Annotated in this window: 59 protein-coding genes and 1 riboswitch (2 of these 60 cut by a window edge); of the genes, 21 read left to right on the top strand and 38 right to left on the bottom strand. The window is 39.2% G+C overall.

Annotation, left to right across the window (positions count from 1 at the left end; translation table 11 throughout):
* On the top strand, nucleotides 1–1,891 hold the 3' portion of the coding sequence (locus ACWU4D_RS15145; protein ID WP_456052282.1) for a polysaccharide biosynthesis protein. 17 nt of this gene lie to the left of the window's left edge; only the last 1,891 of its 1,908 coding nucleotides appear in the window; its start codon lies beyond the left edge, outside the window; it ends in the stop codon at nucleotides 1,889–1,891.
* Between the two features lie 96 nt (nucleotides 1,892–1,987).
* Here the strand turns inward: ACWU4D_RS15145 and ACWU4D_RS15140 are convergent, their stop codons facing one another.
* From ACWU4D_RS15140 to ACWU4D_RS15115, 6 genes are read right to left on the bottom strand one after another with little or no spacing between them, the layout of a single operon-like run.
* Nucleotides 1,988–3,178, bottom strand: coding sequence for a class I SAM-dependent methyltransferase (locus ACWU4D_RS15140; RefSeq protein WP_456052281.1), 1,191 nt, complete (start codon nucleotides 3,176–3,178; stop codon nucleotides 1,988–1,990).
* A 15-nt stretch (nucleotides 3,179–3,193) separates the two neighbouring features.
* Entirely contained in the window at nucleotides 3,194–4,108 is a 915-nt protein-coding gene (locus tag ACWU4D_RS15135; RefSeq protein ID WP_456052280.1) for a glycosyltransferase, read from the bottom strand.
* Between the two features lie 52 nt (nucleotides 4,109–4,160).
* Complete coding sequence (gene glf, locus ACWU4D_RS15130; RefSeq protein ID WP_456052279.1) at nucleotides 4,161–5,318, bottom strand: UDP-galactopyranose mutase; 1,158 nt, start codon at nucleotides 5,316–5,318, stop codon at nucleotides 4,161–4,163.
* Nucleotides 5,311–7,056 (bottom strand): glycosyltransferase family 2 protein, encoded by a 1,746-nt coding sequence (locus ACWU4D_RS15125; RefSeq protein ID WP_456052278.1) that lies wholly within the window; start codon nucleotides 7,054–7,056, stop codon nucleotides 5,311–5,313. Before ACWU4D_RS15125 ends, glf begins: the two co-directional genes overlap by 8 nt.
* On the bottom strand, nucleotides 7,056–7,811 hold the full coding sequence (locus ACWU4D_RS15120; RefSeq protein ID WP_456052277.1) for an ABC transporter ATP-binding protein: 756 nt from the start codon (nucleotides 7,809–7,811) through the stop codon (nucleotides 7,056–7,058). Before ACWU4D_RS15120 ends, ACWU4D_RS15125 begins: the two co-directional genes overlap by 1 nt.
* On the bottom strand, nucleotides 7,811–8,572 hold the full coding sequence (locus ACWU4D_RS15115) for an ABC transporter permease (protein WP_456052276.1): 762 nt from the start codon (nucleotides 8,570–8,572) through the stop codon (nucleotides 7,811–7,813). Before ACWU4D_RS15115 ends, ACWU4D_RS15120 begins: the two co-directional genes overlap by 1 nt.
* Nucleotides 8,573–8,940: 368 nt before the next feature.
* On the opposite strand from ACWU4D_RS15115, the gene rfaD reads away from it, so the two are divergent.
* The 4 genes from rfaD (at nucleotide 8,941) to ACWU4D_RS15095 (ending at nucleotide 13,545) form a co-directional block, all read left to right on the top strand.
* Nucleotides 8,941–9,882, top strand: coding sequence for an ADP-glyceromanno-heptose 6-epimerase (rfaD, locus tag ACWU4D_RS15110; protein ID WP_456052275.1), 942 nt, complete (start codon nucleotides 8,941–8,943; stop codon nucleotides 9,880–9,882).
* A gap of 82 nt (nucleotides 9,883–9,964) precedes the next feature.
* On the top strand, nucleotides 9,965–11,131 hold the full coding sequence (locus ACWU4D_RS15105; protein ID WP_456052274.1) for a nucleotide sugar dehydrogenase: 1,167 nt from the start codon (nucleotides 9,965–9,967) through the stop codon (nucleotides 11,129–11,131).
* A gap of 81 nt (nucleotides 11,132–11,212) precedes the next feature.
* Complete coding sequence (gene waaF / locus ACWU4D_RS15100; RefSeq protein WP_456052273.1) at nucleotides 11,213–12,235, top strand: lipopolysaccharide heptosyltransferase II; 1,023 nt, start codon at nucleotides 11,213–11,215, stop codon at nucleotides 12,233–12,235.
* Nucleotides 12,235–13,545, top strand: coding sequence for an O-antigen ligase family protein (locus ACWU4D_RS15095; RefSeq protein WP_456052272.1), 1,311 nt, complete (start codon nucleotides 12,235–12,237; stop codon nucleotides 13,543–13,545). Before waaF ends, ACWU4D_RS15095 begins: the two co-directional genes overlap by 1 nt.
* Before the next feature lie 38 nt (nucleotides 13,546–13,583).
* On the opposite strand, the gene ACWU4D_RS15090 is transcribed toward ACWU4D_RS15095, so the two are convergent.
* From ACWU4D_RS15090 to ACWU4D_RS15070, 5 genes are all read right to left on the bottom strand, one after another.
* Nucleotides 13,584–14,372 (bottom strand): sulfotransferase family 2 domain-containing protein, encoded by a 789-nt coding sequence (locus ACWU4D_RS15090; RefSeq protein ID WP_456052271.1) that lies wholly within the window; start codon nucleotides 14,370–14,372, stop codon nucleotides 13,584–13,586.
* 115 nt (nucleotides 14,373–14,487) lie between these two features.
* A complete protein-coding gene (locus ACWU4D_RS15085) occupies nucleotides 14,488–15,363 on the bottom strand; it encodes a glycosyltransferase family 2 protein (RefSeq protein WP_456052270.1) in 876 nt (291 codons plus the stop codon).
* A 27-nt stretch (nucleotides 15,364–15,390) separates the two neighbouring features.
* Complete coding sequence (gene waaA, locus ACWU4D_RS15080) at nucleotides 15,391–16,662, bottom strand: lipid IV(A) 3-deoxy-D-manno-octulosonic acid transferase (protein ID WP_456052269.1); 1,272 nt, start codon at nucleotides 16,660–16,662, stop codon at nucleotides 15,391–15,393.
* A gap of 6 nt (nucleotides 16,663–16,668) precedes the next feature.
* Entirely contained in the window at nucleotides 16,669–17,850 is a 1,182-nt protein-coding gene (locus tag ACWU4D_RS15075; RefSeq protein WP_456052268.1) for a glycosyltransferase, read from the bottom strand.
* Between the two features lie 21 nt (nucleotides 17,851–17,871).
* Nucleotides 17,872–18,594 carry a 3-deoxy-D-manno-octulosonic acid kinase gene (locus ACWU4D_RS15070; RefSeq protein ID WP_456052357.1) on the bottom strand — a complete coding sequence of 241 codons (723 nt, stop codon included), beginning with the start codon at nucleotides 18,592–18,594 and terminating at the stop codon, nucleotides 17,872–17,874.
* 126 nt (nucleotides 18,595–18,720) lie between these two features.
* On the opposite strand from ACWU4D_RS15070, the gene ACWU4D_RS15065 reads away from it, so the two are divergent.
* The 7 genes from ACWU4D_RS15065 (at nucleotide 18,721) to ACWU4D_RS15035 (ending at nucleotide 25,040) form a co-directional block, all read left to right on the top strand.
* Complete coding sequence (locus ACWU4D_RS15065) at nucleotides 18,721–19,773, top strand: glycosyltransferase family 9 protein (RefSeq protein ID WP_456052267.1); 1,053 nt, start codon at nucleotides 18,721–18,723, stop codon at nucleotides 19,771–19,773.
* 73 nt (nucleotides 19,774–19,846) lie between these two features.
* A complete protein-coding gene (locus ACWU4D_RS15060) occupies nucleotides 19,847–20,629 on the top strand; it encodes a glycosyltransferase family 2 protein (RefSeq protein WP_456052266.1) in 783 nt (260 codons plus the stop codon).
* 29 nt (nucleotides 20,630–20,658) lie between these two features.
* A complete protein-coding gene (locus ACWU4D_RS15055) occupies nucleotides 20,659–21,687 on the top strand; it encodes a glycosyltransferase family 4 protein (protein WP_456052356.1) in 1,029 nt (342 codons plus the stop codon).
* A gap of 4 nt (nucleotides 21,688–21,691) precedes the next feature.
* Nucleotides 21,692–22,171: a pantetheine-phosphate adenylyltransferase gene (gene coaD / locus ACWU4D_RS15050; protein ID WP_456052265.1), complete on the top strand. Its 480-nt coding sequence runs from the start codon at nucleotides 21,692–21,694 to the stop codon at nucleotides 22,169–22,171.
* Nucleotides 22,172–22,469: 298 nt separating this feature from the next.
* Nucleotides 22,470–23,453: a hypothetical protein gene (locus ACWU4D_RS15045; RefSeq protein WP_456052264.1), complete on the top strand. Its 984-nt coding sequence runs from the start codon at nucleotides 22,470–22,472 to the stop codon at nucleotides 23,451–23,453.
* Between the two features lie 7 nt (nucleotides 23,454–23,460).
* On the top strand, nucleotides 23,461–24,027 hold the full coding sequence (locus ACWU4D_RS15040) for a YrbL family protein (protein ID WP_456052263.1): 567 nt from the start codon (nucleotides 23,461–23,463) through the stop codon (nucleotides 24,025–24,027).
* A 71-nt stretch (nucleotides 24,028–24,098) separates the two neighbouring features.
* On the top strand, nucleotides 24,099–25,040 hold the full coding sequence (locus tag ACWU4D_RS15035; RefSeq protein WP_456052262.1) for a glycosyl transferase family 90: 942 nt from the start codon (nucleotides 24,099–24,101) through the stop codon (nucleotides 25,038–25,040).
* A 3-nt stretch (nucleotides 25,041–25,043) separates the two neighbouring features.
* Here ACWU4D_RS15035 and mutM read toward each other — a convergent pair whose 3' ends face one another.
* From mutM to radC, 5 genes are all read right to left on the bottom strand, one after another.
* Nucleotides 25,044–25,853 carry a bifunctional DNA-formamidopyrimidine glycosylase/DNA-(apurinic or apyrimidinic site) lyase gene (mutM, locus tag ACWU4D_RS15030; RefSeq protein WP_456052261.1) on the bottom strand — a complete coding sequence of 270 codons (810 nt, stop codon included), beginning with the start codon at nucleotides 25,851–25,853 and terminating at the stop codon, nucleotides 25,044–25,046.
* A 39-nt stretch (nucleotides 25,854–25,892) separates the two neighbouring features.
* On the bottom strand, nucleotides 25,893–26,372 hold the full coding sequence (locus tag ACWU4D_RS15025) for a hypothetical protein (protein WP_456052260.1): 480 nt from the start codon (nucleotides 26,370–26,372) through the stop codon (nucleotides 25,893–25,895).
* A gap of 140 nt (nucleotides 26,373–26,512) precedes the next feature.
* Nucleotides 26,513–26,680: a 50S ribosomal protein L33 gene (rpmG, locus tag ACWU4D_RS15020; protein ID WP_456052259.1), complete on the bottom strand. Its 168-nt coding sequence runs from the start codon at nucleotides 26,678–26,680 to the stop codon at nucleotides 26,513–26,515.
* A 14-nt stretch (nucleotides 26,681–26,694) separates the two neighbouring features.
* On the bottom strand, nucleotides 26,695–26,931 hold the full coding sequence (gene rpmB / locus ACWU4D_RS15015) for a 50S ribosomal protein L28 (protein WP_456052258.1): 237 nt from the start codon (nucleotides 26,929–26,931) through the stop codon (nucleotides 26,695–26,697).
* 289 nt (nucleotides 26,932–27,220) lie between these two features.
* Nucleotides 27,221–27,901, bottom strand: a complete 681-nt coding sequence (gene radC / locus ACWU4D_RS15010; protein WP_456052257.1) for a RadC family protein — start codon at nucleotides 27,899–27,901, stop codon at nucleotides 27,221–27,223.
* A gap of 256 nt (nucleotides 27,902–28,157) precedes the next feature.
* Between radC and coaBC the strand changes: the two genes are divergently transcribed.
* The 4 genes from coaBC (at nucleotide 28,158) to lpxM (ending at nucleotide 32,033) form a co-directional block, all read left to right on the top strand.
* Nucleotides 28,158–29,366 (top strand): bifunctional phosphopantothenoylcysteine decarboxylase/phosphopantothenate--cysteine ligase CoaBC, encoded by a 1,209-nt coding sequence (gene coaBC / locus ACWU4D_RS15005; RefSeq protein WP_456052256.1) that lies wholly within the window; start codon nucleotides 28,158–28,160, stop codon nucleotides 29,364–29,366.
* Nucleotides 29,367–29,409: 43 nt separating this feature from the next.
* Nucleotides 29,410–30,000 (top strand): nucleoid occlusion factor SlmA, encoded by a 591-nt coding sequence (slmA, locus tag ACWU4D_RS15000; RefSeq protein WP_456052255.1) that lies wholly within the window; start codon nucleotides 29,410–29,412, stop codon nucleotides 29,998–30,000.
* 118 nt (nucleotides 30,001–30,118) lie between these two features.
* Nucleotides 30,119–31,066 carry an LpxL/LpxP family Kdo(2)-lipid IV(A) lauroyl/palmitoleoyl acyltransferase gene (lpxL, locus tag ACWU4D_RS14995; protein ID WP_456052254.1) on the top strand — a complete coding sequence of 316 codons (948 nt, stop codon included), beginning with the start codon at nucleotides 30,119–30,121 and terminating at the stop codon, nucleotides 31,064–31,066.
* A gap of 7 nt (nucleotides 31,067–31,073) precedes the next feature.
* Entirely contained in the window at nucleotides 31,074–32,033 is a 960-nt protein-coding gene (lpxM, locus tag ACWU4D_RS14990; protein WP_456052253.1) for a lauroyl-Kdo(2)-lipid IV(A) myristoyltransferase, read from the top strand.
* 61 nt (nucleotides 32,034–32,094) lie between these two features.
* On the opposite strand, the gene ACWU4D_RS14985 is transcribed toward lpxM, so the two are convergent.
* Entirely contained in the window at nucleotides 32,095–33,846 is a 1,752-nt protein-coding gene (locus ACWU4D_RS14985; RefSeq protein ID WP_456052252.1) for a TonB-dependent receptor domain-containing protein, read from the bottom strand.
* Nucleotides 33,847–33,882: 36 nt separating this feature from the next.
* Nucleotides 33,883–34,101, bottom strand: a riboswitch (cobalamin riboswitch).
* Nucleotides 34,102–34,280: 179 nt separating this feature from the next.
* On the opposite strand from ACWU4D_RS14985, the gene trmA reads away from it, so the two are divergent.
* Complete coding sequence (gene trmA / locus ACWU4D_RS14980) at nucleotides 34,281–35,390, top strand: tRNA (uridine(54)-C5)-methyltransferase TrmA (RefSeq protein WP_456052251.1); 1,110 nt, start codon at nucleotides 34,281–34,283, stop codon at nucleotides 35,388–35,390.
* Between the two features lie 72 nt (nucleotides 35,391–35,462).
* Here the strand turns inward: trmA and ACWU4D_RS14975 are convergent, their stop codons facing one another.
* Nucleotides 35,463–35,828 (bottom strand): YijD family membrane protein, encoded by a 366-nt coding sequence (locus tag ACWU4D_RS14975; protein ID WP_456052250.1) that lies wholly within the window; start codon nucleotides 35,826–35,828, stop codon nucleotides 35,463–35,465.
* A 14-nt stretch (nucleotides 35,829–35,842) separates the two neighbouring features.
* Complete coding sequence (gene fabR, locus ACWU4D_RS14970; protein ID WP_456052249.1) at nucleotides 35,843–36,457, bottom strand: HTH-type transcriptional repressor FabR; 615 nt, start codon at nucleotides 36,455–36,457, stop codon at nucleotides 35,843–35,845.
* Between the two features lie 258 nt (nucleotides 36,458–36,715).
* On the opposite strand from fabR, the gene sthA reads away from it, so the two are divergent.
* The gene (sthA, locus tag ACWU4D_RS14965; protein ID WP_456052248.1) at nucleotides 36,716–38,116 is read left to right on the top strand and encodes a Si-specific NAD(P)(+) transhydrogenase; all 1,401 of its coding nucleotides are present in this window, start codon (nucleotides 36,716–36,718) and stop codon (nucleotides 38,114–38,116) included.
* Nucleotides 38,117–38,183: 67 nt separating this feature from the next.
* On the opposite strand, the gene ACWU4D_RS14960 is transcribed toward sthA, so the two are convergent.
* The 3 genes from ACWU4D_RS14960 to ACWU4D_RS14950 all read right to left on the bottom strand — a co-directional run bounded on the left by ACWU4D_RS14960 (nucleotide 38,184) and on the right by ACWU4D_RS14950 (nucleotide 40,046).
* Complete coding sequence (locus ACWU4D_RS14960; RefSeq protein ID WP_456052247.1) at nucleotides 38,184–38,885, bottom strand: glutamine amidotransferase-related protein; 702 nt, start codon at nucleotides 38,883–38,885, stop codon at nucleotides 38,184–38,186.
* Nucleotides 38,886–38,976: 91 nt separating this feature from the next.
* Nucleotides 38,977–39,606 carry a transcriptional repressor LexA gene (gene lexA, locus ACWU4D_RS14955; protein ID WP_456052246.1) on the bottom strand — a complete coding sequence of 210 codons (630 nt, stop codon included), beginning with the start codon at nucleotides 39,604–39,606 and terminating at the stop codon, nucleotides 38,977–38,979.
* An 80-nt stretch (nucleotides 39,607–39,686) separates the two neighbouring features.
* Nucleotides 39,687–40,046: a diacylglycerol kinase gene (locus ACWU4D_RS14950; protein ID WP_456052245.1), complete on the bottom strand. Its 360-nt coding sequence runs from the start codon at nucleotides 40,044–40,046 to the stop codon at nucleotides 39,687–39,689.
* Between the two features lie 193 nt (nucleotides 40,047–40,239).
* Here ACWU4D_RS14950 and plsB point away from each other — a divergent pair, with 193 nt between their 5' ends.
* Nucleotides 40,240–42,654, top strand: coding sequence for a glycerol-3-phosphate 1-O-acyltransferase PlsB (plsB, locus tag ACWU4D_RS14945; protein ID WP_456052244.1), 2,415 nt, complete (start codon nucleotides 40,240–40,242; stop codon nucleotides 42,652–42,654).
* A gap of 78 nt (nucleotides 42,655–42,732) precedes the next feature.
* Here plsB and ubiA read toward each other — a convergent pair whose 3' ends face one another.
* Nucleotides 42,733–43,590 (bottom strand): 4-hydroxybenzoate octaprenyltransferase, encoded by an 858-nt coding sequence (ubiA, locus tag ACWU4D_RS14940; RefSeq protein ID WP_456052243.1) that lies wholly within the window; start codon nucleotides 43,588–43,590, stop codon nucleotides 42,733–42,735.
* 10 nt (nucleotides 43,591–43,600) lie between these two features.
* Nucleotides 43,601–44,131 carry a chorismate lyase gene (locus tag ACWU4D_RS14935; RefSeq protein WP_456052242.1) on the bottom strand — a complete coding sequence of 177 codons (531 nt, stop codon included), beginning with the start codon at nucleotides 44,129–44,131 and terminating at the stop codon, nucleotides 43,601–43,603.
* A gap of 166 nt (nucleotides 44,132–44,297) precedes the next feature.
* Here ACWU4D_RS14935 and ACWU4D_RS14930 point away from each other — a divergent pair, with 166 nt between their 5' ends.
* Nucleotides 44,298–44,720: a flagellar basal body-associated protein FliL gene (locus ACWU4D_RS14930; protein WP_456052241.1), complete on the top strand. Its 423-nt coding sequence runs from the start codon at nucleotides 44,298–44,300 to the stop codon at nucleotides 44,718–44,720.
* 19 nt (nucleotides 44,721–44,739) lie between these two features.
* Here the strand turns inward: ACWU4D_RS14930 and glpG are convergent, their stop codons facing one another.
* The 6 genes from glpG to ftsY form a co-directional block, all read right to left on the bottom strand.
* Nucleotides 44,740–45,576: a rhomboid family intramembrane serine protease GlpG gene (gene glpG, locus ACWU4D_RS14925; protein ID WP_456052240.1), complete on the bottom strand. Its 837-nt coding sequence runs from the start codon at nucleotides 45,574–45,576 to the stop codon at nucleotides 44,740–44,742.
* Nucleotides 45,577–45,597: 21 nt separating this feature from the next.
* Complete coding sequence (gene glpE, locus ACWU4D_RS14920) at nucleotides 45,598–45,915, bottom strand: thiosulfate sulfurtransferase GlpE (protein WP_456052239.1); 318 nt, start codon at nucleotides 45,913–45,915, stop codon at nucleotides 45,598–45,600.
* Nucleotides 45,916–46,295: 380 nt separating this feature from the next.
* On the bottom strand, nucleotides 46,296–47,150 hold the full coding sequence (gene rpoH, locus ACWU4D_RS14915; protein ID WP_456052238.1) for an RNA polymerase sigma factor RpoH: 855 nt from the start codon (nucleotides 47,148–47,150) through the stop codon (nucleotides 46,296–46,298).
* A 158-nt stretch (nucleotides 47,151–47,308) separates the two neighbouring features.
* Nucleotides 47,309–48,301 carry a permease-like cell division protein FtsX gene (gene ftsX / locus ACWU4D_RS14910; RefSeq protein WP_456052237.1) on the bottom strand — a complete coding sequence of 331 codons (993 nt, stop codon included), beginning with the start codon at nucleotides 48,299–48,301 and terminating at the stop codon, nucleotides 47,309–47,311.
* Nucleotides 48,291–48,965 (bottom strand): cell division ATP-binding protein FtsE, encoded by a 675-nt coding sequence (gene ftsE, locus ACWU4D_RS14905; protein WP_456052236.1) that lies wholly within the window; start codon nucleotides 48,963–48,965, stop codon nucleotides 48,291–48,293. Before ftsE ends, ftsX begins: the two co-directional genes overlap by 11 nt.
* A gap of 79 nt (nucleotides 48,966–49,044) precedes the next feature.
* Nucleotides 49,045–50,259 (bottom strand): signal recognition particle-docking protein FtsY, encoded by a 1,215-nt coding sequence (gene ftsY, locus ACWU4D_RS14900; protein ID WP_456052235.1) that lies wholly within the window; start codon nucleotides 50,257–50,259, stop codon nucleotides 49,045–49,047.
* 211 nt (nucleotides 50,260–50,470) lie between these two features.
* On the opposite strand from ftsY, the gene rsmD reads away from it, so the two are divergent.
* A complete protein-coding gene (rsmD, locus tag ACWU4D_RS14895) occupies nucleotides 50,471–51,064 on the top strand; it encodes a 16S rRNA (guanine(966)-N(2))-methyltransferase RsmD (protein ID WP_456052234.1) in 594 nt (197 codons plus the stop codon).
* A 67-nt stretch (nucleotides 51,065–51,131) separates the two neighbouring features.
* On the opposite strand, the gene ACWU4D_RS14890 is transcribed toward rsmD, so the two are convergent.
* From ACWU4D_RS14890 to ACWU4D_RS14855, 8 genes are all read right to left on the bottom strand, one after another.
* On the bottom strand, nucleotides 51,132–51,989 hold the full coding sequence (locus ACWU4D_RS14890; RefSeq protein WP_456052233.1) for a polysaccharide lyase family 7 protein: 858 nt from the start codon (nucleotides 51,987–51,989) through the stop codon (nucleotides 51,132–51,134).
* Between the two features lie 76 nt (nucleotides 51,990–52,065).
* Nucleotides 52,066–52,665 (bottom strand): lysoplasmalogenase family protein, encoded by a 600-nt coding sequence (locus tag ACWU4D_RS14885; protein WP_456052232.1) that lies wholly within the window; start codon nucleotides 52,663–52,665, stop codon nucleotides 52,066–52,068.
* Between the two features lie 847 nt (nucleotides 52,666–53,512).
* Nucleotides 53,513–53,884, bottom strand: coding sequence for a DUF4145 domain-containing protein (locus ACWU4D_RS14880; RefSeq protein WP_456052231.1), 372 nt, complete (start codon nucleotides 53,882–53,884; stop codon nucleotides 53,513–53,515).
* Between the two features lie 173 nt (nucleotides 53,885–54,057).
* Nucleotides 54,058–55,275, bottom strand: a complete 1,218-nt coding sequence (gene arsJ / locus ACWU4D_RS14875) for an organoarsenical effux MFS transporter ArsJ (protein WP_456052230.1) — start codon at nucleotides 55,273–55,275, stop codon at nucleotides 54,058–54,060.
* A 75-nt stretch (nucleotides 55,276–55,350) separates the two neighbouring features.
* Nucleotides 55,351–55,836 carry a cyclin-dependent kinase inhibitor 3 family protein gene (locus tag ACWU4D_RS14870; RefSeq protein WP_456052229.1) on the bottom strand — a complete coding sequence of 162 codons (486 nt, stop codon included), beginning with the start codon at nucleotides 55,834–55,836 and terminating at the stop codon, nucleotides 55,351–55,353.
* Between the two features lie 12 nt (nucleotides 55,837–55,848).
* On the bottom strand, nucleotides 55,849–56,850 hold the full coding sequence (locus tag ACWU4D_RS14865; RefSeq protein WP_456052228.1) for an ArsJ-associated glyceraldehyde-3-phosphate dehydrogenase: 1,002 nt from the start codon (nucleotides 56,848–56,850) through the stop codon (nucleotides 55,849–55,851).
* Nucleotides 56,851–56,882: 32 nt separating this feature from the next.
* Nucleotides 56,883–57,218 carry a metalloregulator ArsR/SmtB family transcription factor gene (locus ACWU4D_RS14860; protein WP_456052355.1) on the bottom strand — a complete coding sequence of 112 codons (336 nt, stop codon included), beginning with the start codon at nucleotides 57,216–57,218 and terminating at the stop codon, nucleotides 56,883–56,885.
* Between the two features lie 133 nt (nucleotides 57,219–57,351).
* Nucleotides 57,352–57,671, bottom strand: the end of a protein-coding gene (locus ACWU4D_RS14855) for an EAL and HDOD domain-containing protein (protein ID WP_456052227.1). It continues 880 nt past the right edge of the window; 320 of the gene's 1,200 nt are visible here — the last part of the coding sequence; its start codon lies off the right edge, out of view — the gene reads right to left on this strand; the stop codon is at nucleotides 57,352–57,354.

Raw genomic sequence — 57,671 nt, 5'->3', positions numbered from 1 at the left:
ATTATTACTGTCAGCTAAGCGAAAAAACAAACGGCTAGTTTCCATTTTATACGACATTGTGGCAATCATGACTGCATTGATTGTATCTTATGCATTACGTATTGATGGATTTGATTTTACTTTCGCCTTTCCCGAATACTTAACTTTAGTTGTTACAGTCACTGTTACAATATTGACATTTGTAAAAATGGGCATGTATCGCGCAGTTTTACGCTATATGATGCTTCCGGCCATAGGTAACATATTCACCTCGGTATTTATTTCGACAGCAGTCCTAGCAATTAGCGGGTTTATTTTCCAAGCCTTTCTTCCTCGAAGTGTCCCTTTTATCTACGCTGGGTTAGCCATCTTAGCACTTGGTGGGCCACGTATTTTTATTCGAACAATCTATTACCACACTTATAAGCGAAATAAACCCAATGTATTCATTTATGGTGCTGGTGCGACCGGCAGAGATCTCACTTACTCTTTAGTTCAAGGTGGTGAATATCACCCAGTTATTCTATTAGATGATGACCACACTAAAGTTGGACAAATCATGTTTGGTTCACGAGTTCATCATTCAAGTGAATTCGAAGAACTCAGCAATTTATATCGTCCAGTGAAACTATTACTCGCGATTAACAACATCAGTAAAGGTAAACGTTTAAGGCTATTGGATGAACTTGCTGCTTGGCCAATCGAAATTCAATCCGTCCCTTGTGTTGAAGATATCGCGACAGGTAAAGCAAGTGCAACCGAAATCAAGGATCTTGATATTTCTGACCTACTCGGTCGAGAGGCGGTTGATCCAAATCCTGAGCTACTTAGTAAGTGTGTCTCTAATAAAGGCGTTCTAGTGACTGGTGCAGGCGGTTCAATTGGCTCGGAATTATGCCGTCAAGTTTTATCTCAACAGCCGAAAACTCTGCTTTTATTCGAGCTCAATGAATATAACTTATATAAAATCGACCAAGAGCTTCAAGGTATTAAAAAACGCCAAGGATTAAAAACAAATATTGTCGCAGCGTTAGGATCAGTACAACGAGAAAACCGTGTATACCGCTTAATGAAGGCGCATAACATTGAAACTGTTTACCATGCCGCCGCATATAAGCACGTACCATTAGTCGAAGATAATATTGTAGAAGGTATCCGAAATAATGTCTTTGGTACCCTAGCATGTGCCAATGCCGCCATTGAAGCAGGAGTAAAAGACTTTACCTTAATTTCAACTGACAAAGCGGTGAGACCAACCAATGTCATGGGGGCAAGTAAACGTTTAGCTGAATTAGTCCTTCAAGCTTTATCTGATAAACAAACAGATACGTTATTTAGTATGGTACGTTTCGGGAATGTTTTAGGCTCATCTGGCTCTGTTGTTCCTTTGTTTAAAACTCAAATTCGTCAAGGTGGTCCAGTTACCGTAACCCACCCTGATATTATTCGTTACTTTATGCTTATTCCCGAAGCTTCACAGCTTGTTATTCAAGCAGGTGCGATGAGAAAAAGCGGACAAGTATTTGTACTTGATATGGGAGAGCCAGTAAAAATTTTGGATCTTGCCAAGCGGACAATTAATCTCATGGGTATGAAAGAATACTTCCATGGCCTCAGCGATAGCGGTGATATCGAAATTCAATTTAGTGGCTTAAGACCTGGCGAAAAGCTATATGAAGAGCTTTTAATTGGTGACAATGTTGAAGGGACAAGTCATCAAAAAATCATGACTGCAACTGAAGAAAAACTCACTTGGCAAGAAATGGAGATCCTTTTAGGCAAACTCGATATTTGTTGTCATGAGTTTGATGTGGAGTGTATCAAACAGATTCTCCTAGAAACACCAACAGGCTATAGAGTTACGCAAGTAGAGCGACATGATAGACGACGTGTTGCAAGGGAGGAAGAATAGTGAACTAAGTAAATTATTAGCAATAATAATGGTTCTCAGGAAACTATATTTTATATCCTTCCTAAAAACCAAAATCATATTTTATTTAGATATTGATTAAGCATCACTCAACGAACAAATAGCTAACAAGCTAATAGCATTAGCTGAGTCATAAACCTCTTTTAAGTTCATATTATCACGAACTAATTCAAAATTTTCTTGATGAAATCGTATATTTTCATTCCAAATCTTATTTTTCTTATAATAATTTTCATAAAAATCATTATTATTTCCTCCATAATACTTCATTTCATTTATTTTAAACCCAGAAGATTGTAAAACATTTAAGATTTGTTCTTTGCTATACCCATCTCTAACATGGCCAACATAATCGTTAAATTCATCGCCAAAAATATTTGAATAGTTATTATTAGGAACGCTAATAATTAGTTTGGATTCATCTGACATCATTTTTGCTATATTAGATAAGCATAAAACATGATCTTCAATATGTTCTAATACATCGAGTAATAATATTTGGTCATATTTTTTCGCACCATCATTACTATCTAGGATATCACCTTCCACAACTGAATAATTACTCGATATATTATTCATTTCAATTAATCTATTGGCGCGTCTACAATCATCCTCACCATAGACTAAAAGATCTACCTGCATATTAGATTTTGAAATTAAGTAGTCACTAAACATTGGTGCTCCACCGGCACCAATATCTAGTGTAGTGATATTATCATCTATATTAATATGAGGAAATATATGGATAAAGCGTTCATGTGAATGTGGCTCTGGACAGTTTAGATAAAACACATCATCTAAATCGAATTTCTCATTATACTTTTCTACAAAATTAGGGGTTGGTAGGCAATTTGGTAAAGAGAAGTATTTATATTTAAAAAATTTTATATTATTAATTCGAAACTGACCCTTTTTTAAAAAATTAAAATCAACACATAACGTATGATATGATTCATTATCTATAGACAATCTAACCCTATTAACTCCTGGATAAAGCACTATGTCATGAATATCGCATGATGGATCATTAGTAGTCACCCGAAATCTACATATAGCATCTTTCAGCTCTATATCTAAAAATACATATATTTTTCCATAGTAATTCTCTATAATTAGTTCAGGACTATTTGTATGAATAATTTGATTTTCAAGAACATCGTCAAAATCAAAAAAATTCATTCTATTACTAGGATAGGAAATTAATTTTGATATATCTAAATCGATCACCTCTTTTTGGAATTGATTAAAAATAAACTCTCTGATTCGCATAATATTTCCTATATGTTATGGGATGTATTTTTCATTAAGATAAAAATTATCAGACATGCCATCCGATAACGCATCTCTAATTATAGAAATTCCGCTTAAATTCCACGTAAATAAGCAATATATGATAATTAGTAAAGCTAATAAATATGGGCGATTGCGAACATACCAGTTATTACCAAATTTTTTATGAATATGGAAAAAATTACGGTATACAAAATAGCTTTTCCAATCTGTAGGTTTATAGTTTGGTTCAGCTGGCCGCAAACGAATCATTTTTGCTTCTGGAATACATTTTATATCGAATCCTTTCCTTAAAGCACTCAAAGAGAAATCTAAATCATCACTAAAAATAAAATATTGCTTATCTGGAATACCAATACTTTCAAATACCTCTCTAGGGATTAAAGGCCCTTCGAATGGTATATTTTCGATATCAAATGGATTCTGTGCTTGAGCCCAGTCGGTATCCATGACTGAGTTTCGTTTGTGATTTAAAATAAATACAGAATCTAAGTCAATTAATGTAGATGATGCTTCAGCATTAGTTCCATCAAGAGCATAGCGCATAGGTTGTAAAATGGTTTTTTCATCAATATAAGGCGTTAATTTACTTAAGCAATTCGGGGAAAACTTGACATCATCATCAGACAACCACAAATGAGTAAAATTTTTTAAGGATGCAAGTGCTTTTTCACACCCAATGGCAAAACCACCAGCGCCACCAAGATTTGCCTTTGTATTGAAATAATATACTTCGTCTGTAATAACTGAAGAAAAATTATCAACAACCTCTTTAGTATTGTCTGAACTGTTATTATCAATGATAAAATACGTTAAAGAGCCTTGTTCCTTGAGCGAGTAAAGGTTGTCTTTAAGCATCTCACAACGATTAAACGTTACCAGAACTACCGCAATATTTAATTTAGTCACAGAAAACCTATTAATAGTTAGAGCCAGAAATAATAATAAGACTCTATAGTATTTAAATAACTTCAACGAAAAATGCAGGAACTGCTTTAGATTGTTCTAACAACCCTGATGCCTCACGAGCAAGGTCGAGTGCTTCCCTGATAGTTACATCCATATCCAAATACCGGTACGTCCCTAAACGCCCAACAAAGGTTACCTTGGATTGTTGCTTCGCGAGCTCAACATAACTTGCTAACTTTTCAACACCTTCACCTCCAGCAAAACGAATTGGATAATAAGGAGTATCTTGTGGCTTTGCTAAACGGCTATATTCTTTATAAATCACTGTACGATCATGAGATTCCCAAGGAGAAAAATATTTGTGCTCAGTTATTCGAGTGAAAGGTACTTCTACATCACCATAATTCATAACAGCTGTACCTTGATAATCACCTTCATGAATTTCTGATTCAAAATCCAAAGTTCGGTATTCTAGACGACCATACTGGTAATCAAAATAAGCATCTATTGGACCAGAGTAAAACACATGATCAAACAGCTCTTCCATTGATTTCTCAAACCGGCTCGACAACCTCACTTCGATATTTTGATGGTCCAAGATTTTTTCCACTATTTCTGTATAACCGTTGGTTGGCATTCCTTGATATTTATGATTGAAGTAATTGTCATCATAGTTAAAACGCACAGGTAATCGCTTTAAGATACTTGAAGGGAGAGTGGATGGGTGTACTCCCCATTGTTTTTGAGTATAACCTTTGAAAAAAGCCTCATAAAAGTCTTTACCTACAAAACGCATCGCTTGCTCTTCAAATGTTTGTGGTTCAACAATAGAAGTATCTGCGATAGATTCAATAAATTCTTTAGCTTCTTTTGGGCTCAAGGTTTTCCCGAAATATTGATTGATTGTATGTAGATTTATGGGCAAGGAATAAACTGCGTTTTTTGATGTTGTTTTTACACGGTTTACATAGGTTTTAAACTCAACCCATTTGTTCACGTAATCCCATACTTCTTCATCATCAGTATGAAATATATGCGGGCCATATGTGTGAACCATAACATTCGTGCTTATATCTCGCTCTGAATAACAGTTACCAGCTACGTGCTCTCTGTCTTCAAAAATAACAATCTTATGCCCTTTTTCCGCAAGCTCTCTAGCTATAACTGCACATGAGAATCCCGCTCCAACCATTGCTAATTTTTTAATCATTATAGATCCCTTTCCAAAATTCTTCAGAGGTATAAGCATTCAAACCAAGCTTATATTCCTGACGTAGTGATTTAAGCTCTTTTCTCAATTTAATAAGTTGCTTTAAATAAAAAAACAGTTCTTTAAAAAACCTGATTCTATCATACTTAGATATATAACCTTTTTTATACGGAGCGTAGTAATGTAATATTTTACTAGCTCGAAACGTAGCCCTAAGCTCTACACTAGAGTGCTTCGGCTGTAATAATATTTTCTTTCTTAGCATTATCTTCGGTAATAAAAACCCCTGAAGAGTAAAAATACGGACCAACTTCCTAACTCTACTCTCTTCACAAATAGGGAAGGATAAAATATCTAATTCCTCTAAGGAAATATCAACCATTTTCTCACTATTATAATTCGTATTAATGTATTTCCTTATCTCAGACATATCTATGTTTTTAGACCAAAAATTGACTCCTAAACAAACATGTTGAATAGCCAAAGAAGCACACCGGGCACTATCATAATTAAATCCAAATAGAGCCCCAAAGAAAAACCTTCCTGTGTTCTTTACTATGTCGATATAGGAAAGTCCTTCAACAGCAATATTCTGAACCAACGTATGACGAGTGTCCAAATACCTAGTCATTGGGTTACTCTTTAATCCAAAGTCATCTCCAAAGCAGCCTACGCCCATCAATGTTGTAATATTGAATTTATTAAGTAACGAAAACTGAATATCATCTCCCCGGACAAAAAATGGGAATGGAAAATATTTAACACTATTGATAGGAAAAGCAAAAAACCACCACGCTCCATAGTTTGGTGTTGCATTGCATTCAGCGGCTAATATCAGATCACCTTGATTTGACATATTAAAATTGTTAGATAGAGGCTTAGCCATGCCTGAAAAAATAGCACCCTTTTCCACCAAACGACTTGTTTCTAATTCTCTAAATAGCGATCCTGATATAGCTGTATCACTTCCTGAATACATCAAAAACGCAATAGTACGTTTAATTGAATCAATCTCGCATGACGCATCATCATCCATAAATAAGCAATGAGAAAATAACTTATTCTTTTTTAATTCAAGAAGTCCACGAGTGAACCCACCAGATCCACCCAAGTTTTTATTATTAATAATTTTAATTCTTCCATGATATAAATTATCTAAACCAATATTTTTAGAATTATCTATTACATAAAGATTAGTACAAGAACCAAATTCCTCGTCGTCTAAAAGTTCACTTTTTATTCTTCTAATAGCAGGAACTACGTAATCAGACCGATTAAAATGTGTTATTACTATCCCAAGGTTTACTTTATTTAGAGGAGTAACTTTAGTTGAGAGCTCTCCCCCAATGACTTTAACTTCATCTATTGCAGTGATTCTTATATAAAAACAACCACTTTCATCTCCGGATAAATTTATGTCTACCTCTTCTTGACCATCAAAATTATACTCACTCTGAAAAACGACCTTATCATTACCTGTTTTGTCAATATTACATAGCGATAAAATACATCGTCCATAAGCTCTTATTGTATATATAAAATCTCTAACAAGGGTATTATCAAGCCAAGGTTTAACAAAAAAAGCATTATAGTAAGTGTTGAAAGATACTGAATTGCTTTTGCTTATCACAAGGCCATCACTGAAGTAATAGTAGTTTCCGGAACCACTCTCATTGAAGTACAACTCAAAATCAGGCTGAAATTCTATTTTGGGGAATAATAGTGATTGTATCTTCATTAATTATTTCTCTCTTCATATTGTTTAATAACATCTGAGCTATTACCGAAAACTTTTAATCTATGTTCTTCAAACCATGCTACTTTATTACAATGCTTTCTAATATCATCAATATTATGCGATACAATAACAACTGTAATCTTTTTCCTTATGAAATCTTTAATTACATCTAAACATTTTTTTTGAAAGGAAGAATCTCCTACAGCAAGGACTTCATCTATAATTATAATATCTGGTTCAATCTTACTAATTACAGAGAATCCTAACCTGGCCAACATCCCACTTGAGTATATTCTTATTGGCTCGTTTATAAATTCACCTAGTTCACTAAACTCAATAATATCTTCTATTATCAGATCAACCTCGTGTTTTGTTAATCCAAGTAAAATAGCATTTAGATATATATTGTCCCTACCTGTTAGATCTGGATGAAATCCTCCCCCCAACTCCAACATTGCAGCGACCCTCCCATTTACTCTTACTATTCCATTGGATGGTATTATAACTCCAGCCATTAAGCCCAATGATGTACTTTTTCCCGCACCATTCTTTCCTACGATCCCTAGACAGTCACCTTTTTCAACTGAAAATGACACATTTTCTATTGCAGTAAATTTTTTATCCTTTAAAAAGGACTTAATTTTTTGAGGATTAAAAATCAGCCCCTTTAACCCCATACTAATGTGGTGATAAAGTGGGTATGACTTAGTAACATCACAAAATTCGATGGCACAATTACTACGACTCGTTTTCACTATAGTACCTCAGCAAACTTGTACTTTGTTTTATTATAAATCCATGCTCCAAGAAAAATAAAAACCAAACTCCAGCTCAAGGTGTTAATAAAGTATGTAATATTAAAATGACCATCGATAAATACACCTCTCCAATTAAGAATAAGATATGAGAACGGGTTCAAATCTAGAATGATTTTGAACTCACTAGGTATCATACTTTCAGAATATAAAATTGGAGTTGCATAAAAGAGCATAACAATACTTAACTGAACAAACCTTTCAATATCTCTAAAAAAAAGATTGAGAGAAGAAAAAATTAATGAAATCCCTAATAGCATTATAATCTGGACCATTAAAAGTAGCGGAATCCCGTATATCCAATCTATAGTTGGATATATATCATTAAAGTATAAAAGTATAAAAATCACTGGTATAGTTACAATAAAATGCAGACACTCCATCAATATACTTGAAAGTGGCAATGAATACCGAGGGAAATTCATTTTTTTAATCACCTGAGAATTTGCCATATATATATATAAATTATTATTTATTGAGTTATTTATCCATTGCCAAGAAAATAAAGCTGTTAGTAAAAAAGTAGGGTAATTATCAATTGGCACTTTCATTATAACTTTGAAAGCAATAAAGTAAATTAGAGAAAAACAAATAGGGTTAGCGATTGACCAAATATATCCAAAAGCACTATTCTTATATCTTACTTGTGTATCTTTTTTTGTCAAAATTAAAATCAAATCAATATAATACTGAAAATTCATTAAAACCTCTGGATATATTATATACTTAAACCTTTAGTGAATAAATAAAACCACTTTATAAATTAAAAATATTATTAGTATAAATAATTAAGACTAAAAATACCTAAAATGAATAACTGGTCTAGACTAACTTTAGGCTACTAATACAAATAACAATTATGCTAACGCTACCGCCCTTAGGCCCAACTCCTACAACGCAAATAACTAGTAAAACATCCATCTTAACTAGCTTCTGTGTCAAAACATTAACACTTAATTCTATAGTGTTATAACTCTTTCAAGTTTCGTGCCGACTATTTGTGATTTCATCCTCGAGCAGATGAGTCTATAATGATATTCATAAATTTCAAACAATTGCGAGAAAACCTATGATCATAGTAACTGGCGGCGCTGGCATGATTGGCAGCAACATCGTTAAAGCACTTAATGACAAAGGTATCAATGACATATTGGTTGTCGATAATCTTAAAAATGGCCACAAATTCAAAAATCTTGTCGATTTAAACATAGCAGATTATATGGATCGTGACGATTTTTTGACGCAAATAATGGCGGGTGACGACTTTGGTCCCATTGATGCTATTTTCCACGAAGGAGCATGTTCAGCTACTACAGAGTGGGATGGCAAATACATGATGCTCAACAACTATGAGTATTCAAAAGAACTCCTTCATTACTGCCTTGACCGTGAAATCCCATTTCTTTATGCATCATCGGCAGCGACCTATGGAGAGACCGATACTTTCATTGAAGAGTCTCAATATGAAGGTGCGCTCAATGTTTACGGTTATTCCAAACAGCAATTTGACAATTATGTTCGTCGCTTATGGCTTGATGCCGAACAGCATGGAGAAACATTATCGCAAATAACAGGGTTTCGTTACTTTAATGTTTATGGACCGCGAGAGAATCACAAAGGCTCTATGGCATCCGTTGCATTCCATTTAAATAATCAAATGAAAGCAGGCGAAAACCCAAAACTCTTTGCTGGCAGTGAGCACTTTATACGAGACTTTGTTTATGTAGGTGACGTTGCCGAGGTAAATCTCTGGTTTATGCAAAATAAGGTTTCTGGCATATTTAACTTAGGCACAGGCAACGCCGAATCATTTAATGAAGTTGCTAAGGCCGTCATTGAACATCATGGACATGGCCAGATTGAGACAATTCCGTTTCCAGAGCACTTAAAAGGTGCGTATCAAGAATTTACTCAAGCCGACTTAACTAAGCTACGTGCATCTGGATGTGACATTAAATTTATGTCTGTCTCAGAAGGTGTCTCAGAATACTTACAAATTATTAACTCTTAAGATTTAACTATATTCTTGGTTTTCAATTCTTATACTATGCTTAACATTACGCATTAGTATTTATTGTTTTTTAGAGGTTGTTATGAAAATAGCTGTCGCCGGTACTGGGTACGTTGGATTATCCAACTCAGTATTACTTGCACAAAATCACACCGTCTTCGCTCTAGATGTTATCGAAGAAAAGGTTGCTTTACTGAACCAACGTAAGTCACCCATCGTAGATAAGGAAATTGAAGAGTTCCTTAACACGAAAGAACTCGACTTTACTGCAACTCTAGATAAAGAATTGGCTTATAAAGACGCGCAATATGTCATCATCGCGACACCAACAGACTATGATCCTCAAACCAATTACTTTAATACTTCTTCCGTTGAAGCGGTTATCAAAGATGTCATTGAAATCAATCCAAATGCAACAATGATCATCAAGTCAACGGTCCCAGTTGGTTACACAGAGCGAATTCGTCAAGAACTCGGCAGCGACAATATTCTATTTTCACCAGAATTTTTACGCGAAGGTCGTGCACTTTACGACAACCTTCACCCTTCTCGTATTATTGTTGGTGAACAAAGCGAGCGTGCTGAAATATTCGCAAACCTATTGGTTGAAGGTGCGATTAAAGAAGACATCGATGTACTGTTTACTAATTCAACCGAAGCTGAAGCTGTCAAACTCTTTTCAAACACTTACTTGGCGATGCGCGTTGCTTACTTTAATGAACTTGACTCTTACGCCGAAGCTCATGGTTTAGACGCTCGTCAAATTATTGGTGGAGTATGTTTGGATCCACGTATCGGTAACCACTACAACAACCCATCATTTGGTTATGGTGGTTACTGTTTACCGAAAGATACCAAGCAGCTTCTTGCTAACTACAACAATGTGCCAAACAACATTATTGGCTCTATTGTTGATGCAAACCGAACTCGCAAAGACTTTATTGCAGACAGTATTATTTCACGCAAGCCAGATATTGTTGGTATCTATCGCTTAATTATGAAGGCAGGCTCTGACAACTTCCGAGCTTCTTCTATTCAAGGGATAATGAAACGCCTTAAAGCAAAAGGTATTGAAGTCGTTGTTTATGAACCAGTAATGAAAGAAGATGAATTCTTTCACTCAAAAGTGATTAAGGATTTTGAAGAGTTTAAACAATGCTCAGATGTTATCGTGTCAAACCGAATGGTCGAAGAATTGGCAGATGTTGCTGATAAAGTCTACACTCGTGACTTGTTTGGTTCTGATTAAGCCTACGCCCTTCACTTCCCACTGAGCTAAATGAATCAGTGGGAAGGTCTAAGAATACAATATCGAGTACAAAGGCTGTAAATGAAAATCCTAATAATTGGTCCCTCCTGGGTAGGTGATATGGTGATGTCTCAATCACTCTATATTACTTTAAAACAACAATACCCTAACAGCACCATTGATGTATTAGCGCCAGAATGGTGTAAACCGATATTAGAAAGAATGCCCGAAATAAATCAAGCTCTCACCATGCCAATTGGTCATGGTGAGTTCAATTTACTTAAGCGGCGTGAAATCGGTAGGTCCTTAAGTGAACATAACTATACGCATGCTTATGTCCTCCCTAATTCTGCCAAATCAGCACTGATTCCTTGGTTTGCCAATATTCCAACTCGTATAGGTTGGAAGGGTGAAATGCGCTATGGGCTTTTGAATGACATCCGTAACAATAAAAAGTCATTCCAATATATGGTCGAACGTTATGTAGCATTAGCGCTTCCAAAAGCCGATATGATTGATTCAACCTCCCTAGGCGGCCTCGCATTACTCCCAAAACCAAAATTATCAATCGATTATGATATTCAACAAGCTACGTTAACAAAATTTGGATTGCATACAAATCGACCCGTGCTTGGCTTATGCCCAGGCGCTGAGTTTGGTCCAGCTAAAAAATGGCCTGAAGAACATTATGCAGCGGTAGCCCAAGAGATGATAAATCGTGGCTATCAGGTCTGGCTATATGGATCACAGAAAGACGTTGCTGCATGTGAAAATATCGTTTCTCAACTAACTTCAGAGAATCAAACTCAGGCTATCGTATTAGCTGGGAAAACCTCGTTAATTGAAGCCGTCGATCTATTGGCCGCCTGTGAAACGGTGATCAGTAATGACTCAGGCTTAATGCATGTAGCCGCCGCTGTAGGCTGCCGTGTTATTGTCGTATATGGTTCAACATCACCTCAATACACTCCACCACTTTCAGAGCACGCAAGCACTGTCCATACCGATATAGAATGTCGACCGTGTTTCAAACGTGAATGTCCGCTAGGGCATTTGAAATGCTTGAAAGAGTTATTGCCCGAGCAGGTCATTCAGGAATTTTAATGACAAAAATCATCAACTCAATTTCACCGAATCAATGGCAAGCATTGGCATTGTTTAGTCTACTTGGATATGTTCTAACCGCTTTTTCTCTGCCAAGTATGCACCATTTTTTTTCTGTCTTGGTTGTAATTGGTAGCCTCGTTACTCTCAAGCTTCACTTTAGGTTTTTAATCAAAGAGCCTATTTTTATCGTTTTTCTGTTAGTCGTTGCTGTTCAAATAATTAGCTGGTTTTTAGGGTTATCTGTATTAGGCGATATGTCAGCATCACAACCTAAAATAGATAAGCTTGCGCGATTGTTCTTATTTATCCCTCTCGCATTTTGGTTAAATGGAAAATCTCACAAAATATATTGGCTTTGGGGTGGGTATTTCTTAGCGATATTACTTGCATGCTTCCAAAGTCCAACAGTTAGTGCTGACCTTATCAATTTAACAAAGGGGATAAGAGTAGATTTCGGCATAAAGAATGCTATGTATACATCTGTTTTTTCCGGCCTATGTTGCTTGGTCGCGATCATTTTCTTTACGACTGAAATATTAAAATCTAACCGGAATACTTTCTGTATGTTGGGTTATTTAGTCATAATACTGCTATCCGCTATTATTCTTATTGGCTCTCAAAGCCGTCAAGTTTTTGTTGCTTATGCAGTAATACTTATATTAGCACCAATATTTGTCTTAATTTGCTTTGAAAAAGCCAGACGATTCAAAACTAAAGTATTGCTGAGTTACCTATTAATCCCCGTTATTATCATTGCTCTATTTCAACAGAATGCGATTAAAAGCCGCTTTGAACAAGAGAGTTCAACTATCTTATCAATATTATCTGGCGACTTTGAACATGTTCCACTTGATAGTGCAGGGATTCGAGCTCGATCTTGGCTCGAGGCGTCAAAATCTATCGAACAATATCCATTATTTGGTCTAGGGCCTAAAGCACCTAAATTTATTATTCAGTCATCAGAATTATTTAAATCTAATCCAATCAATGAAACGATAAAAGGACTACAACATTTTCACAATAGTCATGTTGATATATTAGCCTCATATGGGCTCATTGGTTGGCTTCTAATCATAAGCTGCTATTTCATGGTTCTAGTTCAACTTTATAAACTAAGGCATACTATTCCAAATGGTGAATCCTGGCTTTTCATAGGGATGAGCATTATTACATTCTGGTTAATCGTTAATGCCTTTGAAAGTTATAATCTTAGATCATATGGGGTAATTACACATAATATATTTATGGCAAGCTTCCTATCGTTTTATTTCAATTACAAAATTGATAATTTTAGAAGAGAAAACTAAACAACGATAGTATTTTCGACTTTAATTACTTTTCCCTATTAATCATATCCTTCTAAGGTGGAACGTTTTTTTAGTTGGTTTTTTAGTGATGAGTTATCAAAGTTATAACCGAAAATCTCAATATCTTTTTTGTATACTTCAGCAACAATTTTACGAGTTTCATCTGTATAGAAGTCTCGATAATCCACTTTTTGACTACTTGATTTGGTTTTATTTTCATGTTTTAGCAATGGCTTATGATTTAACTTGAGTTGGTCTGCTATTACATCAAAATCACCTTGAATATTTTCAAAAAAACCTAAAAAGTCCACATTAATTTCATCACTATTTGGTAGACATAAGAACTTATATTGGGGGATAAAGTGTATTGAGCTATATATATTTGAATCAGTCAGCCAGCCTTTCACAAAATCATTAAAACATGAATATTCTGATATGTTATCCAACGCCCAATCTCTATCTGAATCATTCATCCCTTCGTTCTTTAAGAAGTTATATGCAGAAAAAAGGCGATCCCATGGGTTTCGGACAAATGTAAATTTGAAGTAATCATCAAACTCTTGTTTCGAGAATACAACTTGATACTGCTCTATATTACTATGCCCTCCTGCCAAATTGTGAAACAAGCCTCGGCATACAGAGACTCCTGCAGCCTTTGGGATGTGTACAAAAATGCATTTATTTTGATCAAATGGTTTTAACGAGTAACCAGTGTTAGTAATAATGGTTCTTTTTAGTTGCCATTTCCTAAATCTCTTAGCTTTTAGCTTTGAAAATAGAAAACGACGAAAATCATACGGAAGTAAGTAATATATATTATTTAACATTTAAATACCTTTGTCACATTTCATAACTATTTTTCAGTCAAGAAACATCATTATTAAAATAAAGTTACAAGCAATACTTTTTGTTTTTTGTTGACTATATGAGGTTTACTATTCTCTATAAAAACAACTTAATTTGCAGGTAAGACATTAAGTTGCTTTTTACGTTATGTTGCTTTGCTAAATAATCCTTATACTTCATATAAGAAATGTTCCTCTTTTTCATTTTTCGCATAAATTTCAAAGCAAACTTTTTAAACAAAATCGATAAGTCTTTACTCTCATTGAGAGTTTTTGAAGCATTCTCAATTATCGTTATATAATTATCTTGATAGGCGTCAGTATAATTTTTCTGGGTGGTAATTGACTCAGCCCGTCGGCGATAATAAATAACATCATCTTTAATACTATAGACCCGTCTATTCTGTGCAAAAACGCGCCAATAAAAATCTTCGTCTTCATGAATAATACCAACCGTAAATGGATTACTTTTCACGACACTGTAGTGATATAACTTGTTCCAGGTCACTATAGGTAAACAAAAGAAGTTCTTACTATTAAGGGTAATATCACCTAGTACTCGGTTTTTCTTGTAGATACTCGTTGATTCACTTTCTTCATCATAGCTAATGACACCTCCAGAAACGATAATAGCTTTTTCAGTCAACGCAACATTAACCAACGTTTCTATCGCTTCGGGAACAAGCCAATCGTCAGAGTCTAGAAAAAAAACATATTCACCTGATGATAAAGAGACGCCTGTATTTCTTGCGCCTGACAGACCTTGATTTTCTTGAGAGTGTATGAGGACCCTCGCGTCATGCTGGGACACATCTTTTGCGATTGCTACGGATGCATCTGGAGATCCATCGTCGATGCAAATAATTTCAATAGATGTATAAGTTTGAGACATTGCAGATAACAAACATTGCTCAATATAGGCTTCAACACAGTAAACTGGAATGATGATAGAAACCAATGGTGTAGAAGACATACATAATCCTTTCTATAAAATGAATACTTATTTGAGTTCCAATTGACTAATTACTAGCTTTATCGACCCTTTGCTTTTCTGAAAGTATTGTTCAGAGGTAGACTGAATATTAGCGACATACTCATTATCGGAGAACAAGCGTATGAACATTTCAGAAGTCTCAACAGCATCACCGCTAACTTCGGCAATGTTTAAACGAATAAGCTCTTCTGTAATGTCTTTAAAATTATAATAACTCGGCCCAATGATCGACGGTATACCAACTGCAGCAGGTTCAAGTAAGTTATGCCCACCAACTTTATCTCCGAGTAAACTACCTCCCATAAAACAAACATCACTCGCACACAGTAAAGTAAACATTTCCCCCATGGTATCAGCTAGGTAAACCTCCGTATCGGCAAGGTCTTGTTTTGACTGCGTACGGCGATCCAACCGCCATCCTGCATCAACAATAAGCTTTGCAACACTATCAAAACGCTCCGGGTGACGAGGAACAATGATAAGGAGCGCTTCTGGACACTGCTTCACGACATGACGATGAATTTCAAGCACCTGTTCATCTTCGCCTTTGTGCGTGCTAGCCGCGATCCAAACCGGCCTATCTTCACCAAGCAATTTACGTAATTTTTTTCCTTCCACTCGAGCAGAATCGGGAACTGTGATATCAAATTTCATCGATCCTGTAACCGTTAGAGCATCACAAGGTATACCAAGCAAGTTAAACCGGTCAGCATCAGCTTGAGTTTGACAATAAATATGAGAAATGCACCGCCCTAAGAGCGAACTAAACAACGAACCAAATTTTGCGTAACGCGAATATGAACGTTGAGATAAGCGAGCATTGACAACCGATACCGGAACTTTATGTTTAGCTGTCATTGCTAACGTATTGGGCCAGAGCTCAGTTTCCATAATAATCAACTGAGAAGGTTGGACTGTCTTAATAAAACGAGACACGCACCAAGCGAAATCAAGTGGCATATAACGGTGCTCGACCATGCCACCAAGTTTAAGAGCTTGCTCAGCCCCCGTTGATGTGGTGGTAGTTAACACAATCGCCAATTCGGGATGCTGCTTTTTTAGTTCTCGAATAAACGGGGTTATTGCCAACACCTCTCCGACAGAAACAGCATGAACCCATATAGGACTATTTGAATCAACAGAAGGTGTGAATCCAAAGTGCTCAGGCCAGCGTTGACCTATGCTTGGTTTTCCTGGCTTCGTTTTATATAAACTCCATAGAAACACAGGAGAAATTAAAATAAGAAGTAAAGTGTAAATAAAACGGACGACTGTCATTAAAGCCTACTCTTCGTTCGCAAATGTAGAGAGGTACTGTTGCACGATATAACCTTGCTCAAAGTTTTGTAATACTGGAGCCACATCTTTCTGGAAGTTCAACACTTCAGGATTCTCCAATGTCGTTGCTATTTTATCGGCAAGAGATCTTGGCGTTTCATCGGCTAAATACGGCTCCAAGCCCCCTTGCATGACATCCCTTACTCCACCTTTGCAGTCCGTTGCGACTACCGGTGTGCCACATACTAAAGCTTCAATTAGTACCATACCCAATCCTTCCCAGCGTGAACTCAACACAAATAAGTCAGCCTGTTTAAACCAAGGATAAGGGTTACTCTGTTGCCCCTTTAGTATCACATCGTCTTGAAGACCTAGTCGTTCTATCGTGCGTTCTATCGTCTCTTTATCTTTCCCTGCCCCTACAATAATCAATTGATGTGGCAAGTTTTGCTCTTGCTTTAATAATGCATAAGCCTCAATAAGAAGAGGGAAGTTTTTCACTTCAGTTAAACGCCCAAGTCCAAGTATATAAGGTCGCTCTGGAGCAACGTCAGTGGGGATAGGGATATCAGATTCCTGACGAATTAATTCAAAGTCATTTGGGTTACTGATTTTTGTCACGCTCTTTGCGGTTATATTATGCGTAACTAACAGATCATCCAAACTCTCTTTGGCGCCATCAGAAACACACACCATATGACGTTCATTAAACAGATCTGCGAAAATCTGAGTCGATTTGTGTTGATACATGGTTTTGTGCTGAACGTTTTCACAAACAAAAACAAAACGATCATCTTGAATTGGCCAAATATGATCGAATGTGCCCTGACCTCGGAAGATAATTAGGTCAAACTTTCCGTACTGTTTCTCAGATTGTGTTAATAGATAGGCAAATGCTTTTGCTTCGGCATAAGCAAAATAATGAGGAAATGTTTTGCGATATTTAGCGTTAATCAGTTTACATATTAAAAACCAGATAGCTCCAATGCCTGAGCCTAATACCCACTTTTTTAAGTTAAATAATTGAACAATGACGTTCTGATTGCGAGGACGCAATTCTATTTTTCGATCTTTAAGATAAATAAGATGGGAATCATGATTATCTTTGGCAAACGCATCAGCTAAATTAACCGCAACACGCTCCATGCCACCCATTTTTAGGCAATTGACGACAACTGCAACTCGCATTCAATGTTCCCTATTAAGCTTCTATTTTAATGTTTTGTAACCTGAGATCAACGCAGACCAATCTCGCGTTTTATCCCAGTGAATACATTCTCTCACTGACTCTTTCTCGAATGATCTTAATAACCTAGCGATGTTATTTTGTTTCCATTCTTCACTGTTGTTCTTTGAAACCTGACAACACTTATCGAAGTCGATAATCCACACCTTATTACTATCATCTAATAGAATATTATGAATATTAAGATCGGTGTGATTAACGCCAATTTGATGCATTTTCGCTATCTCAATCCCAATCTTTTCATAAATATCATCAGAGAGCTTCCTTTCTCGCAAAACACTCACCAAATCACTGGCATTTGGGATCCGTTCACTTAAAAGGTCTGCCTGGTAGCAGAAGTGCTTCTTTATAACTCGAGCCGCGATAGGCCTAGGTACCGCGACTCCACCGAGATGTAATTGCTGTAGCAGAGAGAATTCTTGATAGCTTCTTGTCTTTTCAAGTGACGAATAGATATAGTGATCTTTCACCAACTTACCAAAAAGACCACCTCTACGATAATGTCGTAGTGCTGCCTGCATTAACGCTAACTGAATAAACCATGTAGTGCCTCGACCTTGAGCTGACCCCACCACTGCATTTACTTGATGCCAATAATCGACATCACAACAACGATCAATCTCTGAGACATCCAATAGTTCATCGTCAAACCAAATAGTTTGTCGGCCTTGCTCACTCTTTTTAATCACACGCTTTCACTCAGGAGATTGAATTCAATTTCTTGCTATTATTTTACATTTTATATGGGGCTATGCATAATCAAAGCCTCCATAATTGCTGTTAGATGCATGGCTTATCATAGAGAACGCTAAATGCCCTTGTTTACCACTCCACCACGCTCCATTTGTGTCCTCCGATTATCTGCAATTGGAGATGTTTGCAATGCGGTAGCCGCCGTTCAAGCCATTCAAGCACAATGGCCAGAAACAAAAATTACGTGGATATCAGGAACATTGGAAGCTCAACTACTTGAAGGTTTGGATAACGTCCACGTAATTGTGTTCGACAAGAAACAAGGATGGAAAGCGTACCAATCATTATGGCGCACTTTAAAAGATGAGCGATTTGATGCGTTACTTCATATGCAATATGCCTTACGATCCAGTATTGCGACATTTGGCATCAAAGCAAAATACAAGTTAGGGTTTGACCGAACTCGCAGTCAAGATGGACAGACGTGGTTTACCAATGTGAAAGTGCCCTCTCCTAGTTCTCCTCATGTACTCGACGGACTTCTAGCCTTTGCGACAGAATTGGGCATTGAAGATGTCACACCAAAGTGGAAGCTGCATTATAGTAATGATGACCTTCACTGGGCGACACAACATATCACGTCATCACAACGCCAATTAGTTGTCGTCCCAGCGGCAAGTAAAGCCTATAAAAACTGGACTGTTCAAGGTTATGTCGATGTTATTAATTATGCTCAGCAACAAGGTTGGAAGGTTATTCTCGCAGGCTCACCAGCTAACATCGAAATTGAACTTGCACAAGAAATTGAGAAACAGCTTACTCAGCCCGTCTTAAACTTAGTCGGAAAAAGTCGCTTAAAAGAGATGCTCGCACTTATCGATTTAGCACAACTAGTGATTGCACCAGATACAGGCCCTGCACATATGGCCAATGCTCTCGACACTCCTGTCGTTGGTTTATATGCCCATCATAACCCAGAGAGAACCGGACCTTACAATTATCGAGATTTCGTGGTCTCTTGCTATGCGGAAGCACTACTTGCCGAAACTGGAAAATCTCCTCAAGACGTTGATTGGCGGACTCGTGTCAAAGATGAATACGCTATGGAACGTATCTCATCGCAAGAAGTCATCACTATGTTCGATAAAGCAGTACAACACTTCAACTTATAAGCCAAGTTTAATCAGATCAGGTATGATAATGGTCATGCCGTATCCAGAGCCCTAAATTCGGAGAACTTCGCCCATGATTACTGGCGTTATCATCACTTTAAATGAATCACAGAATATTGTTGAATGCATTCAATCACTTCAACAGGTTTGCTCTGAAGTTATCGTTGTCGATTCACACAGTCACGACAATACACAGCAATTGGCTAAAGAAGCCGGTGCGATCGTAATTGAACAAGCTTACTTAGGCGATGGGTTTCAGAAAAATGTTGGATTAGAACACTGTAGTAACCAATGGGTCTTAAGTATCGATGCGGATGAGCGTTTGACGGAAGAAGCGGTCAATGCCATCAAACAGTTAGATTTAACGCAAACCCTTCATGACGCCTTTGCCTTTAAACGCCGCAATTATATTGGAAGTCGTTGGATCAAACAGTGCGGTTGGTACCCAGACTACTGTATTCGTTTATACGATAAATCAAAAATTCGCTTTTCCGAAGTGAAACAGCACGCTTCTGTTCAAGCATTAAATCCAGCAAAGTTAGAAGCGGATTTGATCCATTATTCATTTGAAAACCTAGGTCAATTATTTGCTAAACCAGGCCGTAACTTTAGTGGCCGAGCAGCGAAAATCATGTACCAAAAAGGAAAACGGGCGAACGCACTCTCCCCCTTTAGTCATGGTCTTAATGCTTTTATTCGTAAATATATTTTTCAACGAGGCTTCCTTGGCGGTGTCGATGGTATGACCGTCGCACTGAGTTCAGCGGTAAATAGCTATCTCAAATATGCCAAGCTATTAGAGTACCAACGCGATCCCAAGGTCTTAGAAAAAGAAGACTTTGATAAAATTTGGTAACCAAAGAGCAATACAAAATGGAAAAAGTCATCAACATCTGCCATGTAAATCTCGCTTCTGGCTATAGCGGTGGAGAAAACCAAACACTGCAATTGATTAAGCAGCAGTTATCTGAAGGTTATAAGCTAAAAGTGGTGGTCAACCCTAAAAGTCCGTTTGCAAAAGCCGTTCAAGCGTTAGGTTGTGACGTAATATTTGCATCGCACTTCACTCGCTCCCATCAAAAATGGGTAACTGACGATTGTGAATTAGTCCATGTCCATGAAGGACGTGCAATTTATTGGGCTTTAATACAACACCTACTCTATCGTAAACCTTATATTGTTACTCGACGCATCGATAACCCACTCAAGGACAGATGGTTAGCTAATCTTGCGTACTCCAAAGCTCATACTTTAGTGGGGCTCAGTCAAGAAATAGTTAATAAGCTCGCGGCAAAACATTCGCGTGAAAAAATAAAAAAAATCCCTAGCTCACCGGTTAGCTACCCGATAGATGATGATGCTGTTAAACAGATTCGCCAACGTTTCCAAGATAAATTTTTAATTGTCCAAGCAGCAAAAATGCTCAAACACAAAGGGCATAATGTCACCATAGAAGCCGCTAAAATATTGGAAGAGAAAAACGTCGATGTTCATATTGCTTTGCTTGGTGACGGCAAGGACATGCAAGAAATTGCAGCTTTAGCCGTTGGCGTAAATAATATCTCTTTTGAAGGAAAGCAATCTAACATGGGCGATTGGTTTAGTGCGGCCAACTTAATGATTCACCCCTCTTATACCGAGGGGTTAGGCTCAGTCATTTTAGAAGCACTACAAGCGAAACTTCCAGTTGTAGCCACTAATGCAGGTGGAATACCTGATATTATCGAACATAAGAAAAATGGTTTACTCATCGAACCGGGGAATGCTCAACAACTGGCCGAGGCAATCTTAGACTTGTATCAAAATGAAGCTTCCCGAAATACATATATTGCGGCAAGTGAAGAAACCCTAAAGCGCTTTGACATCAGCTACACCTCAGAGCAATATCAACTTATTTATCAAGCGGTTCAATAAAATTATGACTGTCATATATCCTGGAACTTTCGATCCATTGACGAATGGACACCTCGATATTATAGAGCGTGCATCTAAAATGTTTGACCATATTATAATTGGTGTGGCAGCAAGCCCTTCAAAAAAAACAATGTTTACTCTAAGTGAACGAGTAGACCTTGCTCAGCAAGCTACCTCTCATATCGATAATGTCGAAGTAAAAGGGTTTTCTGGCTTATTAGTTGATTTTGCTGAACAAGAGGGTGCTGATGTTTTAATTCGAGGGCTGCGTACAACGGTAGATTTTGAATATGAATTTGGTCTAACTACCATGTATCGTCGTTTGAAGCCAAATTTAGAGAGTATTTTTTTAACACCATCGGAAGAATATGCGTTTCTTTCATCGACGATTATTCGAGAAGTCGCTATTCATGGTGGCGATATAAAATCTTTTGTCCCAAATGTGGTTTTTGACGCAATAATGAATAAAGTCAGTCGCACTTAACTCGTAAGATATTCGAAAAATAGGTCCTATAATAATGGTCGAGCTAATACAACGCATTTTCTCTCAATTTCAAACGCAACATCGACCATTAGTATTTATTCGCCCCAAGGCCATTCAAGAGCCAGACATATACATTGGTGACTTTGATCTTCTTATTCATCCCAAAGACACTTTTTCTTTTTTTTCCACCGTTCAACAATGCTGTGCAGCAATGCGCTATTCGTTTTCACTTAAGCGGCATCGACTCAATAAAATGGAGTTGACACTGTTTTCCCATGATAGCAATAGAAGTGTTCTTATGGATATCTGGACTGAACTTGATATCAAATCCCCGACAATACCAAAAGGGTCGGCGATCTTAACGCAAACACTCATTGATAAAGGTTATATTCATTTCAACGAAAACAATGAATCAGCTCTTTCCCCAAACATCGCTGCTCTTTTCTATTTATCTCATCTTTATTCAAAGAAAAAATCTCTAGAATCCTCAGAGGTTCAGAAGAGGCTACACTACTTCCTTTCACTAACAGGTGTTGATGAGAAGGTAAAGGAATGGTTAGCAAACCCAAGCCACAAATCAATGCAGCTTGCGAATGACGATCTTAAGAGCCTTGGACTCGTATATTCTAATAGACAGCACCGTATCTCAAAAAATTGGTTCCGTCTAAAACAAGACGTTAGGAAAAAAAGAAAATTTATAGCGATAGTTGGACCTGATGGAGTCGGAAAAACAACCGTTATTGATTCATTGACCCACTCTATGGGAGGTCAATATTATCGATTTAAAAAGATGTTCCGAAAAGGACTCCTTTATCATGTGCTTTATCGCACCACAAAGAAAAAGCTCGATAAAAAGTCTGGTATTAAATTGGCCAAGAATCAATTTGACGACGAACAACATAAGAAACTTTTCTGGATTGCGTTACTTGGGGGATACTTACGAGGCTTGGCTTTTAATATTGGTAAATTCAAATTTATCGATCGCTATTATCCCGACTTATTAATTCAAGGAACTCGTTTTCTTGATAAAAATGTCACCCGAGATCAAAAAGCCAAGGAAAAGATAGTGCTTTGTCCAACACCTTTAGCTTATATTCAGCTTGATGCTCCGGCTGAGGTTATACATTCACGAAAACAAGAGTTATCGGTGATTGCTATTAATCATTTACGTTCTGACTACTTTGAAATTGGGTACATGTTAAATAGTCCGCTATTTATTTATATTAATAATAGCCATTCAATTGAAGCGACACAGAAACTAATTAGAGAAATAAAATTATAGCGATACTATGACAACGATATTCATTGATCCTAAAAAGATACTAGGTTTCGGTAATGAGCGAGCTTGTTTTATTCATCCAACCGACCCTTCAAAGTGTATAAAAGTTAACCAGCCGGGTATCATTCATCGAAACCAAAATAAAATTGAAGATTATTATTTAACAAACTTAAAAAACCGTAATGTCCCGTTTACCTATCTCTCTGAATACTATGGTGAGGTCGATACAGATTGGGGAAAAGGTCTAATGTTTGAACGGATAATGGATGATGGTCATTCGCCTTCTATACGCCTTGATGAAGCAATTAAGCAAGGAATTGTTTCCCGAGACGTCGTTAAAGACCTTCTCAATGACCTAAATAAATACCTAGTGAGCAATGCCATTTATATCGGCGACTGCAATAAAGATCAGTTGCTTTTGCAGCGCGATCACAATGAAATGCGTCTAAAGGTTATCGATGGACTAGGGACTCGTAATTTTTGTATCAAACTAAGATTACTTTGTTATTTCTCTTGGTATGCTCGACTAAAAATGAGATTGAAATGGCCATGTATCAAAAAAAACTATCAACTTTAATCCAATGCTAACATGCCGTATTGTTGCTATAATTCGCGTAATAATATCTCAAATCTTCGGCTAGGCTATAAATGAGAAAATTCAACTATTACCTAAGTCATGGGTTATTGACCCTAATCCCTAATTCGCTCCATCGCTATATTGCGAGAAAAAAGGTCAAATCACTCACTGAAGAGCCATCCACCTACCTTCAATCTAGAATCGACTATTACAATCAAATTAGCGATACTTTCATACTTAATGATAAGCCAAGCACTCAGATTGACGCATTCAAAAAGACAGGTGGTACAACTTATTACTTTGATCTTTTTAAAGTCATTAAAGGGTTCCCTAAAGCCAATCGTTTCCATTATATAAATGGGGATGTACGAGAGGTTCCTGGCGCTCCCGCATTCGTCAAAAGTCGCCCAATTAATAACAACAATCACAATTCCATTATATTGAAGTTAAATGCCATTCGTCATTTTCAATTCCTAAAAGATCCACTTACCTTTGCGGAAAAAAAAGACTTAGCCGTCTGGAGAGGGTTGGGGTTTTTAGCGCATCGAAAAGTAGTTATTGAGAAATATTATGATCACCCACGCTGCAATATAGGGCGTCATAGACCACAAGAAGGTCAGCCTTGGGATAAACCAAGAATGACAATTGAAGAGCAATTAAAATATAAGTTTATTCTTTGTATTGAAGGCAGAGATGTCGCGACCAACTTGAAATGGGTGATGTCTTCAAATTCACTCGCCGTTATGTCTAAGCCTAAATTTGAAACTTGGTTTATGGAAGGGCGTTTAGAAGGTGGCGTTCATTATGTTGAAGTGAAAGATGATTATTCAGATCTTATCGAAAAAATGGATTATTACATTGCCCACCCTGAAGAAGCAGAAACGATTATTGCAAATGCTCATGCATGGATTGAACAATTTAAAAACCCAGAACAAGAACGTTTGATCTCCTTGTTAGTTGCAAACAAGTACTTCAAACATTCAGGACAGGAACATTACAGCAATAATACTTAAATTTTATTGCTGGCAACTCCGGCAATAAAACGTATTTCTTTGCCCAATTTTCTTCTCTTGAATTAAACTACCACATTCAAAGCAAGCGTCTCCTGCGCGCCCATATACCATCAGTTCTTGGGCGAAATAGCCAGGCTTCCCATCGGCTTGAGCAAAGTCCTTAAGCGTTGTACCACCTTGCTCTATTGCTTTTGCTAGCACCTTCTTTATGGCAGCAACTAAGACTTTCCACTCTTTAGATGTCAACGAACCAGCAAGTCGAGTCGGTAAAATATGAGAAAGGTATAACGATTCATTGGCATAAATATTACCAACCCCTACCACCTGCTTGTTGTCCATAATAAATTGTTTAATCGTAGTTTTTCTATTTTTAGCTCGTGATTCAATAACCTCAGCATTGAATTCATCACTAAGTGGTTCTGGGCCCATTTTCTCTAATACTGGGTGCTCAGTTCCCTTTTCACACCAAAGCCAAGCACCGAAACGTCGTGGATCGTTGTACCGTAAGACTTTGCCATTGGTAAGAAAAAGATCAACATGATCATGCTTGCCATGCGTTATCGGGGCATCTAAAACACGTAGAGAACCCGACATACCTAAATGGATAATTGCAGTTCCGGTATCGACTTCCAGTAAAAGGTATTTTGCACGTCGCGTGATTGAACGAATAACCTCCCCTTCGAGTTGTTTAAGCTGATGGGGAATTGGCCAGCGCAATTTTGGCGTGCGCACATCAATCGACTTCACTTCAACACCCACTAAATAAGGTGATATTCCTAATCGACTAACTTCGACTTCGGGTAATTCAGGCATTCGATTTTCTCTTAGTAAATATTAAATAATCTAGATAGATTAAGGTTTTATCGCAGGAAATAAATAAGCATCTTCTACCGATACTGCTATCCATTGCTGCTGCCAATTTTTAAACAACCAAAAATTTGGAGTGCGGTAATAAGTAACTCTCTGTGGCTCCTCAACTCCGTCGTACCAGACTTCCAGCGTATTGGCAGCCGAAAGGTTATCTTTCATCGCATTGAATGCTTCATCAGACACAGGTGTACCTAAGAGCTCTTTCCAGCGTTGTACTAGCTCAAGCGTGTCGGTTGTTAGTACTGGCGTACTTTGCCATTGGTTTCCATGATATATCAACGACCAATCAGAGCTGTACAACGCAACAACCTGATGAGAAGTATCAAAGAGAGTTGGATAGGAGGTTGCTTCAGAATCATCGATTAAATACGTTTTAATGATCGTTGGTAGGTTAAGTACTGCGATAAACAAAATGATGCCTAATATCAAAATGTTATTCCAACGGCGACCACGATAAGCCATAGTATTACTTCCACATATGAAGAATATAAAAATGTATAGTTTTCTTTGTATTACCGTTAGCTTATGTGTTTTTATAAAAAAAAGACAATAAAAAACCCAGCCTAAGCTGGGTTTTCACAAAACATTAAAGCAGAAATTAATTACTTAATTTTAGCTTCTTTGTACATAACGTGTTGGCGAATTACTGGATCAAACTTTTTGATCTCAAATTTACCAGGCATGTTACGTTTGTTCTTCTCAGTAGTGTAGAAGTGACCTGTACCTGCAGAAGATACTAGGCGGATTTTCTCACGAATACCTTTAGCCATTTTACTAATTCCTCTTAAACGTTTTCGCCACGCGCACGGATATCAGTAAGAACAGCATCAATGCCCTTCTTATCGATAATACGCATGCCTTTAGCAGTAAGGCGCAGTTTAACAAAACGTTTTTCGCTTTCTACCCAGAAACGATGAGTTTGTAGGTTCGGCAGAAAACGACGCTTAGTAGCATTTTTTGCGTGTGAACGGTTGTTACCCGTTACAGGACGCTTACCAGTTACTTGGCATACTCGGGACATGAATGTCTTCTCCAAATCGTTTCAGCTCGATATCAACCTTGGTGTCAAAGCCTTAAAATCGTAAAAATTTAAGACTAAAACCTATTATGGAAGATCCATCAAGGCTATCAAAGGTCGCGCATTATACTAACTTGACGAGCATTGCTCAAGACCCCAATAGATCCTTTTTTAAGGATCTTGAGATCTTTTTGTCGCCGAGCTGATTAAGGTTGATAATTTTAGTGGGCGCATAATAGCAGAATCTCACTATCTCACAACTAAAATATGAGCTCGATCGAAAGGTATTTCGTCAGTTTATCCAACCTCGTTCGGCAAAAGAGGTAATTTCACCGTCACCAACGACAAAGTGGTCTAAAACTCGAATATCCACCAACTGCATGGCAGCGCAAATTTTATCGGTAATTCGGCGATCCGACTGGCTCGGTTCAGAAATACCACTCGGATGGTTATGCGCTAAAATAATAGCGGCCGCATTATGGTCTAATGCTCGCTTCACCACTTCACGTGGATAGACCGACGCAGAATCAATCGTGCCTTCAAATAATATCTCTGCTTCAATCACACGGTGTTGGTTGTCTAGAAACAAAACCAGAAATGCCTCTCGAGGCCTATCTCGTAAAAAAGCTGTTAGATATAACCGGGTTTCATTTGGGTTTGTTAATGCACTGCCACGTTCTAGTGTTTCCGCTAAGTAACGTTGTCCCAATTCCAGCACCGCTTGAATTTGAGCGTATTTAGTCTGCCCTATGCCTTTAAATCCACAAAACTCCTCAATTGGTGCGAGAAATAGTTGCCGCAAAGAACCAAAGTGCATCAATAGATGACTCGAAAGCTCCAATACATTTTGATCCTTGCTCCCGGTGCGAAGAAAAATAGCAAGTAATTCTTCATCACTTAATGAACTTGCTCCATATCGAACTAACTTTTCACGAGGTAACAAATGTTTTTCAGATACAAATTCATTAATCATATTCAGTACTTCGTTTATTCGTGGTTAGACAGATATAGTCGAATGATTGATCTCATCGCAACTTACAATAATAAGAGTACGGTCTATCATAATATGAGGATGAAATAACATGTTAGTAAGGGCTTACATCCTGCGAACTCTTTCACTATTATATGGTCTACTTGGTTGAATTTAGGATGAATGAACATCATCACTGTATAACTGAAATGACATTTAGGCATGTAACATGCCTTCTGCAATAAAATAAGGACGAAGTATGCAAACGTTAGCTGGTAAAAAGATATTGCTCGGAATGAGTGGTGGTATTGCTGCGTATAAATGCGCCGATCTCACTCGCCGATTGATAGAACGAGGAGCCGAAGTAAGAGTGGTAATGACGGAAGCTGCGACTGCCTTTATTACTCCGCTAACCATGCAAGCTGTGTCTGGCCATCAAGTTGCAACGAGTCTATTGGATCCTGAAGCTGAACGTTCGATGAACCATATTGAACTCGCTAAGTGGCCCGATTTAGTTTTACTCGCTCCAGCCACCTCCGATCTCATTGGTCGTGTCGCCGCAGGATTGGGCAATGATCTCTTATCAACCTTAGTTCTAGCAACAGACTCTCCGATTGCAGTGGCTCCCGCTATGAATCAGCAAATGTATAAAAACATGGCGACTCAAGAAAATATTGCAACATTGAGCCGACGTGGAGCCGAAATTTGGGGTCCTGCATCGGGCGAACAAGCTTGTGGTGATGTCGGTCCGGGAAGAATGCTTGAACCAATGCAAATAGTCGAACTCTGTGAACAGTTCTTTCAACCAAAGCTGCTTCAAGGAAAACGCATTTTAATCTCTGCAGGCCCAACTCGTGAGGCACTTGATCCTGTACGTTACTTGAGTAATCACAGTTCAGGAAAAATGGGATTCGAGCTCGCCAATGCTGCAAAGCAACTCGGTGCTGATGTCACCTTAATTGCAGGTCCAGTATCACTTTCAACTCCTGCTGGCGTTAATCGTATTAATGTAGAAAGCGCTCAAGAGATGCACCGAAGCGCAATGGAACAAGCCGTGAACCATGATGTTTTTATTAGTTGTGCAGCTGTGGCTGATTATCGCCCCGCTTCTGTTGCCGAGCAAAAAATCAAGAAAACCGCCGACAGTGATGAAATGACCATTGAATTGGTGAAAAACCCAGATATCGTCGCATCTGTTGCTGCAATGAAAGACAACCGACCGTTTACTGTTGGCTTTGCTGCGGAAACTCAAGATGTGGCTCAATACGCACGTGGAAAACTCGTGAATAAGAATCTCGACATGATTTGTGCCAACGATGTCTCGATAGAAGGTCAAGGCTTCAATAGCCAGAATAATGCTTTGACGCTTTACTGGCGCGATGGCGAACAAACACTAACACTCGCATCTAAGGCGAAACTTGCCTACGATGTGGTAAAAACTATCCAGCAACAATTGGAGCAACAATAGCTCTATACGCTACCTGTAATTTGAAGTCATTAAGGGAACAAACATGGTTGCCAATAAACGTTCAAATCGTCGTGAAGAAATACTGCAAGCACTCGCTGAAATGCTTCAATCTCACGACGGTGCATCTCGCATCACTACAGCCAAACTAGCAAAACAAGTTGGGGTGTCTGAAGCAGCGTTGTATCGCCATTTTCCGAGTAAGGCTCGGATGTTTGAAGGCTTGATAGAGTTTATTGAAGAGACCTTAATGTCTCGAATCAATTACATACTTGCAGAAGAGAAAGACACGTTAAATCGAATTGAAATGGTATTACAGCTCATTTTGACATTTGCTGAACGCAACCCAGGTTTAACTCGAATTCTATCTGGTCACGCTCTCATGTTTGAAAATGAACGATTAAGAGAACGAATTAATCAACTGTATGAACGGATTGAAACCTCTCTTCGACAAATTTTACGTGAGAGAAAACTGCGTGAGGGCAAGTCATTCCCTATAGATGAGACCGTATTAGCCGCTCAACTACTTGGTCAAGTCGAAGGTAGTCTAAATCGGTATGTGCGTTCTGATTTTAAATACTTCCCAACGGCTCACTTTGAACAATACTGGGAAATGTTAAAACAGCAAATCTCTTAAATGTAATGATATGAACATTTACGGTATGATGCGGCAATTGGCAAACGAAGCAAGCCAATCAAAAGAAAACCAAAATGGCTCTCTTAGCTCAAGTTCAACGAAGTAGGCGATTGATTTTATGTCCAACAAGCAAGCCCCACAATTTTCTCGTTCATTACTCCACCCTAAATATTGGGGAGTATGGCTAGGATTTGGATTTCTCGCTTTGATTGTCAATCTCTTGCCTTACTCTCTATCGTTCTCTCTAGGCCGCTCTCTTGGAACGCTCATCGCACGCTTTGGTGAGAAACGCGTTCGAACCGCAAAAACCAACGTCAAACTCGTTTTTCCAGACAAATCTCAACAAGAGGTTGAAGAATTCGTCGATGAGAACATTAAGAACTCGGGGCTCGCTTTAATCGAAACTGGAATTGCTTGGTTTTGGCCATCATGGCGCTTTAAACGACTATTGGTTAAACAAGATCTTAGTGCTCTCGAAAAGCACGAAGCCAATGGTAAAGGCGTATTATTGTGCTGTGTTCATGCACTTAATTTAGAAATGACTGGTCGCGCTTTTGCTGAATTAGGCATGCACGGGTATGGCGTTTTTCGCCCACACGATAACCCTGCGTACAATTTCATTCAGTATTGGGGCCGTACTAGCTACGGTAATAGTGCTATCGATCGCAAAGATTTAAAAGCAATGATTCGCGTATTGAGAAAAGGTTCTCGACTATTCTATTTACCCGATCACGATTATGGTCGTAGAAAATCAGTTTTCGTACCTTTCTTTACGATTGAAGATGCGTGTACGACTACGGGAACCAGCATTCTTGCTTATACTAGCCGCTGCGCCATTGTTATCGGATCAGGCTTTCGTAATAATGAAGGCAAATACAATATTATCGCCGATCAATCAATTGAAGATAACTTCCCGCAGAAAGATGAAGTAGCTGCGGCAGCGTACATGAATACCTTTGTGGAAAAGGTTATTCTCCGCGCGCCAGAGCAGTGGATGTGGATGCATCGTCGCTTCAAAAACCACCCAGATCGATCAATAAAAAATTCACGCTATAAGAATCAGTAGGATTGTTATGTCGAACGACAAACAGAAACAGCATCTATACAACCCAACCTTTAAACTCTGCTTCCTACATCCAAAATATTGGTTAACTTGGATAGGAATATCGATGGCTGCTCTATTGGCTTTTATCCCCGCAACGATTCGAGATCGACTTGCTAACAAACTCTCGTCATTCGTTATTAGCCGAAAAGACAGCACTGTTATTCGACGTGCCAAAATTAACTTAAGCTTTTGTTTTCCAAATAAATCAGAGGAAGATCGAGAAACGATTCTTCGCAAAACGTTTGAAAAAGCCGCACAGTATATGCTTGGCTATTCCGAGCTTCAGGTGCGTTCGACTCAGTTCAACCAAGATAAAGGCATTCTTATTGGCGAAGAAAACTTGTTCCCGTTATTAGAGTCGGATCAGCGAGTTATTATTCTTGCGCTGCACACTTGGGCGATAGACTACCCAGCAGTTATGCTTGCCTCACGCGGCTACAAAGTCACTAATATTATGAAAACCCAAGAAAATTTAGTGATAGATTGGTTGATGCACAAACAACGGATGCAATATGGCGGGCGCATTTATCATCGCGATGTCGGCATCAAGCCATTTCTACGATCGATCAAAGAAGGATATATTGGCTATTGGGCTGCCGATGAAGATCATGGCCACAAAAATTCCGTTTTCGCTCCTTTCTTTGGCACCGAAAAAGCAACGTTAAAAGGCTTCGGTAAACTAGCTAAACTCACCAATGCGAAAATAGTTCCGATTCTTCCCGCTTATAACGAAAAGCTACACAAATACGAAGTTTTTATTCTCCCTGCGTTAGAGAACTTCCCAACGGGAGATGAAGAACAAGATGCACGAAAGATGAATCAGGCGATAGAGGAATTGCTGACGGGACGAGAAGAGCACTATATGTGGAATTTACCGCTACTAAAGACTCGACCGGATGGCAGTAAGCCCTATCGGAAAGCAAAATAGAGGTTTATTGCTGAATCAAAAAAGGCTGCAACAGCAGCCTTTTGACTCTGAAAAGTAATACTTAGAAGCTATAGTTTACAGTCGCATAAACATTTCGTTCTTCGGTATTGTAACCATAAGCGGTTTCATAATCTTCATTGAAGATATTTCCAACTTTAGTACTTAACTGAATACCACTATCAAATGTATAGGCACCGGTTAAATTAACCAATGAGTACGGGTCTAGTGTGTTTGAACCATCATTTCGAACGCTTTGATATAAGTAACTCATGCCAAACTGCCAATTTGCAACTTGATAAGTGCTGTTCCATTTCACATTGTGTTTAGCGCGGCGATCTAACTGCTCGTTTGTTTCTGTATCTTTCGCATTGGTATAATCATAAGACAGCGTATTGCTCAATTGACCGATATCAAACCCAGCAGCAAACTCAATGCCTTCAATCTCTACTTTTCCATAGTTAAATGGTATGTAATTAGAGTCAAGTGCGATCAAATTCTTTATATCGTTATGATATGCGGTAATATGGAAGTCAGCTACGCTGTACGTCGCTTCAATAGCAACCTCATAGTTTATAGATTCTTCTGATTTCGTATCAGGGTTTGAGTATCCCGGATAATATAAATCATTAAATGTCGGAGCTTTAAAAGCCGTACCTGCATTCGCTAATACACGATACGTAGGACTGAATTGATACCCAGCACCGAGTTGCCAAGTATTATGTGAGCCATATCGTTCATTTTCATCAGTCCGTACGGCTGCTTCTAGAGCATAGGGCCCGGTATTGAATTGAGAATGAAGATATAGTGCTAAGTTACTTCTCGATGATTCATCGTATTCTACGGTTGAGACTACTTCATCGTCATTCCAATCTATTCCGCCGGAAAGAACCCAATCTTGACTCAATGAATACTGATTTTGCCAAGCAATCTGTGTTCTATTCGTCTCATAGAGTGAATCGTAAGAATAATCTTTAGAGCTATCTTGAGAAGCGCTCAAAACCAATTTTGTTTCATAGCTATTATTTTTATAATTAGCGTAACCGGAAAGATTGTAGACTTTTTTGGAATTAGTCCCTTCATCGTATTCCCCCTCCGACTTTTGAGCTAACGCCAAGCCACCGAGCTCTATCTGAGAAGACAATTTATAGTTTGTATTTAAAGATACTGCACGAGAAGCATAACCATCATCGTCACTTGGGGTTGATTTAGCTGAGAAACCATCTGTTTTTAAAGCTGATACCGCTATTGATGCATGTAATTTATCACTAAGATTTCCAGCGACTAACCCATTGGTAGCACGATAATTATCAGTACCCATCGATGCAGAAACTCGACCACCTTCACGATCACTGTCAGTGATAATATTGATCACACCACCAATAGCATCGGCACCGTATACCGCTGCTCCTGCTCCACGGAGGAATTCGATACGCTCGATTGCCACTAATGGAATAGAACTAAAATTAACAGAGCCTGTTGTTGCCGAACCAGTACGCACCCCATCAATCAAAACCAAAGTATGATCAGAACTTGTACCACGAACAAAAATCCGTTGAGTTGAGCCCATTCCACCATTTGCTGCTATTTGTAAACTGGGTAAGGTGTTTAATACACTAATGAGTTCAGTTGCTTGAGAAGCTTCTATTTCTTCACGGGTTATAACTGAAACAGCAGCCGTCGTTGAATCAATAGTTTGCTCAAATCGACTGGCCGTCACCACTACGGTGTCTTGTGCTGAAACATCTTCGGCTTGAACGGAATAAATAGGGGAAAGTAGCGATGCTACAGCAGCCGCTAAAATAGTTTTTTTCATTGTGATAATCCTATATCGCGTAACGTAACTGAGCACCACTGAGCTCAGTTGTTGGCAGGTCTTCGGACTTGAGAGCATCACTCTATTGCTACCTCGAATTCGACTTCCCATAATTATCCTAATTACAGTGTCTTTATGAATTCTCGTTCTCTTTTACCGCTGCGCGTCAGTTCTGGATTTACACCAGATTCCCTTTTAAGCCACTCACTATTGGTTCAAAAACCAGCAAGTCACACCAACTGGAAGAGGATAATATTGACCAAAATCACATTTGTCTAGATGAGAATTGACTCAGTCGATTGTTATCTCACTTAAGAGCTGTATTTATCTTTATTTGATAGGCGTTTGAATCATGGAAACACTGGACATAGCGTATAGATTGTCTAAAATCTGCGCTCCTCAGTTTTGTAGCAGTTCAACCAATAGGCAAACGTATGGCGAATCTTGATATCAACCCAGTCAACTACCCAATTCAACTCGATGAAAAAGTGGCTCGCCTTACGCAAATGTTCGCGCCTTACTCAGCACCCGATCTCGAAGTTTACCCTTCCGAGCCACAACACTACCGCATGCGCGCAGAGTTTCGAGTGTGGCACCAAGGTGATGATCTGTACTACATCATGTTCAACCAACAGACACGTGAAAAATATCGCGTTGATCAGTTTCCCGCGGCGAGCACATTGATTAACCAAGCGATGACTGAGTTAATTGAGCAAATCAAGGACAATCCATTACTGCGCCATAAATTATTTCAAGTGGATTTTCTTTCGACGTTAAGTGGCGAGATGTTAATTTCGATGCTTTATCACCGCCAGATTGATGAAACTTGGGCCGAAGAAGCGAAGAAACTTAAAGCACGCTTTATTGAGAAGGGATTCAAACTCGATCTGATTGGCCGTGCTCGTAAAATAAAGTTCATTGTCGACCGCGATTTTGTCGTCGAAAAACTGTCTGTATTTGGTGATGAATACATTTATCAGCAAGTCGAAAATAGCTTTACTCAACCAAATGGGAAAGTCGCTGAGAAGATGCTGGAATGGGCGGTAGATTGTACCCGAAATAGCCAAGGTGATTTGCTCGAGCTTTATTGTGGTAATGGTAATTTCTCATTAGCACTTGCTCAGAATTTCACTCGTGTTCTCGCTACTGAATTAGCAAAACCTTCCGTAGAGTCGGCTCAATACAATATTGCTGCAAACAAGATCGACAACGTAAAAATCGTTCGAATGTCAGCAGAAGAGTTTACTCAGGCAATGGAAGGACAACGAGAATTCAATCGCTTAAAACAAGCCAATGTTGACTTAAATGATTATCAGTGTGAAACCGTGTTCGTTGATCCACCACGTTCAGGAATGGATAGCGATACCTGTAAAATGGTGCAAAAGTACCGTCGTATTCTTTATATTTCATGTAACCCTGAAACACTGCAAGAAAACTTAGATATCTTGTGTGAAACTCACCACGTAACTCGTTTTGCTCTTTTTGACCAATTCCCATACACCCACCATATGGAAGCAGGCGTATTGCTAGAAAAGAAAGCTTAAAAAATGATAAAAAAAAAGACCAGCTTCAAACCATGCAAATGGTCGAAGCTGGCCTATTTGATTTACTGACTCTTATGCTGTTTTATTACTCATACAGCCAATCTTTTTCCCAACCCACACCAATAGCGCAAGCGTAATAAATATTGAAAATATATTCGTCCCTTCATGTGGATAATCCATTTTCAAGAAGGCTGAATGACCAAACGCCCCAATAAAGAAACATGCCAAACCAATCATTGGGAAGTCTTCTGCCATTGGGCGACGAATGTAGTTTGAATATAATGCTTCAAGCGCAACAATTAACGCAATCCACGGAAAAATAGAAAAAGTAACTTCACTCATTGTCATTGCCGACAGAATTTGATCACCACATATCCCTGCTACAAATGCTAATAGTAAATTTTTACGGTCTGAACCTTGATATTTCTCATTGGACATGAATAATCCCCACCCTATTTTTGTATTTGAAGTTCTTTGCTATAACTATGCGCACCTTTCGCGAGTAATCGTAGTTGTGAAACCAACCTTTCCGCTAAGGCATCGCGTTCTTTTTTTTCCAAGTCGAGCGCTTCCGCTCCCCAACTAAAGACCAGTGTTACAGATGCAAGCGCTTGAATAGAAGCAATTTCTCGATCAACACCAACCGAAATAAGATACTCAGTCAACTCTGCTGAAAAATGTTCTATCTCTCTTGCAACAGCAGCTCGAAAGTCATAAGACGTTCCAGAACGTTCGTGTAAAAGAAGCCGAAAAACATTAGGGCTACTTTCAATAAACTCCATAAACGTTTCAACCGAAGAACGAATCATACTCCGATCTTCTGTAATTCTCTGCCGCGCCTGACGCATAAGTTGACGTAAGAGTAATCCACCTTCATCAACCATAGTTAATCCAAGTTCATCCATCCCCGTGAAATGGCGATAAAATGAAGTGGGAGCAACCCCCGCCTCTCGAGATACTTCTCGTAAACTCAAGTTAGAAAAACTACGTTCCGCGCTAAGTTGACTAAATGCAGCGTCTATTAATGAACGACGCGTTTTCTCTTTTTGTTGAGCTCGAATGCCCATTCATTTACCTAACAACTGCTTGAAATCAGACTCTACTATAACGCGAATTCGCTGTATGTCGAAAATTGGGAACGGTGAATTTGAACAAACCAACCAATTAACATCATAAATCTGTGACATTCTTCTATTTGATGACATAAACCGTCATCTATCAATACCCTATTGTAACTCTATGTATTTTGTCACAGACAGCTTTCGACACAATGCGTTACAATATAGCTATAATTACGTTACGCAAATATAACAAAAGGAAACTCTATGGCTCAGTCTCATCATTTTGATGTAATTGTTATTGGCAGCGGCCCGGGCGGAGAAGGCGCTGCAATGGGACTCACCAAGGCCGGATTCAATGTTGCCATTATTGAAAAAGAAAAAAGCGTTGGCGGGGGATGTACCCATTGGGGAACGATTCCATCAAAAGCATTAAGACATGCGGTAAGTCGTATTATTGAATTTAATAGCAATCCGCTCTTCAGTCAGAATAGTTCAACTTTCCACGCCACATTTTCCGATATTTTAGGCCATGCAAAAACCGTTATAAACAAACAAACGCGTTTGCGCCAAGGTTTTTACGATCGAAATGATTGCACCCTTCTATTTGGTAAAGCTCGTTTTGTTGATGCTAATACTGTTGATGTCGAACAATACGATGGAACCCATGAACGCTACAGTGCCGATAAATTTGTTATTGCCACAGGTTCTCGCCCTTATAGGCCTGACAATATTGATTTTAACCACGAACGAATTTATGACAGTGATTCTATTTTAAATTTAAAGCATGACCCTAAGCACATTATTATTTATGGCGCCGGGGTTATTGGCTGTGAATACGCATCAGTGTTTAGAGGGCTTGGCGTCAAGACCGATCTAATAAATACTCGAGATCGATTGCTATCATTTCTTGACAATGAAGTATCCGAAGCACTGTCTTATCACTTCTGGAACAATGGTGTCGTGATCCGTAACGACGAAACATATGACAAAATAGAAGGCGTTGACGACGGAGTCATACTTCATCTTGAATCTGGCAAAAAAATGAAGGCCGATTGCATCCTATTCGCAAATGGACGCACAGGCAATACTGACAAATTAGAACTGCAACATACCGGGCTAAAAGCCGATTCACGCGGAACTCTTTCAGTGAATACCAACTACAGAACTGAAGTAGAGCATATCTATGCCGTAGGTGATGTGATTGGCTATCCAAGCCTTGCATCCGCAGCTTACGATCAAGGACGATTCGTTGCTCAAGCGATTGTACAAGGGGAAGCTCAAGGTTACCTTATTGAAGATATCCCAACCGGTATTTACACCATTCCAGAAATTAGTTCTGTTGGCAAAACCGAACAAGAACTGACTGCGGCTAAAGTACCTTATGAAGTTGGACGTTCGTCATTCAAACACTTAGCAAGAGCTCAAATCGGTAGTGCCGAAGTTGGTAGTTTAAAAATACTCTTCCATCGAGATACTAAAGAAGTGCTAGGTATTCACTGTTTTGGAGAACGGGCTTCTGAGATCATCCACATCGGCCAAGCCATCATGGAACAAAAAGGTGAAGCTAATACTATAGAGTACTTTGTAAATACGACCTTCAACTATCCCACCATGGCGGAAGCATACCGTGTTGCAGCGTTAAATGGCCTTAATCGACTATTTTAGGATAAAGAGGCAAATATTGCCCATGCATATCAGCTTGGGCAATATCTATAATTGAAAGGATTCTAAATTACTTCTCACTCAAGAAATTAGCGAACCATCGCATGACAATTGTGGAATCAGGTGTTTGATTAAGGCTCGTTAATGCACTCAGGTAACACTCTTCGCTTACCTGAGTTTTTTTCTTTTCGACAATACAACGCTCAAACTCAAGAGAAAACTCTGGATGACCTTGTACTGTCAAAATATGTTGATCTTTACTCAGCATATAGTTTGGGCAGAAGTCACTGCGTGCAAGGAGTTTCATCGAAGGTGGTATATCAATAACTTGATCTTGATGACTTATTAACATTTTCAACGAGGTGAGCTTTGGTTCCATCCAAGATGTATCAGCCAGCAACTCGGTAGTACTTATGCCAATGCCCCACCCTTTACTGGATTTTTCAACCTTACCACCTAATGCTAAAGCAATAATCTGATGACCAAAGCAGATACCAAGCAGGGGTTTTCGCTGCTTATCACAGCGGCGGATCCAGTCAGCGAGCTGGTGAATCCATGGTTCATCAGCATAAGCATCGTATACACTACCCGTCACAATGTAGCCATCACAAGCATGGATATCCTCAGGTAAAGAAGAGGTCAGTGCATTGAAGGTCTGGAACTCAAACTCACCGTAAGGAGAAAGAGTCGTCTGAATCATATCGGCATATTCACCAAAATCAGATGCCCACAAAGGGTCAACTAGACCACAAACAATAATTCCTATCTTCATCGTCAAATTCTCAATACGTATTATTACATCGTTCTGGATATACTAAAGCCATGTATAAAGAAAGGCACGAAAAAGTGACGTCAAACAAAGGTTACATCCAATCAGTATTACGAATAATACCAACCGCTAAACCTTCAATCGCTAAGCTCTGAGAAGTTAGGTCAACTTCTATCGGGGAAAACTCTTCATTTTCTGCATGCAACAGTACTTTGGGTCCTTTTCGCTCGATGCGCTTAACAGTGACATCATCTTCAACGCGGGCGACAACCACTTGACCATCACGCACATCTTGAGTTTTATGCACCGCTAAAAGGTCACCATCCATAATGCCAATGTCTTTCATACTTTCGCCATGAACACGAAGTAGAAAATCCGCTCGCGGTTTGAACATTGCAGGGTCGACCTGAAAGTGAGACTCAACATGCTCCTGAGCTAAGATAGGCTCTCCAGCCGCGACTTGGCCAATTAACGGCAGACCAGCCTCAGGAGCTTCATCGTTAGCTGCTTCATTAACTAAGACACGTATACCTCGGGAGGCACCAGGTACAATCTCAATAACTTGCTTACGAGCAAGCGCTTTTAGGTGTTCTTCTGCAGCATTAGCTGAGCGAAAACCAAGTTCCTTGGCAATTTCTGCTCGTGTTGGCGGCATTCCTGAATATTCAATTTTTGCTTTAATTAAATCAAAAACTTGTTGCTGTCGGGGCGTTAATGGCTTCATGAGATTACCTGTTTTTTTATACAGTCAACTGTGAGTATATCCAGTATAAAATAAAAAGCAACGCTGATTATTCAACAAGGTTACATAAGTGCTGTTAGCCATACTGCAATCACAATTAAAATAGCGATTGAAACTGCGGCTGAGCCCATATCTTTCGCTTGTCCTGATAGAGGGTGATGCTCAGGTCCAACACGATCAACCACCGCCTCTATAGCACTATTCAATAACTCTACAATCAAAACGAGCAACAGTGACGTAATCATTAATAAGCGTTCAATAGACGATACATCAAGCCATAAAGCAAGCGGAATCAGAATAGCACAGGCGATGATTTCTTCACGAAATGCTGCCTCTCCTTTAAATGCCGATGTGACGCCTTGATAAGAGTACTTTGCAGCTTTAATAAGGCGAGCGATACCTTGAGGGTTTTTCGTTTGCACTATGTTACCTACTTACTTGTTTTAAATGGCATTAGTATAAAATTTACGATTCACAGTCTAAGAAAAGTAAAAGGTTAGACCAGTTTCTGTTATTCTAACGTTCCAAACGCGAACGCCTTATTTTATTCGCTTCAATGAATAAAGTAAGACGATATGAAATATCACTAAATTACATCTTGAGGCTTAAAGCTCTATGTCGTTGAGACACATGCTACTTAGGTTACCAATGTCACTTTTAGTAAAAGAGACCATAGTTCCTAAAAATCCCATAGAAGACCATGCAATTGATTCAACACAGCCGATTGTATATGCATTGCCTTTTCAATCCAACGTCGATTTATTAGCTCTAAAAGCTCAAACTGATAAGTTGGGCTTACCCGACCCCTTTTCTTCGATCCAATGGGGAGAGCGTTCAATTGCTCGAACAGTCTTTATCGGTACCGCTCCAAGAATTTTAAGTAATGACCAATCGGTTCCACGCGATTCTATAGCGCGTTTTACAGAACTACTCGCACTACACCAAGATAACTCCGATCTCGATATTCAATTAATTCCTTGTTCCATTCTATGGGGACGAAAACCAGGGAAAGAGCAAGCATCCAACGCCTACCTTGAACCAATGAATGGCATAAGAAAAGCAGCAGCCGTTTTATTTTCTGGTCGAGATTGCTTGGTTCGAATGAGCCCCGTAGTATCGTTTCGTTATATGGCAGAAAATCATGGGACTGATATTGCCATTGCTCATAAACTGGCTCGCGTCGCTCGGATTCACTTTTCAAGACAGAAATTAGCTGCCTCTGGGCCGAACTTACCTCAAAGAGACGCATTAATTCGCCGGTTATTAGAATCCCCAATTATTCAAAACGCGATAAATGAAGAAGCAAAAAGTAAACAAATTTCACATGAGAAAGCCCAAAAAAACGCTTATGCCATTCTCGATGAAATTGCTGCGGATTTCTCTTATCCACTGGTGAAGCGAGGCAAAGAAGTATTAGGCTGGTTGTGGAATCGAATTTACCAAGGCCTAAATATTAACAATGCAACCACAGTGCGACAACTTGCTCAATCAGGCCATGAGATTGTTTATGTGCCGTGTCATCGAAGTCATATGGATTACCTTCTTCTATCTTATGTTCTCTATAATGAAGGTATGGTGCCACCGCATATCGCAGCAGGAGTGAATCTAAATTTCTTCCCAGCAGGACCTATTTTTCGACGTGGTGGTGCGTTCTTTATTCGTCGTACGTTTAAGGGAGACAAATTGTACGCCACGGTATTTCGGGAGTATTTAGCCGATCTATTTAGTCGCGGCTACTCGGTCGAATATTTCAGTGAAGGTGGTCGCTCAAGAACTGGGAGGCTGCTTACTGCAAAAACCGGTATGCTCGCCATGACCCTACAAGCCATGTTACGTGGGCTCAATCGCCCTGTTACTTTAGTTCCGGTCTATATTGGTTATGAACATGTCATGGAAGTAGGTACGTATACAAAAGAGCTCAGTGGCAAAAAGAAAGAGAAAGAAAGCGCAGGATTGGTTCTAAAAACCATCCGTAAATTGCGTAATTTCGGCCAAGGTTACGTTAATTTTGGCGAGCCAATCCAAATTAACCAATTTCTTAACGATCAAGTCCCTGAATGGGCCAATGATATCGATGCATCAGGCATAAGTAAGCCGACTTGGCTTAACCCGGTCGTCAATCAGCTAGCCAATAAAATGATGACTCATATTAACGATGCTGCTGCCGTGAATGCACTGTCGTTATGTGCAACCGCATTGCTTGCATCAAGGCAGCGCTCACTTTCGAAAGAAAGGCTTATATCTCAAGTAGAAAACTATCTCGCCTTACTTAAAAATGTGCCGTATTCAGAGACCTTTACTCTTCCTGATACTTCGGCACTTGAGCTTGTTGATCATGCCAACAAGCTCGATAAGTTCACTATCGATACCGATGCAATCGGGGATGTGATCTCTTTAGATCGTCATCAGTCTATTTTGATGACCTATTATCGAAACAACATCATGCATTTATTGGCGCTTCCGTCCCTCATTGCGCAAACCTTGGTAAGCCATCAATCGCTTACCTTTAAGCAACTCGTGATTCAAATTGAGCATATCTATCCATTACTTAAGAAAGAGTTGTTTTTAAGCTTAGAATTGGATGAGCTAGAGAGCAAAATACACGATTATGTTATCGAATTAGAGCGTCAACAACTGGTAGAACTTACAACTGACAGTGTGGCGATCAATCCAAGTAATACACAAATGCTGATCCTCTTAGGGCGTACCATATCCGAGACTCTACAACGTTATGCGATTACGCTTAACCTCCTTGAAAGCAATCCAATGCTGACAAAAGAGCAACTCGAAAGTCAAAGCCAAGATCTTGCTCAAAGATTAGGGCAAATACACGGCATCAATGCGCCAGAGTTCTTTGATAAAGCGGTATTTGCTACGCTACTCGAAACCCTCAAAGAACTGCATTATTTCAATCAAGAAGACAGCTACCAAGTTTCTGGAAATAATACGTTAGCTCACGATCTCTATCAGTTACTTCATCCAGAAGTTCGGATGACCATTCGTGAAGGTATTTGTCAGCTAGAGAGCTAATTATTTAAAATAACAAACCGAAAAAACACAAAAAAGGGCTCAATTGAGCCCTTTGTTTATTAATACATAACAATAACTCTACTGCCAAGTCGCCGTAGCAATTCCAAGAGTGATGACCATTCCGACATAGTTATTATTTTTAAAAGCGGAAAAACAAGACAATCGATCTCGATGACGAATCAATTGGTGTTGATAAACAAACAGCCCTGTCGCCGCTAATAAGCTTACATAGTAAAGCGATCCGAGCTGAAAACTGGCTCCAAGCACCACCAACAACCCTAATGTCATTATCTGAAGTAGTGCAATGATTCGCTTGTCATTCTGACCAAAAAGAATTGCAGTCGATTTAATCCCTATTTTTAGATCATCATCGCGATCGATCATGGCATATTGTGTATCGTAGGCAATAGTCCAAAGAGCATTGATGATAAAGAGAAGCCACACAAATGCGGGGAGTCCATTCGCTTGAGCAGCCCATGCCATTGGAATCGACCAACTAAATGCAAGCCCAAGAAAAAGTTGTGGCAAATGCGTATAGCGTTTCATAAATGGGTAGATAAACGCTAAAACAATACCAACAAACGATAACTGAATAGTTAAACTATTCATGGTGAGTACTAAGAGAAAAGCTAAGGAGGTCAAAAAAAAGAACAGGCCGAGAGCTTCTTTTCCTGATACCAATCCTGCAGGAATTGGGCGATTCTTCGTTCTTTTTACCTGTCCATCCACTTTGCGATCGGCATAATCGTTAATCACGCAACCCGCGGAACGCATTAATAACACGCCTAAGCAAAATACCAATAACACGTCCCAATCAGGAAGGCCTTGAGCAGCAAGCAATAATGCCCATAACGTAGGCCAAAGTAGCAGCAAAGATCCAACAGGACGATCCATTCTCATTAGCTGCCAATACGCTTTGGCTTTTGCCATTAACATTTATTTTCTCCTAACGATAAATTGGTGCAGAAGGTAAAAATAACTCAGTCACCAACATAGGTTTGTGATTCATCCATAATCTTGAACGACGCGCATACAATAATTCACCCGCAACTTCGATAGATGACAACTGCATGCAATCTCGATCAACCGCTTCAGCTTTAAATACCGCCTCACCTAAAGGAACTTCCCCTAAACCTAAAAGATCATAGTCTTGATCTTCTGTTGTTGATTTCGGTATCAATGTACTTCCAATCACCCAGGGAAGCTCATCACCATTCAATACAACTCGGCGCAAAAGGCAATGAGAAGGTGACGATAATAGAGTTTGTTCATCATGAGTAAGCTCTTCATTCAAAAGCCATTGATGTAATACCAAGTCAACATCAAGCTCATTACAACACGTTCGTAAACGCAGAGATAATGAGCCCTGATCGAGCAACCATTCACGTATATTTTGTGATGGGAATGCAAAATCATCAATATTTTGCCAAGTTATCTTATTTAAAGCTGATAGATAATGGGAATTTGGTTGATTCATACTAATATTTAATTAACTGCTTTATCGTCGAACAATAAAGCTTCAATGCCATACAACAATCAGCATCGAACCTCTAAGTCACATTGTGGTTATGATTGTCGAGTTACTATTGTAACAAGAGTATGGTGATTCGAATATCGCCGAATAAATAAGAAATCAAATCGTTATGAAATATAAAACTATTTTAGCCCTAGCACTAATTGGACTCAACCTCATCATAGCACCACTCTCGTATGCTGCCGATGAAGAAGAGAACGCAGCTGCGCCACAATTGGCCTATTTTACCCTAGAGCCTGACTTAACGACTAACTTCTTTACCAAAGGGAAAGATCTTGGTTATATTCAGGTCCGCATCGATATCATGGTCTCTAATGCGGAAGACATCGAACAGATTGAGCAGCATCAACCTTTAATTCGAGATACCGTAGTAGAACTGCTTGGGCGACAAACTGAGGATACCGTAAAATCCCTGGCTGGCCGCGAAGACATACGAAAAAACCTAGTGTCAAAATTAAATGAGCTCCTAATTATTGAAACTGGGCGCCCAATTATTGCTGACCTGTTATTCACTAAATATATGTATCAGTAATTAGTATCTGCTCACCGATTTAGTGTTTTGGTTGCAGTAGGTGAGTTTCTATTAGTGCTAATAATATGCCGCAAATTAACCCAACTAAGTGGGCGGTATTTGCTATCGCCATAATGGGTTGAACATAGCCAATCACCAACCAAACTAACATGAAACCGATGACTGGCCTTGAAAGTGACACTCCAAGATCCGGTCGTTGCCAACCCACAATCCAGATATACCCAACTAACGCATAAACCACGCCGGATAAACCACCAAAACTAGGACCATCTACCCAATACTGTCCAACATTGGATAATGCAGCTGATGCAAGAAAAATTAACATTAGCTTAGAAGGACCTAATTGCTTTTCAATGTTCCCACCTAATTGCCACCACCAGAGGAGGTTGAATACAATGTGTATGGCTGAGAAGTGGAATAATGCAGGCGTAATCCAGCGCCATATCTGCCACTTCTGTTCAACTACAGCCGGAGCATGGACCCAGTTAAAGACTTCTTGACCAAAACCAATGATATTCAAACCATATATCACAAGGCTACTTAGCATAATGGCTAAGGTTACAAAACCTGCTTGATCTCGAATTAAGTGCCAAAAGTTTGTTGAGCGATATTGAAAAGGCACATTACGGGTATCTGAGCGTTGCCATGAAGCTTGAGCATAACGAGAGTGGGTCGGTTCTTCTAAAAAACGTTCTAATTCAGGTCTAACTCGTTCATATTGCGAATCATCCACTAACCACAACTCTATTCTACCGTCACTTGAAGGCATCATTTTTACATCGACTTTTTGACATGCCATGTAATCTATAAAAGCTTGTGACAAGCGAGGGTTATCCAGAATAATTAATGAACGCATCAGCTTACCGACTCCAGAACTCTATACTTCAATAGGGTAATTTGCTCGCTCCCAAGCAGCAAAACCACCTTCCACACTATAAACATCATCATACCCTTGGTTTACAAGGTATTCAGCGGCACCTTGGCTACTTACACCGTGATAGCATATCACCAATACTGCTTGGTCAAATCCAACATTACTCATAAAGTCGCCAATAGTCTCATTAGTCAGGTGGATAGCATCTGGTGTATGACCTTTTAAATACGTCTGCCTATCTCGAATATCGACCATTGTCGCAGTATCTTGCTCTAGTTTATTCAAAGCATCGGCGATGCTAATCAGCTTAAATTGACTCATTTTTGCTCCTGATTGTTTTTAACATATTGTACCCCATCCATGAGAAGACAAGTATATGACGGTTACAACATTACTTTCGACAATTTATTGACGAAAATCTGTGGATAAACCTGTGAATAGTGTTGATAAAGTGTTTTAGCGTCAATTGATCCACAATATGTTGTGATGATCGTATTTATGCTGTGTGTAGATCAAAAGCTATCCCCAAATTAGATATACGCTTAAACCCCGATAGAACCGTGCTTCATTCACTTAATCAAAATTTTAATCACAGAGTTATCCACAGAAAGCTATTCCTTATAATCTTCGGCAAGATCAAATAAAAAAGCCGAAATCTCTCGATTTCGGCTTTTCGTATTTATATTTTATATCGTAGTATTCTAAAACTCACCAACAGCGTCTTTTAATTTACGCATTGCATTCTTTTCTAACTGTCGAATACGCTCAGCAGAGACACCATATTCATCAGCTAAGTCTTGCAGTGTCGATTTAGCGTCCTCTAACCAACGAGAACGGACAATATGCTGACTACGTTCGTCCAAACTCGACAATGCTAATGAAAGACGATGATTAGTGTGAGCTTCCCAATTATCCGATTCAAATTGATCCGCAACATCAGAGCCTTTGTCTTCCAAATACAATACAGGTGCCGAAGAGGTTCCTGTTTCATCATCATCTGTCGTTAATTCAAAGGTAGGATCTTGTGCGGCTAACCGAGATTCCATTTCACGGACTTCCGCAGGTGCAACACCAAGCTCCTTCGCTACAGTTTCTACTTCACCGTTGTTAAACCATCCCAAACGTTTCTTCGATTTTCTCAAATTGAAGAACAATTTACGCTGAGCTTTAGTTGTAGCAATTTTCACGATACGCCAGTTACGCAGAACATATTCATGAATTTCCGCTTTAATCCAATGTACAGCAAAAGAGACAAGACGTACGCCGACTTCTGGATTAAAACGTTTTACCGCTTTCATTAAGCCAATATTACCCTCTTGGACAAGATCAGCCATTGGTAATCCGTAACCCGAATAACCACGAGCTACATGGACAACGAAACGTAGATGCGACAGGATCAATCCTTTTGCAGCTTCAATATCACCTTTGTAATGTAATCGCTCTGCCAATTCACGCTCTTCTTCCTGTGTCAGCATTGGATAGCTGTTCACTGAACGAATGTAGCTATCTAAGCTATCTTGTGTGACGAGAGCCATTTTATACGCTTGGTTTGACATTCATTTCCTCATCGTACTAATTCTAAATTTGTTTTAACTCAGCAATACTGCCGCGATTTACTTCACCTTTCAAGGTGTCATATCGATAAAATAGCGATTCTAGGCGTAAAATTCTGTAAAGACGAATGGCCTGATGCTAAATAATAGACAACAACTGCCTAAACAGGTTCAATTTCTTTAAGATGCCTCTGTGCCGATAGCCGAGCAGCGACACAGCCAATAATAGTACCGAGCATAAGCAATAACAAAGTTTCATCCCAATTCAACCCGAGTAAACGAAAGCGACTATCGTATAGCTTCGCTAAGTCGGTTACGGCTTCATTCAGCAATAATGTTAACAATGCCGTTAAAAACCACGCAACTACAGATCCAATTAACCCTAACCACATTCCTGAATAAAGGTATGGACGAAGAATATAAGCATCGGTCGCCCCTATTAGCTTCATGGTTTGAATTTCTTCTTTATGCTCAAGCACACTAAAGCGCAAGCTATTGCCAATAATTAAAAATACGGCAGACAGCATTAAGGTAGATAAACTAATCACGACCAGTTCGACTAAATCTTTTAACGCTTTTAGCCGACTTAACCAGTCTTCATCCAAACGTACATCAGTAACATCGTTTTCTTTTCGAATTAAATCGACTAATACTTTTATCTCTTGCTCACCCTCAACCCCCGGTTTTATCACCAAGACCCCTGGTAACGAGAGCTGATCAAGTAATGTTAAAGCCTCATCAAACCCAGCATCTTTGCTCAAGTCTTCGAGTCCTTGCTGGGAAGAAATATAACGAATGGTTTTAACGGCTTCTAAGCTCTCTAAACTGTCTTTGAGAACCATAATCCGAGCTTCTGGCGTCTCTGGTTCGATGAATACGCTTATTTGAGATGGTGTTGCCACATGTGTAGCGACAAATGCGACATTCTTACTGAGTAAATATAAGCACGCAGGCATCGCCAAAGACATAGAAATCACTGCCAGCGTTAATAAGTTACCAATTGGCCTATTCCATAAATCAATTAAGGATTGTTTTGCTTGGTTATAATGCCTCGCAAAATAATTCACTTTTGATGTTCTAGAACTCTTATCACTTTTTCGTTTAACAGACTTGTTCTTCGAGGAATTCATCGTATTTGGCTTATTAGTTGCCATAATTTTCTACCTCGCTAAAGAAGCCTTGGTTAAGCTCTAAATGGCGATATTGAGGCCGAGAATTGACTAAACTCCGGTCGTGTGTCGCTAATAGAATCGAGACCCCAGCACGGTTAAACTCTTCAAACAAACGTAAAATTCGATTAGAAAGGTCAGGGTCTAAATTTCCGGTAGGTTCATCGGCCAATACTAGCGTTGGTCGGTTTACGACGGCACGAGCTATACCAACCCGTTGCTGCTCACCACCCGATAACTGACTTGGAAAACACCGCGCCTTTTCTAATAAGCCTGTTTTATCAAGTGCTGCCGATACTCTGCGCTTAATTTCATTTTCAGAAATAGATTCAATACGCATCGGTAATGCAACGTTATCGAATATTGTTCGATCCATAAGCAAACGGTGATCTTGGAAAACAATGCCGATGTTTCGACGTAATAAAGGGATATCTGGATTGGGAATACGCGTAATATCATGGCCGTTAAATAGGATCTTTCCATCGGTTGGACGTTCCAAAGCACAAATTAATTTAAGTAACGTACTTTTACCGGCCCCCGAGTGACCACCTATAAAGGCCATTTCTCCACGCTTTAAGTGGAAATCCACTTTCTGTAAGGCTTGTCGTCCTCCCCGATAAGCCTTACTCACCTGTTGAAATCTAATCACTCGCAGATCCTTGTCTTTAACTATTTGAGGAGCATTAAGCCGGTGCTCCTATCACGTACTACACATTCTCTCTTATCAGTTATTCGTCTCGGCTAAACAGAGCATCGATAAATTGTTGAGTCTCAAATGGACGTAAATCATCAATCCCTTCACCGACACCGATATAACGAATTGGAATAGAGAATTGATCTGCTATTGCAAAAATAACGCCACCTTTTGCTGTACCATCAAGTTTTGTTAATGTGATACCCGTTACTGGAGCAATATCACTAAATAACTTAGCTTGGCTTATCGCATTTTGTCCGGTTGCGGCATCCAAAGTCAGCATGATTTCATGAGGAGCGGAATCGTCTACTTTCTTCATTACACGGACAATTTTACGTAACTCTTCCATCAAGTTAGCTTTATTTTGAAGACGCCCAGCGGTATCCGCTATCACCACATCAACACCTCGTGCTTTCGCAGCTTCAATTGCATCGTAAATAACCGAGGCGCTATCTGCACCAGTGTGTTGAGCAATAACAGGAACGTTGTTGCGCTGTCCCCACACTTGCAATTGCTCTACAGCAGCAGCACGGAAAGTATCGCCAGCTGCCAGCATGACTTTCTTACCTTCGTTCTGAAATTGTTTCGCTAATTTTCCAATTGTCGTCGTTTTACCGACCCCATTCACTCCCACCATCAGAATGACATAAGGAGTCTTAGCTGTGTCGACTTCAAGAGGCTTTTCAACTTGAACCAAAATATCGGCCATTTCTTCTTTAAGCAAAGCATAGAGTGCTTCACCATCTTTTAATTCCTGGCGCGATGCTTTTTCCGTCAAATTTTTGATGATTTTCATCGTGGTGTCCATGCCGACATCCGCAATAAGCAGTTGTTCTTCTAGTTCCTCAAATAACTCATCGTCAATTTTTTTACCTTTGAACAAGCCAAAAAAGCCAGCACCAATATTCGCCTTAGTTCGACTTAAGCTACGTTTTAGACGAGTAAAAAAGCTTTCTGTTGGCTTCTCTTGTTCTAGAGATTCGATTGGCTGAGTAAACTCTTCGACTTCACTCTCATTAACGTCAAGTGCTTCGACAACTTCCGCTTGAGCTACGATCTCTTCAGGCTCGTTCTCGTCAACAACTTTGTCATCATGTTCAACGTCAGCAATAGACTCTGAAGCCGGTATCTCTGAACCGCTATCTTCTTCATTTATCTGCTGTTCAATCGCTTCATTTTCATTTTTGGCTGACTCTTCATCACCAAAGCCAAGCCAAGAAAGGAGGCCACGTTTCTTTTTGTCTGTCATCTGAAGGATGTCCTAGATAGTTCCAGTAATTTAATAACGCCCTTTACCTTGAGTACATTATTCCTCATAAAAAGAGAAATAATGACAAAGCAGTAATAACTTTCCACTTACACTGGTAAACTTTGGCATCTTATCCATTGTACTTGCCTTCTTGTTGATACCATTCAACAAGGCGACATAATAGTAACACTTTATTTTCGGTCAAAAAATCATGGTAAAACGTCGTCACCCTATTAAATCCAACAAAAAGCCTTCAACAGGCGTTGTTCGCATCATTAGTGGACTGTGGCGAGGAAGAAAGCTCCCCGTTCAAGATGTAGAAGGGTTACGCCCAACCACTGATAGAGTTAGAGAAACATTGTTTAATTGGTTAGCCGGCGATATCGCACAAGCCAACTGTCTCGATTTATTTTCGGGAGCAGGAGCACTGGGATTTGAAGCGGCTTCACGCCACGCCCAACAGGTCACCATGATAGAATTAAACACTTTGGTATTTAAACAGTTACAACAAAACTGTACAACGTTAAATGCTGAAAACATCACACTAAAGCAGTGTGATGCGCTTACTTTTCTCTCTCAACCTAGTACACCAATGAATGTGGTTTTCATCGATCCTCCTTTTCGCCAAGGATTATTGGAAGAAACCTGTGAAAAATTAGAAGAAAACGGCTGGTTGTCAGAAAATGCGATGATTTATCTGGAAGCCGAAAAAGAGTGGCCTTTAAATAGCATCCCACAAAATTGGGAGTTACACCGAGAAAAAACTGCAGGACAAGTTTGCTATCGCTTATTTATTCGCAAATAACGTCAAGTAAAAAGCCAGCGATTTAGCAATCACTGGCCTTTTTACACACCAAAACTACGATTAACGACTATTTTTTCTCTTCAACTTTATATTCTAAGCTGTTGAAGTGGACTTCACTCGTTCCATTTTTAAACTGATTGTAAACACCCGCTTTAAAGTAACTATTTAGGTGACTCCAGTAGCTAATATCATGATCAACCTTAGTCTCTCCATTCACGTCAATCATAAGCGTTGAGTTGCCAACCTTAATATCAAACTGAGTGAGCTTAGTCATATCAACAGGGCCAAGGTCCAACTTTATGTATGCATTTTTACATTCAGGTTTACCTTTGTTCCCACTTTTAGAACCACAGTTCACTGCATTATTCTTAATGACTGCCCAGTAGTGATCGACTTTTCCATCACGCTCTCCTTCGTACACAACACGTAATAGAGGGTGAGGAATATAGCCAGAGCCCGTTGTACCACGCTCTGTTTTTCCTGAACCCGCATTGTGAACTTGCAAGAATGTCATCGCATCATTTTTAGAATCACTATCTTTAATCGAGTCTTTTGGATCAATCGGCATTAACGCAGCACTTAAGTGATAATAAGTATTTGGAAGTGATGTATCAAAATTATTCAATACTCTCACTTCACTACGGTTTTTATAACCTGACATCTTAAATATAAGCGCTTCAGAATCACTATCAACATAAAAGTGCTCACTGACGACACCATTAAAATTTCCCCCGGCTCCAAGCTCGGATTTATTACCAGCTTTACCTCCCGGATCAGAAACCTGTAATTTTGACTCAGAAAGTACCTCTTGGAATTGACTGTATTTAACAGGTTCCACGTGCTCACCAGCTGAACTTGTATAGGAAACACATACCCCAACTAATGCCATTGCAATTGTGGAAACTTTAAATTGTTTAGTTTTCATTCTCTTTTTACCTACCCTTGTCTACAAAGCTTAATCTAATTAAAAATGGGCGTTCGTTGTGATGGAAAGTATGACTCTAAAGTAATACAGATAACGAAAATAAAGTTTGCGACATTAAATAGCCTAATAGAACAAAAGGAGTACGAGAGAAAAACACAGCTCTTTCTTTTCGGACCGCAAGAGTGAGGGCCGTAACAAATAGAATCGCAGAGCCAGAAAGTGCAAACAATGCATTCACACTATGATGTTGTAACCACCATTCGGCTGTCGACCAAACTAATCCGAGTAGTAACACTCCGACTAGAGAAGTAGAAAACACATATGACTCAACTTGAGGAAGAATCAGCAATAATATAACAATGCCAGAAGCGAATAAGAGCACGGGCAACCACCAATGCATCACTCCTTCGGTAAAGCTCCAAAACGCTACACTATAAAGTAACGAAGCGATAGAAAACATGATAAATCGAACTTTACTATAACCACGCTGAATAAGAAGAAAATCACCTAAAATAGTTACACCAATTCCGGTAGCAACAGCAAGAAGAGCAATTGAATATTGATGCAAAGGGGCAACGAGAAGTACAAATAACCCTAACATGCCACTTAATACCAGTGAGGTATATTTTGCGACACTACCTTGATATGAAGACAATCCAGAAAATCGAATAACCATGACTCTTCCCAGCTAAATAACTGCTCCAGTGTAGAGCGCGAGCCTTAGAAATCCAACAGTGAATGCAAAAATTTCGATCTTGATATTAATAATTACTAGCAACCTCACCTAAACCAAAGTTAAGTACTCATCTGATTCGATACCGCTAAAACTAATCACAAATAACTCAGTTAGACACTATAGTCATCATAAATACTTACTAAAACCACAATAATTAAACTTTAAAATCAATACATTAAGGTTGTTAAGTTTATATTTTATGTATCAAGCTCAATGAAGATCATCTAGTAATTTAATCCACAAAAAACCTACCTCTTCATCGATGTTTTTCTTGGAAATAAAATATCGATATGAGTAGCAATCATTTCGAACACTGTTTAATGCATAATACTCTAACAAACTAAAATCTTCTTACTCAAACCAATAAAACCAACAATAAAATTTTGACACATATTGATAACATAGATAATTACCTTAAAATCAATGAATTAAATTAACTTTCACTCGTTCAATGACAATAACATCAACCATAAATGTCTATACCCTCACAAAAACCATGCTATTTACACGTCAATTTAATGACTAAACATGGTTTTTTACCGATTTGAACAAATAATTTGATCAAATCGGTAAAACAGTGCTATTCTGTATATTAATGAAGCAACACAGATTAAGGAGCAGTGTTATGATGACTTCATCACAAAAGCAGGGGCTTGTAATGATAGCGGTTGTCCTCGGTATCATGACACTCCCAATGCTTTACTAATCATTTGAAATAATTAAAAAAGAAAAAAGGACGCAAATGCGTCCTTTTTTCTTTTTATACTCAGCAAACACCATATTAATATTATTCAAACAAGTACCGAGATAGCTCTTCCCAATTTAAGTAATAAAAAATTAAACTCCCTAGAGTCATTACAATAAACACTCCCCATGCTGCTCGCCATACAAAACGCACTGAACGAGGTGTTAATGACTGAATACACGCATCAAACTGGTCGAAAAACCGCTTTTGATTATCAAACTTAAATCCATTTCCATTAATTATCTTATTACTAACCGTTGCGATATAACGAAGCTGTGGCACGATGTCATGAGGTAAGCGGCCTTCACAACTTGAAATTAATTGATGCAGTTCTTTACCTTGAGCATGATATTGCTCTCTAAGAAGGCTCTCGAGCTTTTCTGTTTTTACCACTACTTTTTCGATATCTGACATCAGATCCTCGCTTGCTCCAGCGATAGTCGGTTCAACTTAAAACAAAGTCTCGTAATTTAAAACGTGGTGACACAGTTATTATAAACGATCGCGAGAAAACTCTCTTAATCTCCCCCATCTTTCCTAAGTTAAATTTAAATCCATATCAAAATTAACCAATTCTCACGAATATGTTATGCATGACGAGGAAGTTTTAAAGAGATAACAGAAGTGATAATCAGAAAGACAAACGAAAACCACAAGCAGGCAGCTAAACCAGAGACCACAAATAAATAACCCGATAACATCGTTCCAATTAAACGTCCCATTGCATTAGCCATATAATAAAAGCCGACATCCAATGAGACACCATCTTCCTTAGCGTAACTAACGATAAGATAAGAATGTAACGAAGAGTTAATCGCAAAAACCGCCCCAAACGCCAATAATCCAACCACAATAACGCCTTGAGGGTACCACTGCATTTCGACTGCATAGGCAATGAGCCCAGTGATACATGCTAATAGTATCGCCCAGTAAAATACGGCTTTACCATCGGGGATCGTTCCCTTTGCTTTACCTGTTAGCTTAGGTGCAATGCCTTGCACCACTCCGTAACCAATAATCCAAAGTGCGAGAAAACCACCAACCCAATAATGATCCCAACCAAATACCTTGCCTAAATAAATGGGTAGTGCGACCACAAACCATATGTCTCGAGCGCCAAATAAAAATAGGCGAGCAGCGGATAAAATGTTAATCGCAGGAGATTTAGAAAATAACTCACTAAACTTGGGCTTACTTTTCGCTTTCCCTAGATCAGATTCAAGCCAAAACAAACTGCCAATCAATACAAACACTAATACTGTTGCCATTGCGACCACAGCATATTGGAACCCGATCGTTGTTAACAGTACTCCGCCTAAAAAGAAGCCAGCCCCCTTCAATGCATTCTTCGATCCCGTTAACACCGCAACCCACTGGAAAAGACGACCTTGTTGATTCCCTGAGACCAAACCTTTAATCGAGCTTTTTGCGCTCATTTTATTGAGGTCTTTTGCTATCCCTGATAAAGCTTGAGCAGACATCACCCATGGAATAGTTAACCAAGCAGTTGGAACCGCCAACATTAGCAACGCCACTATCTGCATCGCTAAGCCCATATTCATTGTCCGATTTAAACCTAACCTAGCACCTAGCCAGCCACCGACTAGGTTAGTTACAACGCCAAAGAATTCATAAAATAGAAAGAGCGAGGCAATGGTTAAGGCATCGTAGCCAAGCTGATGGAAATAGAGCACCACTAACATCCGGAGTGCACCATCGGTTAAGGTGAAATTCCAGTAATTAAATGTCACCAACATATATTGGCGTATTGAATTTTTCGCGTCAGCGGGTGAAGCTGAGTTCATCGAAAATACTCCATGTTAGGTGGTGATAGAGCATTTGGAACATGATGATCCAAATGCTCTATCAGCTGTACGCTATTAAGCAAATTGCTCAATGTATTCTATTTGAATACTTTTTTGAAAAGCCCCAGGACGCAAGGCTTGAACTTGAGTAATGATATCTGGCAGCTCCCAGCCTTTATCAAGCAATAGACGTGCTGCCAACAAACCAGTTCGACCAGAGCCTCCCATACAATGCAGAGCAACTTTGCCACTTTGAGTCATAATCGATTCAAGCTGAGGAGAAACATCCTGCCATTTTGCTTCAAACTCTGCATCAGGCGCACAATCATCTTCAATCGGTAAATGGAACCAAGTGATACCAAGCTTCTCACTAAGGTCACCTAGTTGTTCTACATTTTTGACTTTCATTTCATCACAGCTAATCGCGGTCACAATAGCCATAACACCTTGAGCCTTTAACTGCTCGAGCGAGCTTTGTAAGTCGGCTTCCTTCGTTCCAGGGCAAGGCATTAATACCAAAGCGCTATCATCAACCAATAATTCCCAAGTTGGATGTGTCATTCTCATTAATTCCTATGCTAAGCCGACTTTTTTCACTAATTCAGCGGTTCGTGTTGCATATCCCATTTCATTATCATACCAAGCATAGATCTTAACCATGCGAGTACCAACCACCATGGTCGACAACGCATCGACAATGGTTGAACGCTGATCACCACGATAATCAATCGATACTAATGGACGGTCTTCAAATCCTAAAATGCCGGCCATTTCGCCTTGTGACGCTTCTTTAAGTAGCGTATTTACTTCTTCTGCAGTGGTATCACGCTTTACATCAAAAATAATGTCCGTTAGAGAGGCGTTGGCTAATGGGACTCGCACTGCATGGCCGTTAATCTTTCCAGCAAGCTCAGGAAAGATTTCAACGATTGCAGTCGCGCTGCCCGTTGTGGTAGGAATCAAACTCATACCACACGCTCGGGCACGACGAAGGTCTTTATGTGGCGCATCGAGAATTGTTTGAGTATTGGTTAAATCGTGAATTGTCGTAAATGAGGACTGCTCAATACCTAATTTCTCATGGATAACTTTAACGATCGGTGCGATGCAATTCGTGGTACAAGAAGCAGCGGTGACAATTTGATGGGTATCAGGTTCAAAGATCGAATCATTAACACCAACAACAATATTCGCGATCCCTTCTTCCTTTACTGGCGCAGAAACCACAACACGTTTCACCCCTTGAGCAAGGTATTTTTCGAGTAATGACTTGTCGCGATGAACACCCGTAGACTCAATTACAACATCGCAATCGGACCAATCTACCGCATCGATCTCTCGGCATTGAGTTGTTTTAATTTCTTGGTCAGCGACAATTATTTTATCGCCATCGATGCTTACTTCGTGATGCCAGCGTCCTTGAATAGAATCAAACTCTAGTAAATGCGCTAATGTTTTAGCATCTCCAGCAACATCATTAATACGAACAAACTCTATTTCATCCCAGTCGAATGATGCTCTAAGTGCTAAACGTCCAATACGGCCAAATCCGTTGATACCGACTTTAATTGTCATCTCATTATCTCTCTAAAACTATCTTTCTTAAACTAAGTACAAGGACGAGCGCCCATCTTCTTTAGCCGCTCACTATCATTCAAATATTGTTGTTGTAAGCAATTAGACTGCTGTAACCCTTCAATCACTTTTCGCATCCAACCCGGTAGCGTTGACGATACTCGGTAATACACCCACTGACCACGTCGCTCATCCAATAGCACTTCACATTGACGTAGCTGTGCTAAATGACGAGATATCTTCGGCTGACTCTCTTCGAGTGCAGCAGTGAGCTCACAGACACACAGAGATTCTTCTCGTGAGATCAAAAGCAAGCAACGTAAACGTGTTTCGTCTGACAGTAATTTAAAAAACTGGTGAGGATCTATCATGATTGAATTCTTTAATATATGGATATGCATATATTAATACATAAAAAGATGAGATCAATAGCGTCATAACGAAGTCATCAAAAGTTCACAAACATAAACGCAAATAAACTGAGGGAAGGAAAGAATAAAATTAAAGATGCTTTAAGTCTTGGCTCCAACACTGAGCAATGTGGAAAAGCTTCGTCACTTCATGCATGGTCAAAGAATAATCATCACAATAAGTTTGCAAGAGGTTCCAATCTGCACTTTCAAGGCTCATATAAAAATCTAAAAGGTTACCTAACTCCCCTTCCCTGTGCGTCAACGCTTGTTTTACTGGTTTGGGAAGTTCTAATTCTTCTAAAGGAACGCCCATTAATGCATCCAAAAGAGAGAATAATCCGGTGAAAAATAGTTGGTCAGAGGAGTACTTGCAGGGAGCTTTATCGGCCATAAGCTGACAAAATCGAG

This window comes from Vibrio phycocola (assembly GCF_053850235.1).
The sequence above is the reverse complement of the archived record's forward strand: the minus strand, read 5'-3'. Positions and strand labels throughout refer to the sequence as shown.

Coding starts and splice junctions, on each gene's coding strand:
- ACWU4D_RS15140 (WP_456052281.1), bottom strand. CDS start 3,178: ATGCGAATCAGAGAGTTTATTTTTAATCAATTCCAAAAAGAGGTGATC.
- glf (WP_456052279.1), bottom strand. CDS start 5,318: ATGATTAAAAAATTAGCAATGGTTGGAGCGGGATTCTCATGTGCAGTT.
- ACWU4D_RS15125 (WP_456052278.1), bottom strand. CDS start 7,056: ATGAAGATACAATCACTATTATTCCCCAAAATAGAATTTCAGCCTGAT.
- ACWU4D_RS15115 (WP_456052276.1), bottom strand. CDS start 8,572: ATGAATTTTCAGTATTATATTGATTTGATTTTAATTTTGACAAAAAAA.
- rfaD (WP_456052275.1), top strand. CDS start 8,941: ATGATCATAGTAACTGGCGGCGCTGGCATGATTGGCAGCAACATCGTT.
- ACWU4D_RS15105 (WP_456052274.1), top strand. CDS start 9,965: ATGAAAATAGCTGTCGCCGGTACTGGGTACGTTGGATTATCCAACTCA.
- waaF (WP_456052273.1), top strand. CDS start 11,213: ATGAAAATCCTAATAATTGGTCCCTCCTGGGTAGGTGATATGGTGATG.
- ACWU4D_RS15095 (WP_456052272.1), top strand. CDS start 12,235: ATGACAAAAATCATCAACTCAATTTCACCGAATCAATGGCAAGCATTG.
- ACWU4D_RS15090 (WP_456052271.1), bottom strand. CDS start 14,372: ATGTTAAATAATATATATTACTTACTTCCGTATGATTTTCGTCGTTTT.
- ACWU4D_RS15085 (WP_456052270.1), bottom strand. CDS start 15,363: ATGTCTTCTACACCATTGGTTTCTATCATCATTCCAGTTTACTGTGTT.
- waaA (WP_456052269.1), bottom strand. CDS start 16,662: ATGACAGTCGTCCGTTTTATTTACACTTTACTTCTTATTTTAATTTCT.
- ACWU4D_RS15075 (WP_456052268.1), bottom strand. CDS start 17,850: ATGCGAGTTGCAGTTGTCGTCAATTGCCTAAAAATGGGTGGCATGGAG.
- ACWU4D_RS15065 (WP_456052267.1), top strand. CDS start 18,721: ATGCCCTTGTTTACCACTCCACCACGCTCCATTTGTGTCCTCCGATTA.
- ACWU4D_RS15060 (WP_456052266.1), top strand. CDS start 19,847: ATGATTACTGGCGTTATCATCACTTTAAATGAATCACAGAATATTGTT.
- coaD (WP_456052265.1), top strand. CDS start 21,692: ATGACTGTCATATATCCTGGAACTTTCGATCCATTGACGAATGGACAC.
- ACWU4D_RS15045 (WP_456052264.1), top strand. CDS start 22,470: ATGGATATCTGGACTGAACTTGATATCAAATCCCCGACAATACCAAAA.
- ACWU4D_RS15040 (WP_456052263.1), top strand. CDS start 23,461: ATGACAACGATATTCATTGATCCTAAAAAGATACTAGGTTTCGGTAAT.
- ACWU4D_RS15035 (WP_456052262.1), top strand. CDS start 24,099: ATGAGAAAATTCAACTATTACCTAAGTCATGGGTTATTGACCCTAATC.
- mutM (WP_456052261.1), bottom strand. CDS start 25,853: ATGCCTGAATTACCCGAAGTCGAAGTTAGTCGATTAGGAATATCACCT.
- ACWU4D_RS15025 (WP_456052260.1), bottom strand. CDS start 26,372: ATGGCTTATCGTGGTCGCCGTTGGAATAACATTTTGATATTAGGCATC.
- rpmG (WP_456052259.1), bottom strand. CDS start 26,680: ATGGCTAAAGGTATTCGTGAGAAAATCCGCCTAGTATCTTCTGCAGGT.
- rpmB (WP_456052258.1), bottom strand. CDS start 26,931: ATGTCCCGAGTATGCCAAGTAACTGGTAAGCGTCCTGTAACGGGTAAC.
- radC (WP_456052257.1), bottom strand. CDS start 27,901: ATGATTAATGAATTTGTATCTGAAAAACATTTGTTACCTCGTGAAAAG.
- coaBC (WP_456052256.1), top strand. CDS start 28,158: ATGCAAACGTTAGCTGGTAAAAAGATATTGCTCGGAATGAGTGGTGGT.
- slmA (WP_456052255.1), top strand. CDS start 29,410: ATGGTTGCCAATAAACGTTCAAATCGTCGTGAAGAAATACTGCAAGCA.
- lpxL (WP_456052254.1), top strand. CDS start 30,119: ATGTCCAACAAGCAAGCCCCACAATTTTCTCGTTCATTACTCCACCCT.
- lpxM (WP_456052253.1), top strand. CDS start 31,074: ATGTCGAACGACAAACAGAAACAGCATCTATACAACCCAACCTTTAAA.
- ACWU4D_RS14985 (WP_456052252.1), bottom strand. CDS start 33,846: ATGAAAAAAACTATTTTAGCGGCTGCTGTAGCATCGCTACTTTCCCCT.
- trmA (WP_456052251.1), top strand. CDS start 34,281: ATGGCGAATCTTGATATCAACCCAGTCAACTACCCAATTCAACTCGAT.
- ACWU4D_RS14975 (WP_456052250.1), bottom strand. CDS start 35,828: ATGTCCAATGAGAAATATCAAGGTTCAGACCGTAAAAATTTACTATTA.
- fabR (WP_456052249.1), bottom strand. CDS start 36,457: ATGGGCATTCGAGCTCAACAAAAAGAGAAAACGCGTCGTTCATTAATA.
- sthA (WP_456052248.1), top strand. CDS start 36,716: ATGGCTCAGTCTCATCATTTTGATGTAATTGTTATTGGCAGCGGCCCG.
- ACWU4D_RS14960 (WP_456052247.1), bottom strand. CDS start 38,885: ATGAAGATAGGAATTATTGTTTGTGGTCTAGTTGACCCTTTGTGGGCA.
- lexA (WP_456052246.1), bottom strand. CDS start 39,606: ATGAAGCCATTAACGCCCCGACAGCAACAAGTTTTTGATTTAATTAAA.
- plsB (WP_456052244.1), top strand. CDS start 40,240: ATGTCGTTGAGACACATGCTACTTAGGTTACCAATGTCACTTTTAGTA.
- ubiA (WP_456052243.1), bottom strand. CDS start 43,590: ATGTTAATGGCAAAAGCCAAAGCGTATTGGCAGCTAATGAGAATGGAT.
- ACWU4D_RS14935 (WP_456052242.1), bottom strand. CDS start 44,131: ATGAATCAACCAAATTCCCATTATCTATCAGCTTTAAATAAGATAACT.
- ACWU4D_RS14930 (WP_456052241.1), top strand. CDS start 44,298: ATGAAATATAAAACTATTTTAGCCCTAGCACTAATTGGACTCAACCTC.
- glpG (WP_456052240.1), bottom strand. CDS start 45,576: ATGCGTTCATTAATTATTCTGGATAACCCTCGCTTGTCACAAGCTTTT.
- glpE (WP_456052239.1), bottom strand. CDS start 45,915: ATGAGTCAATTTAAGCTGATTAGCATCGCCGATGCTTTGAATAAACTA.
- rpoH (WP_456052238.1), bottom strand. CDS start 47,150: ATGTCAAACCAAGCGTATAAAATGGCTCTCGTCACACAAGATAGCTTA.
- ftsX (WP_456052237.1), bottom strand. CDS start 48,301: ATGGCAACTAATAAGCCAAATACGATGAATTCCTCGAAGAACAAGTCT.
- ftsY (WP_456052235.1), bottom strand. CDS start 50,259: ATGACAGACAAAAAGAAACGTGGCCTCCTTTCTTGGCTTGGCTTTGGT.
- rsmD (WP_456052234.1), top strand. CDS start 50,471: ATGGTAAAACGTCGTCACCCTATTAAATCCAACAAAAAGCCTTCAACA.
- ACWU4D_RS14890 (WP_456052233.1), bottom strand. CDS start 51,989: ATGAAAACTAAACAATTTAAAGTTTCCACAATTGCAATGGCATTAGTT.
- ACWU4D_RS14885 (WP_456052232.1), bottom strand. CDS start 52,665: ATGGTTATTCGATTTTCTGGATTGTCTTCATATCAAGGTAGTGTCGCA.
- ACWU4D_RS14880 (WP_456052231.1), bottom strand. CDS start 53,884: ATGTCAGATATCGAAAAAGTAGTGGTAAAAACAGAAAAGCTCGAGAGC.
- arsJ (WP_456052230.1), bottom strand. CDS start 55,275: ATGAACTCAGCTTCACCCGCTGACGCGAAAAATTCAATACGCCAATAT.
- ACWU4D_RS14870 (WP_456052229.1), bottom strand. CDS start 55,836: ATGACACATCCAACTTGGGAATTATTGGTTGATGATAGCGCTTTGGTA.
- ACWU4D_RS14865 (WP_456052228.1), bottom strand. CDS start 56,850: ATGACAATTAAAGTCGGTATCAACGGATTTGGCCGTATTGGACGTTTA.